This window comes from Enemella evansiae, assembly GCF_002250705.1.
Classification (GTDB): domain Bacteria; phylum Actinomycetota; class Actinomycetes; order Propionibacteriales; family Propionibacteriaceae; genus Enemella; species Enemella evansiae.
Genome location: NZ_NMVP01000038.1, coordinates 57,032 through 114,537, shown reverse-complemented (window position 1 = coordinate 114,537; position 57,506 = coordinate 57,032). Strand labels below are relative to the sequence as shown.

General features: G+C 70.1%; 52 protein-coding genes and 1 tRNA gene (2 of these 53 running past the window's edge). 21 read left to right on the top strand and 32 right to left on the bottom strand.

What is annotated here, in order from left to right:
- Positions 1-597, top strand: the 3' end of a protein-coding gene (locus tag BI335_RS20595; protein ID WP_094406084.1) for an ATP-dependent DNA ligase. Its footprint begins 939 nt before the window's first position; the window shows 597 of its 1,536 coding nt (coding positions 940-1,536); its start codon lies off the left edge, out of view; the stop codon is at positions 595-597.
- A gap of 177 nt (positions 598-774) precedes the next feature.
- Positions 775-847 (top strand) — tRNA-Arg (locus BI335_RS20590).
- A 384-nt stretch (positions 848-1,231) separates the two neighbouring features.
- Here BI335_RS20590 and trxA read toward each other — a convergent pair.
- From trxA to pdxH, 6 genes are all read right to left on the bottom strand, one after another.
- The gene (gene trxA, locus BI335_RS20585) at positions 1,232-1,573 is read right to left on the bottom strand and encodes a thioredoxin (protein WP_094355646.1); all 342 of its coding nucleotides are present in this window, start codon (positions 1,571-1,573) and stop codon (positions 1,232-1,234) included.
- Positions 1,574-1,654: 81 nt separating this feature from the next.
- Positions 1,655-2,692 carry a hypothetical protein gene (locus BI335_RS20580; RefSeq protein ID WP_229118005.1) on the bottom strand — a complete coding sequence of 346 codons (1,038 nt, stop codon included), beginning with the start codon at positions 2,690-2,692 and terminating at the stop codon, positions 1,655-1,657.
- On the bottom strand, positions 2,685-3,383 hold the full coding sequence (locus tag BI335_RS20575; protein ID WP_094355648.1) for a metal-dependent transcriptional regulator: 699 nt from the start codon (positions 3,381-3,383) through the stop codon (positions 2,685-2,687). Before BI335_RS20575 ends, BI335_RS20580 begins: the two co-directional genes overlap by 8 nt.
- A gap of 119 nt (positions 3,384-3,502) precedes the next feature.
- Complete coding sequence (locus tag BI335_RS20570; protein WP_094433391.1) at positions 3,503-4,594, bottom strand: N-acetylglucosamine-6-phosphate deacetylase; 1,092 nt, start codon at positions 4,592-4,594, stop codon at positions 3,503-3,505.
- 43 nt (positions 4,595-4,637) lie between these two features.
- Positions 4,638-5,531: an SIS domain-containing protein gene (locus BI335_RS20565; protein WP_094433304.1), complete on the bottom strand. Its 894-nt coding sequence runs from the start codon at positions 5,529-5,531 to the stop codon at positions 4,638-4,640.
- Positions 5,532-5,586: 55 nt separating this feature from the next.
- A complete protein-coding gene (gene pdxH, locus BI335_RS20560) occupies positions 5,587-6,261 on the bottom strand; it encodes a pyridoxamine 5'-phosphate oxidase (RefSeq protein ID WP_094433302.1) in 675 nt (224 codons plus the stop codon).
- A 36-nt stretch (positions 6,262-6,297) separates the two neighbouring features.
- Between pdxH and serC the strand changes: the two genes are divergently transcribed.
- Genes serC through BI335_RS20545 form a run of 3 tightly spaced genes read left to right on the top strand, consistent with a single transcriptional unit; the run spans position 6,298 to position 9,131 of the window.
- Positions 6,298-7,413, top strand: coding sequence for a phosphoserine transaminase (gene serC / locus BI335_RS20555; protein WP_094433300.1), 1,116 nt, complete (start codon positions 6,298-6,300; stop codon positions 7,411-7,413).
- 48 nt (positions 7,414-7,461) lie between these two features.
- Positions 7,462-8,145 (top strand): PIG-L deacetylase family protein, encoded by a 684-nt coding sequence (locus tag BI335_RS20550; RefSeq protein WP_094433298.1) that lies wholly within the window; start codon positions 7,462-7,464, stop codon positions 8,143-8,145.
- Positions 8,146-8,183: 38 nt separating this feature from the next.
- Positions 8,184-9,131: a Dyp-type peroxidase gene (locus BI335_RS20545; protein WP_094433296.1), complete on the top strand. Its 948-nt coding sequence runs from the start codon at positions 8,184-8,186 to the stop codon at positions 9,129-9,131.
- Positions 9,132-9,175: 44 nt separating this feature from the next.
- Here the strand turns inward: BI335_RS20545 and BI335_RS20540 are convergent, their stop codons facing one another.
- Positions 9,176-10,447, bottom strand: a complete 1,272-nt coding sequence (locus BI335_RS20540) for a hypothetical protein (protein WP_094433294.1) — start codon at positions 10,445-10,447, stop codon at positions 9,176-9,178.
- A 296-nt stretch (positions 10,448-10,743) separates the two neighbouring features.
- Here BI335_RS20540 and BI335_RS20535 point away from each other — a divergent pair, with 296 nt between their 5' ends.
- Entirely contained in the window at positions 10,744-11,208 is a 465-nt protein-coding gene (locus BI335_RS20535) for a hypothetical protein (protein ID WP_094406088.1), read from the top strand.
- A 99-nt stretch (positions 11,209-11,307) separates the two neighbouring features.
- On the opposite strand, the gene BI335_RS20530 is transcribed toward BI335_RS20535, so the two are convergent.
- The 7 genes from BI335_RS20530 to BI335_RS20500 form a co-directional block, all read right to left on the bottom strand.
- Entirely contained in the window at positions 11,308-14,730 is a 3,423-nt protein-coding gene (locus tag BI335_RS20530; protein ID WP_094406089.1) for a pyruvate carboxylase, read from the bottom strand.
- 59 nt (positions 14,731-14,789) lie between these two features.
- The gene (locus BI335_RS20525) at positions 14,790-15,986 is read right to left on the bottom strand and encodes a Fic family protein (protein ID WP_094427667.1); all 1,197 of its coding nucleotides are present in this window, start codon (positions 15,984-15,986) and stop codon (positions 14,790-14,792) included.
- Between the two features lie 135 nt (positions 15,987-16,121).
- Entirely contained in the window at positions 16,122-16,628 is a 507-nt protein-coding gene (locus tag BI335_RS20520; protein WP_094433292.1) for a DoxX family protein, read from the bottom strand.
- A gap of 1 nt (position 16,629) precedes the next feature.
- On the bottom strand, positions 16,630-18,408 hold the full coding sequence (locus BI335_RS20515; protein WP_094433290.1) for an FAD-dependent monooxygenase: 1,779 nt from the start codon (positions 18,406-18,408) through the stop codon (positions 16,630-16,632).
- 26 nt (positions 18,409-18,434) lie between these two features.
- Complete coding sequence (locus tag BI335_RS20510; RefSeq protein ID WP_166646908.1) at positions 18,435-19,160, bottom strand: SDR family NAD(P)-dependent oxidoreductase; 726 nt, start codon at positions 19,158-19,160, stop codon at positions 18,435-18,437.
- Between the two features lie 162 nt (positions 19,161-19,322).
- Positions 19,323-19,937: a TM2 domain-containing protein gene (locus BI335_RS22235; protein WP_208109406.1), complete on the bottom strand. Its 615-nt coding sequence runs from the start codon at positions 19,935-19,937 to the stop codon at positions 19,323-19,325.
- Positions 19,938-20,049: 112 nt separating this feature from the next.
- Positions 20,050-21,480, bottom strand: a complete 1,431-nt coding sequence (locus tag BI335_RS20500) for an aminotransferase-like domain-containing protein (RefSeq protein ID WP_133626639.1) — start codon at positions 21,478-21,480, stop codon at positions 20,050-20,052.
- A gap of 61 nt (positions 21,481-21,541) precedes the next feature.
- Here BI335_RS20500 and yczE point away from each other — a divergent pair, with 61 nt between their 5' ends.
- The 3 genes from yczE to BI335_RS20485 all read left to right on the top strand — a co-directional run bounded on the left by yczE (position 21,542) and on the right by BI335_RS20485 (position 24,864).
- A complete protein-coding gene (yczE, locus tag BI335_RS20495) occupies positions 21,542-22,192 on the top strand; it encodes a membrane protein YczE (RefSeq protein WP_166646907.1) in 651 nt (216 codons plus the stop codon).
- Positions 22,193-22,282: 90 nt separating this feature from the next.
- Positions 22,283-23,641 carry an MFS transporter gene (locus BI335_RS20490; RefSeq protein WP_094403553.1) on the top strand — a complete coding sequence of 453 codons (1,359 nt, stop codon included), beginning with the start codon at positions 22,283-22,285 and terminating at the stop codon, positions 23,639-23,641.
- 35 nt (positions 23,642-23,676) lie between these two features.
- On the top strand, positions 23,677-24,864 hold the full coding sequence (locus BI335_RS20485; protein ID WP_172421993.1) for an ROK family transcriptional regulator: 1,188 nt from the start codon (positions 23,677-23,679) through the stop codon (positions 24,862-24,864).
- A gap of 266 nt (positions 24,865-25,130) precedes the next feature.
- Here the strand turns inward: BI335_RS20485 and BI335_RS20480 are convergent, their stop codons facing one another.
- Both BI335_RS20480 and BI335_RS20475 read right to left on the bottom strand, forming a co-directional pair.
- The gene (locus BI335_RS20480) at positions 25,131-26,618 is read right to left on the bottom strand and encodes an arylsulfatase (protein WP_094433284.1); all 1,488 of its coding nucleotides are present in this window, start codon (positions 26,616-26,618) and stop codon (positions 25,131-25,133) included.
- Positions 26,619-26,665: 47 nt separating this feature from the next.
- Complete coding sequence (locus BI335_RS20475) at positions 26,666-28,165, bottom strand: NCS2 family permease (RefSeq protein ID WP_094433282.1); 1,500 nt, start codon at positions 28,163-28,165, stop codon at positions 26,666-26,668.
- 83 nt (positions 28,166-28,248) lie between these two features.
- Between BI335_RS20475 and BI335_RS20470 the strand changes: the two genes are divergently transcribed.
- Complete coding sequence (locus tag BI335_RS20470; protein ID WP_094433280.1) at positions 28,249-29,106, top strand: LGFP repeat-containing protein; 858 nt, start codon at positions 28,249-28,251, stop codon at positions 29,104-29,106.
- A 123-nt stretch (positions 29,107-29,229) separates the two neighbouring features.
- Here the strand turns inward: BI335_RS20470 and BI335_RS20465 are convergent, their stop codons facing one another.
- The 3 genes from BI335_RS20465 to BI335_RS20455 form a co-directional block, all read right to left on the bottom strand.
- On the bottom strand, positions 29,230-30,027 hold the full coding sequence (locus BI335_RS20465) for a DUF3027 domain-containing protein (RefSeq protein ID WP_229118008.1): 798 nt from the start codon (positions 30,025-30,027) through the stop codon (positions 29,230-29,232).
- Between the two features lie 25 nt (positions 30,028-30,052).
- The gene (locus tag BI335_RS20460; protein WP_094355668.1) at positions 30,053-30,436 is read right to left on the bottom strand and encodes a cold-shock protein; all 384 of its coding nucleotides are present in this window, start codon (positions 30,434-30,436) and stop codon (positions 30,053-30,055) included.
- Between the two features lie 79 nt (positions 30,437-30,515).
- Complete coding sequence (locus BI335_RS20455; RefSeq protein WP_094355669.1) at positions 30,516-31,397, bottom strand: LysR substrate-binding domain-containing protein; 882 nt, start codon at positions 31,395-31,397, stop codon at positions 30,516-30,518.
- Between the two features lie 156 nt (positions 31,398-31,553).
- Here BI335_RS20455 and BI335_RS20450 point away from each other — a divergent pair, with 156 nt between their 5' ends.
- The gene (locus BI335_RS20450) at positions 31,554-33,005 is read left to right on the top strand and encodes an MFS transporter (protein ID WP_094355670.1); all 1,452 of its coding nucleotides are present in this window, start codon (positions 31,554-31,556) and stop codon (positions 33,003-33,005) included.
- A 21-nt stretch (positions 33,006-33,026) separates the two neighbouring features.
- On the opposite strand, the gene BI335_RS20445 is transcribed toward BI335_RS20450, so the two are convergent.
- Complete coding sequence (locus BI335_RS20445) at positions 33,027-33,896, bottom strand: serine protein kinase RIO (protein ID WP_094403548.1); 870 nt, start codon at positions 33,894-33,896, stop codon at positions 33,027-33,029.
- A 199-nt stretch (positions 33,897-34,095) separates the two neighbouring features.
- On the opposite strand from BI335_RS20445, the gene BI335_RS20440 reads away from it, so the two are divergent.
- From BI335_RS20440 to BI335_RS20415, 6 genes are all read left to right on the top strand, one after another.
- A complete protein-coding gene (locus BI335_RS20440; RefSeq protein WP_094433278.1) occupies positions 34,096-35,091 on the top strand; it encodes a hypothetical protein in 996 nt (331 codons plus the stop codon).
- On the top strand, positions 35,091-37,271 hold the full coding sequence (locus BI335_RS20435; RefSeq protein WP_094433276.1) for a helicase-associated domain-containing protein: 2,181 nt from the start codon (positions 35,091-35,093) through the stop codon (positions 37,269-37,271). Before BI335_RS20440 ends, BI335_RS20435 begins: the two co-directional genes overlap by 1 nt.
- A gap of 42 nt (positions 37,272-37,313) precedes the next feature.
- A complete protein-coding gene (locus BI335_RS20430; protein ID WP_133626638.1) occupies positions 37,314-38,099 on the top strand; it encodes a hypothetical protein in 786 nt (261 codons plus the stop codon).
- Positions 38,099-39,769 carry a DNA repair helicase XPB gene (locus BI335_RS20425; protein ID WP_172421991.1) on the top strand — a complete coding sequence of 557 codons (1,671 nt, stop codon included), beginning with the start codon at positions 38,099-38,101 and terminating at the stop codon, positions 39,767-39,769. The genes BI335_RS20430 and BI335_RS20425 overlap by 1 nt, the downstream gene beginning before the upstream one ends.
- A 41-nt stretch (positions 39,770-39,810) precedes the next feature.
- Positions 39,811-40,491, top strand: coding sequence for a hypothetical protein (locus BI335_RS20420; RefSeq protein ID WP_141212404.1), 681 nt, complete (start codon positions 39,811-39,813; stop codon positions 40,489-40,491).
- A 68-nt stretch (positions 40,492-40,559) separates the two neighbouring features.
- Positions 40,560-41,462, top strand: a complete 903-nt coding sequence (locus BI335_RS20415) for a WcbI family polysaccharide biosynthesis putative acetyltransferase (RefSeq protein WP_144009155.1) — start codon at positions 40,560-40,562, stop codon at positions 41,460-41,462.
- A 1-nt stretch (position 41,463) separates the two neighbouring features.
- On the opposite strand, the gene BI335_RS20410 is transcribed toward BI335_RS20415, so the two are convergent.
- The 4 genes from BI335_RS20410 to BI335_RS20395 form a co-directional block, all read right to left on the bottom strand.
- Positions 41,464-42,282 carry a sigma-70 family RNA polymerase sigma factor gene (locus BI335_RS20410; protein ID WP_094433270.1) on the bottom strand — a complete coding sequence of 273 codons (819 nt, stop codon included), beginning with the start codon at positions 42,280-42,282 and terminating at the stop codon, positions 41,464-41,466.
- Positions 42,279-42,731: a carboxymuconolactone decarboxylase family protein gene (locus tag BI335_RS20405; protein WP_094433268.1), complete on the bottom strand. Its 453-nt coding sequence runs from the start codon at positions 42,729-42,731 to the stop codon at positions 42,279-42,281. The genes BI335_RS20410 and BI335_RS20405 overlap by 4 nt, the downstream gene beginning before the upstream one ends.
- Before the next feature lie 73 nt (positions 42,732-42,804).
- Positions 42,805-43,224 carry a CBS domain-containing protein gene (locus BI335_RS20400; protein WP_094433266.1) on the bottom strand — a complete coding sequence of 140 codons (420 nt, stop codon included), beginning with the start codon at positions 43,222-43,224 and terminating at the stop codon, positions 42,805-42,807.
- Positions 43,225-43,296: 72 nt separating this feature from the next.
- On the bottom strand, positions 43,297-43,860 hold the full coding sequence (locus BI335_RS20395) for an NUDIX hydrolase (RefSeq protein WP_229119711.1): 564 nt from the start codon (positions 43,858-43,860) through the stop codon (positions 43,297-43,299).
- Positions 43,861-44,007: 147 nt separating this feature from the next.
- Here BI335_RS20395 and BI335_RS20390 point away from each other — a divergent pair, with 147 nt between their 5' ends.
- Positions 44,008-46,086 (top strand): HelD family protein, encoded by a 2,079-nt coding sequence (locus BI335_RS20390; RefSeq protein WP_094433264.1) that lies wholly within the window; start codon positions 44,008-44,010, stop codon positions 46,084-46,086.
- Here the strand turns inward: BI335_RS20390 and BI335_RS20385 are convergent.
- The 4 genes from BI335_RS20385 to BI335_RS20370 form a co-directional block, all read right to left on the bottom strand.
- Positions 46,058-47,512 carry an aldehyde dehydrogenase family protein gene (locus tag BI335_RS20385; protein ID WP_094433262.1) on the bottom strand — a complete coding sequence of 485 codons (1,455 nt, stop codon included), beginning with the start codon at positions 47,510-47,512 and terminating at the stop codon, positions 46,058-46,060. The two genes, BI335_RS20390 and BI335_RS20385, sit on opposite strands and share 29 nt — an antisense overlap.
- A gap of 20 nt (positions 47,513-47,532) precedes the next feature.
- Entirely contained in the window at positions 47,533-48,387 is an 855-nt protein-coding gene (locus BI335_RS20380) for a DUF559 domain-containing protein (protein ID WP_172421989.1), read from the bottom strand.
- 165 nt (positions 48,388-48,552) lie between these two features.
- A complete protein-coding gene (locus BI335_RS20375; protein ID WP_094433258.1) occupies positions 48,553-49,938 on the bottom strand; it encodes an amidase in 1,386 nt (461 codons plus the stop codon).
- Positions 49,931-50,641 carry a copper homeostasis protein CutC gene (locus BI335_RS20370; RefSeq protein ID WP_094433256.1) on the bottom strand — a complete coding sequence of 237 codons (711 nt, stop codon included), beginning with the start codon at positions 50,639-50,641 and terminating at the stop codon, positions 49,931-49,933. The genes BI335_RS20375 and BI335_RS20370 overlap by 8 nt, the downstream gene beginning before the upstream one ends.
- 91 nt (positions 50,642-50,732) lie before the next feature.
- On the opposite strand from BI335_RS20370, the gene BI335_RS20365 reads away from it, so the two are divergent.
- The 3 genes from BI335_RS20365 (at position 50,733) to BI335_RS20355 (ending at position 53,109) form a co-directional block, all read left to right on the top strand.
- A complete protein-coding gene (locus BI335_RS20365) occupies positions 50,733-51,644 on the top strand; it encodes a hypothetical protein (protein WP_094433253.1) in 912 nt (303 codons plus the stop codon).
- A 92-nt stretch (positions 51,645-51,736) separates the two neighbouring features.
- Complete coding sequence (locus BI335_RS20360) at positions 51,737-52,570, top strand: hypothetical protein (RefSeq protein WP_094433250.1); 834 nt, start codon at positions 51,737-51,739, stop codon at positions 52,568-52,570.
- Between the two features lie 59 nt (positions 52,571-52,629).
- Positions 52,630-53,109 (top strand): DUF2975 domain-containing protein, encoded by a 480-nt coding sequence (locus BI335_RS20355; protein WP_094433248.1) that lies wholly within the window; start codon positions 52,630-52,632, stop codon positions 53,107-53,109.
- A 165-nt stretch (positions 53,110-53,274) separates the two neighbouring features.
- Here BI335_RS20355 and BI335_RS20350 read toward each other — a convergent pair whose 3' ends face one another.
- The 4 genes from BI335_RS20350 to BI335_RS20335 all read right to left on the bottom strand — a co-directional run.
- Complete coding sequence (locus tag BI335_RS20350) at positions 53,275-54,285, bottom strand: dipeptidase (protein WP_094433246.1); 1,011 nt, start codon at positions 54,283-54,285, stop codon at positions 53,275-53,277.
- A gap of 16 nt (positions 54,286-54,301) precedes the next feature.
- On the bottom strand, positions 54,302-55,261 hold the full coding sequence (locus BI335_RS20345; protein ID WP_094433244.1) for a DUF389 domain-containing protein: 960 nt from the start codon (positions 55,259-55,261) through the stop codon (positions 54,302-54,304).
- 103 nt (positions 55,262-55,364) lie between these two features.
- Positions 55,365-56,987, bottom strand: a complete 1,623-nt coding sequence (groL, locus tag BI335_RS20340) for a chaperonin GroEL (RefSeq protein ID WP_094433242.1) — start codon at positions 56,985-56,987, stop codon at positions 55,365-55,367.
- Positions 56,988-57,231: 244 nt separating this feature from the next.
- Positions 57,232-57,506: the 3' portion of a hypothetical protein gene (locus BI335_RS20335; RefSeq protein ID WP_133626632.1), read on the bottom strand. Its footprint extends 505 nt past the window's final position; the window shows 275 of its 780 coding nt (coding positions 506-780); its start codon lies off the right edge, out of view; its stop codon occupies positions 57,232-57,234.

Here is a 57,506-nt window from a genome sequence, read left to right as displayed (position 1 = left end):
GTGGACCGGTTGGCGGTGCTGGACCGACTGGTGCCGCGGGAGTACCGGATCCGGCGCGCCGACACCACCGACCCACAGGAGGCGGCCCGGTTCTTCGAGCAGGTGGTCGCCGACGGCCATGAGGGGGTGGTGCTCAAGGATCTGGACGCGCCCTATGCCGCGGGTCGCCGGGGCGCGGCCTGGATCAAGGTGAAGCCGCGGCACACCCTCGACCTGGTGGTGCTCGCGGTCGAGCGCGGCAGTGGCCGGCGGCGCGGCTGGCTGTCGAACATCCATCTCGGCGCGCGCGATCCCGAGGGCCGCTTCGGCCCGCCGGGTGGGTTCGTGATGGTCGGCAAGACCTTCAAGGGGATGACCGATGAGATGCTGCGCTGGCAGACCGAACGGTTCACCGACCTGGCGGTCGACGAGGGTGACTGGATGGTGACGGTGCGGCCCGAGCAGGTCGTCGAGATCGCCCTGGACGGGGTGCAGCGATCGCGTCGTTATCCGGGCGGGGTGGCGCTGCGGTTCGCCCGGGTGGTGCGTTATCGCGACGACAAGCCGGCCGGTGAGGCCGACACGATCTCCGACGTCCGCGCTCTCGGCGAGGGCTGACCGGGCTCGCGCGCCGTCCGCAAAGAATGATCATGGAATATTCGTACTTGCATACGTATGTTTGCGGCTGAAGGGCCGGATATTCCATGATCGTTTCTGGATGGACAGCTGCCGAGGAGCTCGATTGGGGTGGGGCTGTGCGGGAGCGCTAGGCTGAGACGGCCGCGCGAGCGGCGAGGCCCCATAGCTCAGGGGATAGAGCACCGCTCTCCTAAAGCGGGTGTCGTTGGTTCGAATCCAACTGGGGCCGCCCGACGTTCACCCGTTGTTTGATGAGATTCCGCTCAGTCCGAGTTGCTTTTGGGCCGATTTTGGGATGTGCCCTTGGTTGGGACCCCGTGGGTGGGTATCTTTTTTATTGAGAGCGCCGATGGATGTCTCCTGGGGGTGGGTAGACAAGGTGCGTGAGCCCGTTCGTCGGCGCTCTCCTCAATCATGACGAAGGGCCCGGAACCAGATCGGTTCCGGGCCCTTCGCTCTGCGTCGGCTCGCGCGCGGCGCCATGACCCCGCTCTTCGGCCCAGTCGTCGAAATCCTCGCGGCCTTTCCGCGCCGGTCACCTCAGTGACGCGGGATTTCTCCTTGGTGGGCCTGCATCGCGGGGACGCGCCGCCAGACGCTCGCCTCCTGGAGGTCAGCTGGCGGGGGTCTCCTCCGGGAGGCCCTTGAGCTGCTCGATCAGGTTCTCCAGCTGGGAGGCGTTCAGCAGGCCGGCCTGGTTGAAGACCATGTTGCCCTTGTGGAACGCCATCACCGTGGGGATGCTCATGATGCCCAGCGAACCGGACAGCTCCTGGTTGGCCTCGGTGTCGACCTTGCCGAAGACGACATCGTCGTGGGACTCCGACACCTTCGAGTAGATCGGCGAGAAGCGCTTGCACGGGCCACACCAGTCGGCCCAGAAGTCGACCAGGACCAGGTCGTTCTCCTTGATCGTGGACACGAAGTCCTCGGAGTTCAGGTCAACGGTTGCCATATCGGGCGTACCTCTCTCTAGTTCGGTCGTGCCCATTCGCACAGGGCCACGCTCACCTGCACAACACCGGTGCCGGGAACGCTATTCCCCCTCAAGGGTAAGCATGATGTCGTCACCGATGGAACGGATCACCCGGCCGGCGCCGATGGTCCGCCCAGCCACGGTGGACACCAGCGCCGACATCCCGGGCAGCGCCTCATCCGGCGTACCGGCCCCCGGCACCGTCCGCAGCAGCAGCGGATTGCTGCCGTCGGGCCACGGCTGGCTGAGCCGCTCCCAGGTCCGCAGCCAGGCCTCGGAGATCTCCTGCACCGACGGTACGCCGAAGAAGTGCCCGACCGGTGCGTGGTGCCGCAGCGCCACGATCGGCGAATCCACGTAGAGCAGCGCCAACCGGACCCGGGCATCCAGATCGCGGCGTTGCTCCAGCGACCCCTGGACCGCCCAGGAGCACGGGTTCGGACAGGTCTCGCCGACATCGGGCCGCTCCCCCGCGCCGATGGTCTCGTGGTTCATCGCGCAGACCGCGAGTGCATCCCCGAGCCGGGAGTGGAACTTGTCCAGATAGGCGGTGTAGCCGATCACGTCACCGTTGCAGGCGTTCAGCGACCGCTTGGCGGTGGCCCGCAGCGCCGAGTTATGCGGGCAGCTGCGGTCGTCGGTGCCCCAGCGCTCCCCCACACTGTCGCGCATCCGCAGCGGATCCCCGCCGTGCCCCAGGGTCGATTCCCAGGCGAGCTGGCAGAGGTATTCCCCGATCAGGTGCGCGGTCACCACCACCTGCAGCGGTTCGTGGCGCAGCGCGCGCAGCTGCATCACCTCGAGCATCAACTCGTACAGCGGTACCAGCGAGGCCAGCGCCCCGCGCTGCGGATCGCGCGGCAGCAGCGGGAAGGAGGACTCCGCCAGCCGCAGGGCCCACGGCCGGTCGAAACCCTCGGCGATGGTGCCGAAGTCCTCGGCGTCCAGGTCCAGCACCCGTTTCGCCGCGGTCGCCAGGTCGCGGACCTTCGCCAGCCGCTGCGGCGACCCGGTCTGCGGCAGCTTGTCCTGGGCCAGGGCCGCCACCGCGTCGTACCAGTGTCCCTCCAGCAGTGCGCGGACCGGCCCGTCAGGCACGGACGACCACCACGGCGAACAGCTGCTCGGCCGCGTCGGCGTCCACCTCGTAGCTCTCCCCCGAATCGGTCGTCAGGCGTACGCCCCCGGCACCCGGTTCGGCGTCCACCTCCACGCCCGGCACGATCCCGGCACGGAACAAGGCCGCCATCGTCTCGTGCCCGGTCTGCAGGTTCTCCCCGATCCGGCGCAGCTGCACCCGCGTGGACCCGCCGCCGGAGACCAGTCGCGCCAGCGCCTGGCTCGACTCGCCGGCATCGGCGGCCGCGGTGGACCCGAGATCGGCCAGCCCCGGGATCGGGTTCCCGTAGGGCGAGGTGATCGGGTCACCGAGGATGGAGACCAGCCGCCGCTCCACATCATCGGAGATGACGTGCTCCCACCGGCAGGCCTCGTCGTGCACGTTCTCCCACTCCAGGCCGATCACATCGACCAGCAGCCGCTCGGCGAGCCGGTGCTTGCGCATCACCCGGATGGCACGATCGCGGCCCACCTCGCTGAGCTCCAGATGCCGGTCGCCCTGCACCGAGAGCAACCCGTCGCGTTCCATCCGGGCCACGGTCTGGGACACCGTCGGGCCGCTCTGGTGCAGCCGCTCGGCGATCCGGGCACGCAGCGGAACCACACCCTCTTCCTCGAGCTCGTAGATGGTGCGCAGATACATCTCGGTGGTGTCGATCAGGTCGCTCACGCGGCTGCTCCTGTCCTGCCTGTCTGCGGGTGGCCTAACCCCAGCAGGTCGAGCCGGCGGGGTCACCCCAGCTTACTGGGCGGTCGTACGCCCGGGAACTGTTCGACCGGCCTGCTCGTTCAGTCGACCCAGCGACCGCCGCGCAGCACCCGGCGTACCCCGCCGCCGGGGTCGGTGAGCACCAGATCCGCCCGGTACCCCGGCGCCAGTGCACCGACCTCGGTCAGCCCGTGCCAACGGGCCGGATTGCCGGCCGCGGCGGCGGCCACCGCCGTCAGATCGGCACCCAGCCCGAGCACATACCGCACCGCGGCCGCCATGGTCAGCGTGGAGCCGGCGATGCTGCCCAGGGTCGGCGCCCCGGACCCGTCGGCGACCAGCAACCGGGCCACCCCGCCGCTGACCCGGGCCTGCACCGCACCGAGCGCGTAATCACCGTCGCCGAGCCCGGCGGCGGCCATCGCGTCGGTGACCAGCAACACCCGGTCCCAACCGGCCGCGTCGGCGGACATCCGGATCACCTCGGGTGAGAGATGGATGCCGTCGCAGATCAGCTCGACCCCGACCCGCGGATCGTCCAAGAGCACCGGGACCGGGCCCGGGTCGCGGTGATGGATCGGCTGCATCGCGTTGAACAGATGGGTCGCCACCCGCGCACCGGCATCGATGGTCCGCCGGGTCAGCTCGGCCCCGGTATCGGAATGCCCGAACGCGACACACACCCCGGCGGCCCGGAACCGCTCGATCGCCTCGACCGCGCCATCGAGCTCGGGGGCCAGGGTGACCATCGCCAGCTGCCCGTCGGCGGCGGTGAGCAGGGCATCCACCAGCTCGGGAGTGGGATCGCGGAGCAGCAGCGGATCGTGCGCGCCGCGGCGGGCCTCGGCCAGGAAGGGCCCCTCCAGGTGCAACCCGGCCAGCTCACCGGCGGCGGCGAGACCGGACAGCATCTCCAGCTGGCGGCACAGGTTGTCCACGGTGTCGGTGGCCAGGCTGGCGAACTGGGTGGTGGTGCCGCGGGAACGGGCGAAGTCGAGCACCCGGCGTACCCCGGCGGCATCGGTGGAGCCGAAGTCCACCCCGACGCCACCATGGGTGTGGGTGTCGATGTAACCGGGCAGGGCCCAGGTGTCGTCGGTGGCGGCACCCGGTGCGGGTTCGACGGCGGCGATCCGGTCGTCGGCGATCTCGATCCGGGCGGGGGCGACCATGCCCGACGGGGTGACGGCCCCCGCGACCAGCAGCGGTTCCACCTCAGTCCGCCAGCACCACCGCGCGGGTCAGATTGCGCGGTGCGTCGGGATTCAGACCGAGCTTCATCGCCCGGGCCACGGCGAGCCGCTGGGCGATGATCAGATCGGCCATCGGGTCGATGTCGTGGTCGACGAAGGTGGCGCCGGTGTCGCGGACCTGGGCGGCCAGACCATAGGGCGGGCGGCCGAAGCTCCACACCACCCGGCCGGGTTCGGCGACCGCGATCGGGCCGTGCCGATATTCCATCGCCGGGTACGCCTCGGCCCAGCTCTGCGTGCACTGGCGGAACTTCAGCGCCGCCTCCTGGGCCAGCCCGATCGTCCAGCCATGACCCAGATAGGTGATCTGCTCGACATCGGCCATCTCCTCGGTGAGCCGGTACTGCAGCGCCTCGGTGGCCTGGCGGACCATCTCGGCGAGCGGGTCGCCGACCCAGGCCCGGACCAGGGCGAGCGCGGTGGTGGCGAAGCGGGTCTGCACCACCGAGGCCTCGTCGGCGAAGGACAGGTCGATGCTGGCCTCGGCCAACCGGGCGGTCGGTGAGGTCTCGGGGACCACGTCGCCGACGACGGCCAGGGTCGGGATCCGGCCGCCGACATCGCTGAGCAGGCGGTTGATGTCGGTGGTTCGCCCGGAGCGGCTCAGCACCACCAGCCGCTGGTAGCCGCGGTCCCGCGGGCACTCCGAGGCGGTGAAGGCGTCCGACTGCCCCATCCCGGCGGCCTCCCGGAGGGCGGCCATCGACTGCGCGATGTACCAGGCCGTGCCGGTCCCGACGAAGGCGACCCGCTCACCGTCGGCGGGCAGCAGGTGCGCCACCTCCGGCAGCAGTTCCCCGGCCCGCTGCCAGCACTCCGGCTGGGAGCCGATCTCGTCATCGGTCAGGAAGGGCATCTACGCTCCTCGGCTCGGCTGCGGTGGACCATCGGCTCCAACCTAGCGTGCGGCCTCAGGGCTGCAGTCGGGTACGCCGCCAGCGGTAGTCGTAGCGGTCGAACAGCAACCGATCGTGCAACCGGCTCGGCCGGCCCTGCCAGAACTCGATCCGGTCCGGCACGATCCGGAAGCCACCCCAGTGCTGCGGCCGGGGCACCTCGCCCTCGGCGTACTCGGTCTCCGCTCCGGCGTACGCCTCGGCGAGTGCGGCCGCGTCGGCGATCGGGTGGGACTGCCGCGACATCGCGGCGGCGATCTGGGAGCCGCGCGGTCGGACCGCGAAGTAGGCGTCCGACTCGGCCGCGCCGACCCGCTCGACGATGCCCTCGATGCGGACCGAGCGATAGAGCGCCGGCCACCAGAAGGTGGCCGCCACCCCCGGGTTCTCGGCGAGCTGGTTGCCCTTGTTCGAGTCGTAGTTGGTGTAGAAGGTGAACGACCCCTCGCCGAAATCCTTGAGCAGCACCACCCGCGCGCTGGGTCGCGGCCGGCCGTCGGTCATCCGCACGGTGGCCACCGTCATCGCCGTCGGTTCCTTCACCTCGCCGCGCTCGGCCGCGGCGAGCGCGTCGCCCAGCCAGCGTTCGAACAACCGGGTCGGGTCCATCCCCGCCTCGTCCTCCAGCAGGCGTACCGAGTCGTAGTCGGTGCGCAGTCCCTTCAGGTCGGCAGGCTCGTCTCGGCTCATGGCCCCCCACTGTGCCGCGCGTGAAAGGATTGCGCCATGCCGATCGAGATCCCCCCGTTGCTGCTGCCCCGCGACGGACGGTTCGGGTGTGGTCCGGCGAAGGTCCGCCCGGCCGCCGTGGAAGCCCTGGTCGATTCCGCCGCGACCCTGCTCGGCACCTCCCATCGGCAGGAACCGGTGCGGGAACTGGTGCATCGGGTACGCGCCGGGCTGGGCACCCTCTACGGGTTGCCGGACGGTTACCAGGTCGTGCTCGGCAACGGTGGCGCCAGCACCTTCTGGGATCTCGCGGTCTGTTCGCTGATCGAGCAGCGGTCGGCGCACGGTGTCTTCGGCGAGTTCTCGTCCAAGTTCGCCAAGGCGGCCGCGGCCGCACCGCATCTTGCGGACCCGTCGGTCTTCGAATCCCCCGCCGGCACGGTCCGGTTGCCGGAGCCGACCGAGGGTGTCGACGTCTATGCCTGGGCGCACAACGAGACCTCCACCGGTGCGCTCGCCCCGGTCCACCGGATCGGTGGCGAGGAGGCGCTGGTGCTGATCGACGGCACCTCGGCCGCCGGTGGTGTCGGGGTCGATCTCACCGCAGTCGATGTCTACTATTTCGCACCACAGAAGGGATTTGCCTCCGACGGTGGACTGTGGCTGGCGTTCCTGTCGCCGCGCGCGATCGAGCGGATGGAGCGGATCGCGGCCAGTGATCGGTGGATCCCGGAGATGTTGTCGCTGAAGGCGGCGTACGACAATTCGCTGAAGGACCAGACGCTGAACACCCCGGCGATCGCGACCCTCTTCCTGATGGCCGAGCAGCTCAGCTGGTTGCTGGAGAACGGCGGGATGGCGTACGCCGAGCAGCGCACCCGGGCGTCGTCGATGCGGCTCTATCGCTGGGCGCTGGAGAATCCGCTGACCACCCCGTTCGTCGCCGAACCGGAGCACCGCTCCCCGGTCGTCGGCACCATCGACTTCGACGAGTCGGTCGATGCCGCCGAACTGGCGACGGTGCTGCGTGCCAACGGTGTGGTGGACACCGAGCCCTATCGCAAGCTGGGCCGCAACCAGCTGCGGATCGGGCTGTTCCCGGCGATCGACCCGGAGGATGTCACCGCGCTCACCCATTGCATCGACTGGGTGCTGCCGCGGGTACGCCGCTGACCCCCACGAACCGCTGCGGATCTGCCGCCGGTCGGCCATGATGGGCGCATGGACAGCAGGTTGCCGGAGTTCCCCGCCGATTGGCAGCGGGCGTTGGTGCTGGTCGCCCACCCCGATGATCCCGAATACGGCATGGCCACCGCGATCTCGCGGTGGACGCGGGAGGGCAAGCGCGTGGACTACGTGCTGGCCACCAGTGGCGAGGCCGGTATCGACGGCATGGAACCGGCCGTCTGCGGCCCGCTGCGGGAGGAGGAGCAGCGCCGCGCGGGCGCGGTCGTCGGGGTCACCGACATCACCTTCCTCGGCTTCCCCGACAGCGAGCTGCGCAACGACGAATCGCTGCGATCCGCACTGGGCAAGGAGATCCGGGACCGCCGCCCGGACGTGGTGCTCTCCCTCTACCGCGGGCCGGCCTGGGGTCCGGAGGCACCCAACCAGCGTGACCACATCGAGTTCGGCAATGCGGCGGTGGCCGCGACCGCCGACCTGCCCGCCGAGGAGCGGCCGCGCTGGCTGTTCGAGAACGGGCCCGGGTCGACGCACCGGGTGGCCGTCACCGAGGAGGACGTGCAGCGGGCGATCGGGTCGCTGGCCGAGCACGATGTCTATCTGCAGGTGCTCGACCCGGACACCCCGGTGGCGGAGCAGGCCCGCAAGCAGGTGGAGATGACCTGCCAGCGCGATGAGGACGGCGGGATCTGGGTCGGTTTCACCCGGGTCGACCTGTAGCCCTGTCGATCTGGGCCGGGTCTGGTTAGGGTGGGTCAATGACGGACCCCACCCAGCCGGAACCCCAGGCCATCGACGCCCCCATGACCACGGCGGCCGCCTTCCTGGTGCTGACCGTCGGCGACGGTGACGACGCCACGACCACCGCACGCGGGGTCGTGGCCGGCATCGACGACCTGATCAAGGACGTCCGGATCCGCGCCAACGGCCGGCCCTTCACCTGCAACGTCGGGATCTCCGACCACGTCTGGGACCGGCTCACCGGCAACCGGCCGAAGCCGAAGGAGCTCAAGCCGTTCACCGAGATCAAGGGGGCGAAACACACCGCGGTCGCCACCCCGGGTGACCTGCTGTTCCACATCCGCGCCGACTCGACCGATCTGGTCATCGAGTTCGAGAAGCTGCTGCTGGAGGCGCTCGGCGATTCGGTCAGCACCGTCGACGATGTCGCCGGTTTCCGCTACTTCGACGGCCGCGACCTGCTCGAGTTCATCGACGGCACCGCGAACCCCGACGGCCTCGCGCTGCCGGCCGCGACCCTGGTCGGCGAGGAGGACGAGCAGTACGCCGGCGGCAGCTATGTCGTCATCCAGAAGTACCTGCACGACCTGGGCGCCTGGCGCAAGCAGTCGACCGAGACCCAGGAGCAGATCATCGGGCGTACCAAACCCGACAACGTCGAACTGCCCGATGCCGGCGCCGATCAGCAGAAGTCGCACAAGACGCTGTGCACGATCACCGACGAGCAGGGCGAGCACGACATCCTGCGCGACAACATGCCGTTCGCGACCCCCGGTGAGGGCGTCTACGGCACCTTCTTCATCGGCTACTCCCGCCACCTGTGGGTCACCGAGAAGATGCTGGAGCGGATGTTCGTCGGCGATCCGCCGCCGCTGTACGACAAGATCCTCGATTTCTCGAAGGCGGTCACCGGGGTGACCCTGTTCGTCCCGCCGCGCGGGTTCCTGAAGTCCCTCTCCGACTGACCAGTACGCCGACCGGCCGGTGACTCGACCGGTACGCCGCCGGTTCAGCGACGAGGCCAGTCGTCCCCGAGCCGGGGCCGGATCACGGTCGGGTCGTCGTCATCGAGCGGCCGGCCGAGATCCGGTGCGTCCCAGGCCCGCCGGGCACTGCTGTCCGCACCCCGATCAGCCGACGGCTCGGCCCGGTCGGGCTGCTCGGCCCGCTCGGCGTCCGGTTCGGCCTCTTCGGCAGACCGCTGCGGGGTGCTCTGGCCGACCGAGGCGCCGCCGCGCCGCGGCGGCATCGGTCCGGCGGCCCGACCGGGCCGGTTGCGGCCCAGCAGCAGCACCACCGCCGCGCCACCGAGGGAGACCAGCAGGGCCAGCAGCAGCGCGACCAGGGTGCCCGTCCGGCTGGCGCGGGCGCTGGGCGGTTCGAGCGGGGCCTCATCGACCGGTGCCTCGCTCGGCGGCGGTGACGGCGGCGGGGTCGCTCCGGGGGTGGGCGCGACCTCCAACTGCTTGGGGATCGGCACCGACATGACCACCGAGTTCTCGCCCTCGGAGCCGACCAGCAGCGACTTGCCGTCCAGGCTCACCGCGACCGATTCGCCCTGCGGCTGGAACGGCAGCGGCGCGCGGGTCACGGTGCTGTAGATCTCGGGGCTGAGCACCTCGACCGCGACGTAGCTGCGCAGCACCAGCCGACCGTCGGGCAGAACCGCACCGTCGGTGACGAAGGACGGGCCCTGGGCGACCCGGGTCAGGGTGTTCGGGGCGTCGGTACGCAGCTGCCGCGGGGCGGCGTACACATCACCCTCGGCCTCCTTGGTGACGAACAGCAACCGGCCCTGCTTGTCGACCAGCATCGCCTCCGCGTCGTGCGGCCCATCGGGATAGACGAAGTCGTAGGCACGGTAGCTGCCGGAGCGATTGTCGTTGGGCGCGGGGCTGTCGAAGTAGTAGACGGTGATCTTGTCGCGCTTGCGCTGGTTGTCACCGATGTCGCCGACATAGAGCCGGTTGCCGACCATCAGCACCGCTTCCACATCGACCGGTTTGGCGGCGTACTCCAGGGTGCCCCTGGTCTTCCCGTCCGGGCCGATCGCATAGATGACCCCGGTGTCACCGGAGTCGTTGACCGTCCAGTAGAGGTTGTTGCCGACATCGCGGGTCAGCCCGGAGGACTCCTTGATCCGCGGGTCGGTGATGGTGAACGCGGGCTTCGGGGTGGGCGCGGGGGCCGCCGGCTCGGGTGAGGGATCGGCGTACGCCGCGGGTGCCAGGGAGAGGGAAAGGCTCGCCACCGAAGCGGCGATGGCGGTACACCACCGCATCCGTGTGCTCGTCATCTCCCGCTCTCTCTCGGCGACACCAACAGCGAAGACTACGCGACCCGGGCCATCGGCTGGCGAATCGTCGCACGCATGAGGGGCGGCAATACTATGAGCCGCGTCACAATCCCCGGGCCCCGGTCCGCGGTCAGCGCTGCCACCACTGCAGCACCGCGCCGACCACGACCAGCAGCACCAGCACGACCAGCACACCGGTCACGATGAGCCTTCGGACACGCGGATTCACCCCGACAGCGTAGTGGCCGCCGTCGAGGTGCCGGGTCCACTACCCTGTCCGGGTGACCCCTGCCGAGCCGATCCCGGAGCCCGCCGGCGGTGCCCCGGTGCCCGCGACGGGCCTGCCCGGTACGCCGGAGACGATCCAGGTCGGCGGTTTCTCGCGGCTGCGCTATCTGCTCGTGCTGCTGGCGGCCGCGTCGCTCGCGGCGCTGTGGGTGCTGCTCACCCAGGGCAAGTGGAACGGGGTCGGCGCCTTCATCGTGCTGCCGCTGTTCGCGCTCGCGGTCTGGTGGCTCGCCGGGCCGCCGCATCGGCTGCGTCAGGTGATGCTGGGCCCCGACGGCATCGAGCTGACCCGGCACACCCGGGTACGCACCCGGATCGCCGCCGACGAGCTGGCCGGGATCCGCCGCGAGGCCGATGCGCTGATCCTCACCCCGGCCGACCCGGCCGCCTTCCTCACCCGGCATCGGGAGTTGCGTCCGCTGCGCGCCGGCGACCAGGTACGCCTCCCGCTCAGCTAGGACGCACGGTCCTCGAGTAGCGAGCCATGCGCAGCGGAGCGGAGCGATGGATCGCGTGCCGAGAGGACCCGACCGCTTCATCTCGACAAGCGGCCAGCGTCACTCGGGTTTGACGACCACGACCAGGTCACCGCCCTCGACCTGGTGTACGCCGGAGAGGGCGACCCGCTCGACGACGCCGGCCACCGGGGTGGTGATGCTGGCCTCCATCTTCATCGCCTCGATGGTGGCCACCGTCTCACCGGCGGCGACCTGCTGGCCCTCCTCGACGACCGCGTGCACGGTCCCGGCGAAGGGGGCCGCGACCTGGCCCGGTTTGTTCGGGTCGGCCCGCTCGGTCTGCACCGCATCGACGCTGATCGAACGGTCGCGTACCCGGACCGGGCGGAGCTGGCCGTTCAGCGTGGTCATCACCGTGCGGATGCCCTTGCTGTCGGCCTCGCCGATCGACTGCAGCGAGACGATCAGGGTGACACCCTTGTCCAGCCGGACGTGGTGCTCGGTGTCCGGGGTGAGGCCGTAGAGGAACTCCAGCGTCGGCATCGCGGACAGGTCGCCGTAGGTCTCCCGGTTCGCGGTGAAGTCCTTGGTGGGCGCGGGGAACAGCAACCGGTTCAGGGTTTCCTGCCGGATCCGGCCGGGGTTCTCCAGCTTCGGCAGGTCGTCGGCCGGCACGACCTCCTCGCGGGTCGGCACCTTGCGACCACCGAGCGCCTTGCTGCGGAAGGGCTCCGGCCAGCCGCCCTCGGGCGTACCCAGCTCGCCACCCAGGAAGCCGATCACCGAGTCCGGGATGTCGTACTTGTCGGGGTTCTGCTCGAAATCGGCCGGGTCGGCGTCCACCGCGACCAGATGCAGTGCCAGGTCGCCGACCACCTTCGAGGACGGGGTGACCTTGGTCGGCCGGCCGAGGATCTTGTCCGCGGCGGCGTACATCTGCTCGATCTGCTCGAACTTCTCCCCCAGCCCGAGCGCGATCGCCTGCTGGCGCAGGTTGGACAGCTGACCACCGGGGATCTCGGTGTCGTAGACCCGGCCGGTCGGGCTCGGCAACCCGGATTCGAAGGGGGCGTACGCCTTGCGCACGGCCTCGAAGTAGGGCTCCAGATCCATCACCGCGCGCAGATCGTCCTGACCCGTCGCGGTCAGCCGGGTGGCCCGCTCGGTGTGCTCGAGGGCCGCGACCAGCGCGGAGGCGGGCACCTGGGAGGTGGTACCGCCCATCGAGGCGGAGGCCACGTCGACCGCATCCACCCCGGCGTCGATGGCCGCCATCAGGGTGGCCAGCTGACCACCGGCGGTGTCGTGGGTGTGCAGGTGCACCGGCAGGTCGAAACGCTCGCGCAGCGCGGTGACCAGCGTCCGCGCGGCCGGCGGGCGGAGCAGGCCGGCCATGTCCTTGATCGCGAAGACGTGCGCGCCGGCCTCGGCGATCTGCTCGGCGAGCCGCAGGTAGTAGTCGAGGGTGTAGATCGTCTCGCCCGGGTTGGTCAGGTCGGAGGTGTAGCAGAGCGCCACCTCGGCCACCGACCGGTTGGTCTCGCGGACCGCCTCGATCGCCGGGCGCATCTGCTCGACATCGTTGAGGGCGTCGAAGATCCGGAAGATGTCGATGCCGACCCCGTCGGCCTCGGCGACGAAGGCCTGGGTGACCTTGGTCGGATAGGGCGTGTAACCGACGGTGTTGCGGCCGCGGAGCAGCATCTGCAGACACTGACCGGGCATCGCCTCGCGCAGCTTCGCCAACCGCTCCCACGGGTCCTCGCCGAGGAAGCGCAGCGCGACATCGTAGGTGGCACCGCCCCAGCACTCCATCGAGAAGGTGCCGGGCAGCATCCGGGCCAGCACCGGCGCGGCCTCGAGGAGGTCCTTGGTGCGCATCCGGGTGGCCAGCAGCGACTGGTGGGCGTCGCGGAAGGTGGTGTCGGTGACCTCGGTGTGGGTGGCCCCGCGCAGGTCGGCGGCGAAGCCCTCGGGGCCGAGCCGATCGAGCCGCTGCCGCGATCCCTCGGGGGCCGGCTGGTCGAGCTCGACCGCCGGCAGTTTGCTGGCCGGGTCGATCTCGATCGGCCGGGCGCCGTTGGGCTGGTTGACGGTGACGTCGGCGAGCCAGTTCAGCACCCGGGTGCCGCGGTCGGCGGGGGTACGCATGGTGAGCAGTTGGGGTCGTTCGTCGATGAAGCCGGTGGACAGGTTGCCGGCGACGAAATCCGGGTCGGCGAGCACGGCCTGCAGGAACGGCACATTGGTGGTCACCCCGCGTACCCGGAACTCGGCCAGGGCGCGGCGGGCCCGGGCGGTCGCCAGCTCGAAGGTGCGGCCGCGGGCGGTCAGCTTCACCAGCAGCGAGTCGAAATAGGGGCTGATCTCCACCCCGGTACCGACCGTGCCGCCGTCGAGGCGGATGCCGGCGCCGGAGGCGGAGCGGTAGGTGGTGATCATGCCGACATCGGGACGGAAGCCGTTGGTCGGGTCCTCGGTGGTGATCCGGCACTGCAGCGCGGCGCCGCGGATCTTCAGGTCGGCCTGGTCGAGGCCGAGGTCGGCGAGCGATTCACCGGCGGCGATCCGCATCTGGGACTGCACCAGGTCGACGTCGGTGATCTCCTCGGTGACGGTGTGCTCGACCTGGATCCGCGGGTTCATCTCGATGAAGACGTGCTCCCCGGCCCGCTCCCCCTCGGTCTCCAGCAGGAACTCGACGGTGCCGGCGCAGGAGTAGTCGATCGACTCGGCGAACTTGACCGCGTCGCTGCACAGCTTCTCCCGCAGTTCGTCGGAGATGTGCGGGGCGGGTGCGATCTCGACCACCTTCTGGTGCCGGCGCTGGATCGAACAGTCCCGCTCGAACAGGTGCATCACGTGGCCCTGGGTGTCGGCCAGGATCTGCACCTCGATGTGGCGGGGGCGCTGCACGGCCTGCTCGATGAACACCGTCGGGTCGCCGAAGGCACCCTCGGCCTCCCGCATCGCCGCACCGAGCGCCTCGCGGAGCTCCTCGGGGCGGTCCACCCGGCGCATCCCGCGGCCGCCGCCACCGGCGACGGCCTTCACGAAGACCGGGAAGCCGATCTCCTCGGCCCCGGCGACGAGCTCGTCGAGATCCTTGCCGGGCGGGGTCGACTTCAGGGTCGGTACGCCGGCGGCGCGGGCCGCGGCGACCGCGGACACCTTGTTGCCGGCCATCCGGAGCACCTCGGCGGGCGGGCCGATGAAGGTCAACCCGTTGCGGGCGCAGGCGTCGGCGAGCTCCGGGTTCTCCGACAGGAAGCCGTAGCCGGGGTAGACCGCGTCCGCGCCGGATTCCTTGGCGGCCCGGATGATCTCGTCGATGTCCAGGTAGGCGCGGACCGGGTGCCCCTCCTCCCCGATCTGGTACGCCTCATCGGCCTTGATCCGATGCTCGGCGTTGCGGTCCTCATAGGGAAAGACCGCAACGGTCCGGGCACCGAGCTCGACGGCGGCGCGGAAGGCACGGACGGCGATCTCGCCGCGGTTGGCGACCAGTACTTTGGCGAACATGGGTCAGAGGTTATCGATCCGCAGTGATCCACGTCGCACGTCTCGCGGCGGCAGTGGCATCAGGAGGTCAGCACCTCCAGGACGCGCGGGGCATAGAAGCGGCGACCGGACCCGCGTGCCGGCAACTCGCGCAGCAACCCCAGACCGACCAGTTGGTCCACCAGCCCGTTCGCGCGCCCGTAAGACAATCCGAGGTTGCGCTGGACCTGCCGCACAGTGAACGAAGGATGGGCCACCGCATACTCGACGAGTTCGAATGCGGTACCGGCCCGGAGCTTCGAATCCCGGACCGCATCAGTCATCTCTGCGCGCACCTCGAGCAGGGCGAGCATCTGCGTTCTTGTCGCTTCCGCCGAGGCGGCCAACCCTTCGGCGTAGAACGCCAACCAGCCATCCCAGTCCGAGTCCGTACTGACCGCGAGCAGGCGATCGTAATACTCGGTCCTTCTCGCTTCGAACCAGGGTGAGACCGTCAAGGTCGGTTCGCTCAGGACACCTGTCGTCAGCAGATCGACCGTCATCAGAAATCGGCCCAGGCGACCATTCCCGTCGTGGAACGGGTGCAGGGTCTCGAACTGGTAGTGGGCCATCCCCGACTTCGCAACCGGGTCGATATGGCGCGAGTGATCTGCCGCCTTCCACTCCATCAAGGAAGCGAGCTGGAACCGGAGATCGTTCCCGGGCGGGGGTGGCACGAAACGTGAGCGAAAGATCGGGGCCAGATCACGGTCGACGTCCTGGCGTTGCCCCACCACCACCTGCACCGACCTGATCTGCCCGCTCTGGGAGTCCTCGTGCCTGGTGCCTCCGACGAGCACTTTCTGCAGTTCACACAACCGGGTGACCGACAGCGGCCGTTCCTCGGAGAGCCCCGCGTACGCGGCATCCGCCATTCGCACGTAGTTCAGGACCTCACGCAGATTCAGATCCTGCACATCGTGTTCGTCTGCGGTGAGCACGTCTCCCAGAGGCGCATAGGTGCCCTCCAGAGCCGAGGTGCTCTGCGCCTCGCGTCGCAGGGTCGGCTGCCGAAGCAGTTGCGGGTTGTCCAGCTGGCGAGCCGTGCTGTCCAGGGCCGCCAGGGCCGCGCGCGCGTCGGCGATTCGCATGAACGCCGCCACCCCGAGGTTCGGCGTGGTGTCGGGCAGCGGGTCAGGAACGAATGCCCGATGTGTCCATTCGCCATAGGACTGATCCGTGCCGCTGATGGGCACCAGCACACCACTCGTTCGCGGCCCGAACCGCTGGAGTTCCACGATGTCAGCTTAGGGGAACTTGTCTGACATCGGGTACTTCCATGACATCGGTCCGCCGGAGATTTCACTAAACTGCAATGCCACCCGCAGCCATGTCACACAACAGCGGGTTGTGTGACATGCACCGCGATCCGGTCACGCTGCGGCGGTGGTGGCGCGGCGGCTGCGGGCGTACGCCATCAGCGCGATCGCCGGTACCAGGCCGAGCAGCAGCGCCACGATGCTGTTGCCGGCCGGGCCGAGATAGGCCCAGCCGAGTGCCGCGTCGGCGGACCAGGCCCCCGGTCCGGTGAAGGCCAGCACCACGCCGAGCACTCCGTAGGCGATCGCCAGTTCAGCGCCGCCGGTGACCGCCCAGAATCCCTTGGCGCTGGTGACGAAGGCCGCCACCGCCATCGTGCCGATCGCCATCGCTGCGGCCAGCGGGCTGAACAGTCCGAGGATCAGCAGGACCCCGCCGACCAGTTCGCTGACCGCGGCCAGCCGAACCATCAGCGGACCGGGCTTGAGGCCCCAGGCCTCGAAGATCGGCGCGGTCCCGGCGACCCCGTGGCCGGAGAGCACGCCGAAGAGTTTCTGGCTGCCATGGCCGATCAGCAGGAGGCCCAGGAAGCAACGCAGCAGCAACAGTCCGATCTCCATCTCAGACCCCTTCCAGTGCCTGGTCGCGATCACTCACGCCGAGGACCGCCGTGAGTGCGGTGCGCAGCTCACGCACCGGATCCTGGGGCCGGGTGGCCGCCCGCCAGGCGATGTGCCGGTCCGGGCGGACCAGCAGGGCACCGGAGTCGTCGATCTCGCGGATCCGCTGCCAATCACCGAGCACGTCCTGGTATTCCTGCCCGATCCCGATCCGGCGTACCCGCAACGGAATCCCCACCTCGGCGGCGACCGCTTCGGCCGCGGCGACCCATTCGTCGGCGTCGATGCCGGCGACCAGGGTGAACTCGCCGCGCCCGACCAGGTCGAGCGTGGAGACCTGCTCGCCGTCGTGGTCCAGCCAGGCGTGCGGCAGCACCGCCCCGGGCAGGGTGGTCGGCTGGTAGTGCATCTCCGCGTCCCGGGTGAAGCCCTGCCGGGCCCCGTCGGGGATCACCGCGCTGGAGGTGTAGCGCTGGTTCATCTCCACCCCGTGGGCGTTGAACTGGATGTCGGCCTCGTCGAGGACCTCGTTGACCAGCCGCCGCTTCTCCGCACCTGTCGGGGTGGGGGCGAAATAGTCATCCAGGGCGGCCTGGCCGGTGGCATCGTCCTGGCCGGCCACGATGCCGAAGGCACTGGGCAGCTGACCGAGCTGGCCGACGCTGTCCATGGCCCGGTCGATGACCTGCCGTCCGACCGGTCGGCGTTCGTCGGCATAGCTGTCCAGCAAGGAATCCCCGGCCTTGTCCTGCAGCACCAGCGCGAGTTTCCAGACCAGGTTGAACGGGTCCTGGACCGAGGTGTTCGAGCCGAGCCCGTTGGCCGGTGGGTGCCGGTGCGCGGCGTCGCCGACCAGGAACACCCGACCGGCCCGGTACTTGGATGCGAGCACGTGGTTGATCTGCCACTGGCTGATGTCCTTGATCCGCACGTCGATCTGGTCGTCGCCGATCGCCGCGTGCACCCGGGTCAGCATCGCCTCGGGGCTGAGGTCGATCTGCTCGGTCTTCGGGTCGTACATCACGATCAGCACCCACTCGTTCCACGGCGCGACGGTGATGAAGGTGCCGGAGCCGAGCCAGAAGTCGCGGCCCGGCTGCAGGGTGAAGAACAAGGTGCCCGGCCGGTGCGCGCGGTATTTCTCGAGGTCGGCCTCGAACCAGACGTTCACCGCGTGCCCGAGCCCGGTCTCCCCCTCCATCTCGATCCCGGCCTCGCTGGCGACCAGGCTGCGCCCGCCGTCGGCGCCGATCACGTACTTCGCCCGGATCGTGCTGATGGTGTCGGTGGCGACCTCACGGACCTGGGCGGTCACGCCCTGCTCGTCCTGGTCGAGGGAGACCAGCTCGGTCCCGAAACGCAGGTTGGCACCGTAGCGTTCGGCGCCGGCGCGCAGGATCGGTTCGAGCTTGTGCTGGCCGATGTTGCACATCGGGGTGGGGCTGGCCGCCTGGTACTCGGTGCGCTGGGCGGCCCCGGTCCCCCAGGCCTTGCGGCGGGCCAGTTCCTTGCCGGCGAAGGAGGTGGCCCAGACGTTGTCACCCATCAGCTCGTTGGCGTACCCGCCGGCGAGCACGTCGGCCTCGATGCCCAGGTCCCGGAAGACCTCCATCGCGCGCTGGTTGGTGATGTGTGCCCGCGGGGTGTGCGCGGTCGAGGGGTACTTGGTGATCGCCAGGTGGTCCACACCCGCCCGGGCGAGCAGTGCGGCCGCGGTCAGGCCGGCCGGGCCGGCTCCGACGACCAGCACATCGGTTTCGGTGTAGTCGTTCTCGCTCATCTCGCTTTTCCTTTCCGAGCTGGGTTTCAGGCCAGTCGCATGGCGGAGTCGACAACGAGGTTCGCGGCGTTGATGCCGCGGTTGTCGGTGAGGGCGAAGGTCGCCTGGACGATGTCCTCGGGGGTCGGCAGTCGTTTCCCGGGGGTACGCTGCCGCAGCGCCTCGTAGCGGTCGCTGCGGTCATCGGCGGCGTTGTCGACCGCGTCGGTGCCGACGACGACCCCGGGGGTGATCGCGTTCACCCGCACCGGGGCGATCTGGGTGGCCAGGGTGTTCATCAACCCGATCACCCCCGCGTTCGCCATCGAGATGGTCGTCGAGCCGGGCATCGGCACCCACATCGACAGGCCGGAGAAGAGCACCACCGAGGCGTCGTCGGTGAACTTCGGCTGGGCGGCCTCGACCGCGACGGCGTAACCGAGGTTCTTCATCATCAGGGTGCGGGCCGCATCCTGGCGGCGGAAGTCGGACAACTTGTTGTGGTCGCGGTCCAGGGCGGCCAGGATCAGGTGATCCACCCGGTCGATCTGGGCGAAGAGCCGGTCGAGGCTGCCGAAGTCGTTGAGGTCGCAGTGCAGACCCGAGGCACCCTCCCCCAGCCGCTCGGCGGCGGCCGCGTTCCGTTCCTCATTGCGGCCGGAGACGGTGACCGTGGCGCCGCGCCGGGTGGCCGCCTCGGCGATGGCCAGGCCCAACCCCTGTGTTCCGCCGATCACCACGAAATGCTTGCCCTGATAGGGATTGTCGGCCATCGGAATAGCTCCTTTGCTGATCCTCGCACCGGCCGGAACGGCCCGGTGGGTCAGCGGCACTCCGGTCGCCGACAAGACCATCGTGCGCCCAGATATTTGAAATGTCAACGGATATTCGAATATTTCACTGACGGCGGACAGCGGAGCCGTCGGTCCGGCCGGTCAGCGCAGGTTCGTGGTGGCGACCACGGTGCTCGAGCGGTTGTGCTGCTGTGCAGCGACGGCCGCCCAGACGACACCCGCGGGAATGGAGAGGAACAGCCCGAGCCCGGCGGTCAGGAAGAGCAGGATCAGGTTGATCACGAACATCACGACCGCCCCGAGCACCGTCGGATAGAGCATCCCGATCGGCCCGAAGAAGAACGCCAGCAGGATCGCCACCCCGACCGACTTCGGCGGGGCGCCGTTGTTCTGCACCACCACGGTCGAGGCCATCATCTGCTGGGGCGGTTGCTGGTAGTAGGGCGGCGGTTGCTGCTGGGTGTATCCGGGGTAGGGCTGACCCTGCTGTCCCGGACGACCCTGCGGCTGGCCGGGTCGGCCCTGACCCGGATAGGACTGCCCGCCGGGATAGGACTGCTGGCCCGGATAGGGCTGCTGGCCCGGATATCCCTGCTGGTACGGGCCACCGACGGCGGGCTGGTTTCCCTGTGTGGGAAAGGAATCCGGGACGGCGGGGAGATTGCCACCCGCACCCCGTCCCGAGTCCTGTCGACCGGGGCCCTGCCCGGAGTCGTACGGATTCCACTGCTGCTGTGGCTGCCACTGATCTGACATTGCTTCCCCCAAGAACCGCTCCCGCGGGGTGCCGGAGCGGCTGGTTTCAGCCTAGATCTCCGTGCGGGTCGGCGACAGGCCCCGGAGCCGGAGGCGGCGACTTCCGCCGGGTTCACCAGGAGAGCGGTTCGGCAGCCGCGGCCGGGGTGCCGGGGGTATCGGCGACCTCGGACCAGGCCCGGGCCAGCCGCTCGATCGCGGTGTCCAGGACGTGCGGCTCCGCGGTCCACGGCACCCGCAGCCAGCGCTCCCCCGCTCCGGTGGCATGGAACTGCGGACCGGCCGCCAGCAGCACCCCCTGCCGGCGGGCCGCCGCGACGAGCGCGGTGGATCGTGGCGCCGGCAGTTCCAGCCACAGCGTGTGACCGCCCTCGGGGGCCACCCAGTGCCATTCGGGCAACCGGGCGGCGAGCAGGCCCATCAGGTGCTCGGCTCGGGCCAGATTGCGCGGCCGGTGCTCCGCTGTCACCTCGTCCTCGACGGCGAGCAGTTCCAGCAGGATCAGTTGTTCCAGCGCGGCCGCACCGTGATCGTCGAGGGTCCGCACCCGCAGCAGCGGGTCGATCAGATCGTCGGGGCTGCGGATCCAACCGAGCCGCAGCCCGCCCCAGAAGGACTTGGAGGCGGAACCGACCAGCACCGCGTCCGGGGCGTACGCCGCCAGCGGTCGCTCCGCCTGCCCGGTGAAGCCGAGGTCGACCAGGGTCTCGTCGGCGATCAGGCGTACGCCCGCCTCCGCGGCGACCCGGGCGATCGCCACCCGCGTCTGCTCCGGCATCAGCCGGCCGGTGGGGTTGTGGAACTCCGGTACCAGCGAGATCGCCACCGGGCGCCGGCGGCCCAGCACCTGACGCAGCGATTCGACACCCCACCCCTCGGGGGCCATGTCGAACGGGGCCAGGGAGGCGAGCTGGTCCAGCATCCGCAGGCTCGCGGAGTGGCTGATCGCCTCGACCGCGAACGGCCGGCGGCCCCGGCGCAGCGTGCGGGCGACCACGTGCAGCCCGGCCAGGCTGCCGGGGGTGATCAGGATCTGCTCGGGCCGGGTCGCGAGCCCGCGGGTGGCGTACCGGTCCGCGATCGCCGCCCGCAGTTCCGGCAGCCCGTCGGGGAAGTAGCCGATCCCGGCGGCCAACCGGGGCAGTCGCTCGGCGGCCCGCTGCACCGCCGGACCGAGGGCGGCGGGTGCGGGATTGGCGGCGACCGTGAGCCCGATCCGGCCCTGCTCATCGGGTCCGGCGACCGGCAGCAGGTCGCTGGTGGCCGGCCGCGGGCGCCCGCGCACCCAGTGGCCCGACCCGCGCCGCGGGCGCACCACCCCGGTGCCGACCAGCTTGCGGTAGGCCTCGGTGACGGTGGTCCGGCTGACGCCGAGCTCGCCCGCCAGTTCGCGTTCGCTGGTCAGCCGCGCGCCCGCCGGTACCCGGCCATCGATGATCAACCGGGTGATCCGATCGGCCAGATCGGCGTACCGCGGCGGGCGCAGCGGGGCCTCGCCGAGCAGGGCCGCCAGCTCGGGCCCCGGGAGCCATCGTTCGTCCACCCGTCCACCGTTCCAGAATTGGACCTGTTCGACCAGTCCAATGCCGGAGTAGTTTGCTCTGGTGACCAAGCCCAGCCTGCTGCTGCCCCTGAATCCCGTCGAGCAATTGCGCGCCGGGCGGATGGGCCGCCGGTTGCCGCAGCTGATCGGTGGACTGCTGCTCTATGGCTTCTCGATGGCGATGCAGGTCCGCGGCGCGCTCGGGCTGGCACCGTGGGACGTGCTCACCCAGGGCATCAGCCGGCACCTGCCGCTCAGTTTCGGCATGATCACGATCGCGATCTCCTTCGTGGTGCTGCTGCTGTGGATCCCGTTGCGCCAGGCGCCCGGCCTCGGCACGGTGCTGAACGCGCTGATCGTCGGGGTCGCTGCCGATCTGGGGCTGTGGCTGCTGCCCCAGCCGGACGGGCTGGCCCCCCGGGCCGGCCTGCTGGTCGCCGGGGTGGTGCTGAACGGGTTGGCCGGGGCGATCTACGTCGGCGCCCAGCTCGGCCCCGGGCCGCGCGACGGCCTGATGACCGGACTGCATCGGGTGACCGGCCGCAGCCTGCGCCTGGTGCGCACCGGGATCGAGGTCGTGGTGCTCGCCCTCGGCTGGCTCCTCGGTGGCCAGGTCGGCATCGGGACGGTGCTGTACGCCCTGGCGATCGGCCCGCTGATCCAGCTCTTCCTGCCGCTGACGGTCGTCCGGCTGCGCGACCCGCGTTCCTGAAAACCCATCGGGCCTCTTGCGCTCCCCTCCTCGAGGTATTTAAATGAAGCTCTCAAGTATTTGAGCGGAACTTCATCGGAAGGGACCCTGATGTCCTTGTTGCGCGCTCCCGACTACGACTCCTACACCCCGCAGCGGGTCCGGATGGTCAAGAAGTGGACGCCGCGGCTCGTCGCCTTCGGCGAGCTGATCGACGGCTACGACCTCTTGGTGATGGGGGCGGCGATCCTCTTCCTGCAGAGCTATTTCCAACTCGACAACGCCCACAAGGGCGCGCTGACCGCGATCGCCTTCGTGGGCACCGCGGTCGGGTTGCTGATCTTCGGCAAGGTCACCGACAGGTTCGGGCGACGGCCGGTCTTCATGATCAACCTGGTCTTCTTCGTGGTCGCCTCGATCGCCTCGGCCTTCGTCACCGAGGTCTGGCAGCTCTATCTGGCCCGCTTCGTGCTCGGTGTCGCCGTCGGCATGGACATCCCGGTGTCCCAGGCCTTCCTCGCCGAGATCTCCCCCGACGCCCGCCGCGGCCGGACGGCCGGGTCGCTGCCCAACATCATGTGGCTCTCGGGTGCGATCATCTCGGTGATCCTGGCCATCGCGATCGCCCCGCTGGCCGGGGATTCCACCTGGCGGTGGTTGTTCGGCGTCGCGGCGATCCCCGCATTCGGTGTCCTGCTGGCCCGTCGCTATCTGCCGGAATCGCCACGCTGGTTGATGGAGCACGGCCGCGAGGCCGAGGCCGAGAAGGTCTTCGCGATGCTGGAACTGGATCCCGAACCGGCCCGCCGTGCGGTGCAGCGTGAACGTGAGCAGCGCCGGGAGCCGGTGAAGCTGCGCGGACCGGTGCTGCGCCGGCTGATCGCGGTCACCGCATTCTTCGCCCTGCAGGCATTCGCGGGCGCCATCGCGACGGTGTCCGGCCCGATGGTGCTGCAGGCCACCGGTTTCCCGAAGGAATGGGCACTGCAGTGGTCGCTGATCGGTTTCGTGCTCGGGCTGGTCGCGGTGCTCATCGGTGCGCAGCTGATCGACAAGGTCGACCGGCGCCGGTTGGGCATCATCACCACCGGCACCCTTTTCCTGCTGGGGCTGCTGATCGGCGCCTTCGGCGGCACCTCGGCGGCGATCCTGGTGATCTGCTACGTGCTCTTCTCCTTCACCACCTGGTTCGGCCCCGGGGTGCTCTCCTGGGTCTGGTCCTCCGAGGCGATGCCGACCCAGCTGCGTGGTTTCGGCAGCGGCATCGCGCAGAGTGTCACCCGATTGATGATCGCCCTGAACGTCTTCCTGGTGCCGATGCTGCTCACCGGGATCGGCTTCTGGACCGTCGCCCTCTACTCGGTGGCGTACCTGATCTGCATGGTCATCTGCATCGCCAATCCCTGGTTGTCGACCACTGGCAAGTCCTTGGAAGAGGCGACCGACGAAGAGACCGCCATCACCCGGTGAATCCGTACACTGATTCATCCCCCCAGATGAGGAGGATGATGACCGCGGTTCGGCATCGTCACGGCGTACGCCCCGGTCAGGCCCGGGAGACGAACGTCGAGTCGGTGCTGCGTCGGCTGATCGCCCATGGTCCGATGTCGCGGCGGGATCTGGCGCGGGCCCTGGGGCTCTCCCAGTCCGGGATGACGCGAGTCGTCGCCCCGCTGACCGAGGCCGGACTGCTCACCGAGACCGAGGCGGTGGTCACCGACGGCCGACGCGGTCGGCGGCAGGTGCCGATCACCATCGATCCCGAGCAGGGTTGCGTCGCCGGAGTGCACCTCGGCGCCGAACACGTCTCGGTCGCGCTGTGCACCCTCGGCGGGGACACGCTGACCACCGGCCGGGTGGGTTTCGACGGTACGCCGCGGCGTGCCGTCGAGGCGGGGGTCGGTGAGGTCGGCCGGTTGGCGACCGGGCTGGCCCCGCTGCGCGGGGTCGGGGTGATCACCGGTGGCTGGGTGGATTCGCGCAGTGGCGTGGTACGCGAGCACCGGTTGCTGGACTGGCACGATGTGCCGTTGCGCGCCGAGTTCCAGGAACTGCTTGTGCCGCAGGGCATCCCGGTGGTCGTCGAGGCCGCCAGCCAGGCGCACGCCCTGGCGGATCTGATGTTCGGGCTGACCGGCAGCGTGGACAGTTTCCTGCACGTCTTCGTCGGCAACATCGTCGAGGCGTCGGTGGTCGCCCACGGCGCCATCCTGGCCCGCCCCGACGGTTTCGGCTCCGACCTGTGGGACTGGCCGGTGCCCGACCGGCCCGGCGCGACGGCCGGCAGCACGCTCACCGATGGGTGCGTGGTCGCGAGCGCCCAGGACCGCGGAATCCTGGCCAGCACAGGAACTTTCGATGATCTGGTGCAGCTCGCCCGCGCCGAGGAGGCGGACGGCGAGGCGCGTGGCCTGCTGGCCGACCGCGCCCGCCGGGTCGGTGAGCTGGTCGCCCCGCTCGCGGCGGTGACCGGTTCCCCGATGGTCGTCGCCTCCTCCGGTGTGGTGGCCATCGAGGATCAGCTGGCCGATGTCGCCGCCGGGCTCGCCGGCGGGTTCGGCGATCCGGACACGCTGCCCACGGTCATCTCCGGCGCCTTCGGTCCCGCCTCGGTCGGCCGGGCCGCCGCCGCCTGCGTCATCGACGACCTGCTCGCCGACCCGCTGGGCAACCTGGCCCGGGTACGCAGCTGACGGACCGCCCACGTTCATCGAGCAGCACCGCCGGCACAGCGCAACCTGTTTCAGGGACGTTCATCGAGTAGCACCGCCGGCGCAGCGGAGCGGAGCCGTCGGTGCGTGTCGAGATGAACCCCACCCCCCGAACGCATCCGCAACAATGGCCGGTGCTGGGCGCCCGGACCGGCCACTCGGCCCCAAGAGATCACCGGGCGCTTGGGTCTGGAGCCGATTCCTCTCGACACGGTCGCTGCGCGACCTACTCGAGGAACGGGAGCCGGTCAGGGGGCGGGGATGCCGGACTGCGGGGTCGGGTGCTCGACCCGGACCGGTTGCTGACCGGCGTACGGACGGGCGGTCGGGGCCTCGACACCGGCGACCAGCCGGCCGTCGCGGACGAAACCCTCCTCCCGGCCAGCGAGGCGGCGTACCAGGATCTCCCGCAGCGCGGCGAGCCGGTCGGCGTACGCCTCCTCTCCCGACAGGTCGTGCACCTCGTCGGGATCCTCAGCCAGATTGAAAAGTTGCTCGTCACCGGTCATCGAGATCCAGATGTATTTCCAGTCACCACTGCGGATCCACTGGAAGCTGCCACCCATCATCGCGTGCTCACCGTGCAGGTGGTCCCGCCAGTCCGCGTCGGTCGCCGCGGCGATCAGCGGCAGCACCGAGGCACCGTCCAATCCCTCGGGGATCTCGACCTCGGCGCAGTCCAGCAGCGTCGGCATCACATCGCGCAGCTCGATCACCTCGCGGATCACGCTCTGCTCGGGAATGCCGGGACCGCTGAGCAGGAAGGGAATCCGGGCCGACCCCTCATAGGGATAGCCCTTCCGCCACAGGTGGTGATCGCCCATCATCTCGCCGTGGTCGGAGGTGAAGGCGACGAACGAGTCCTGGGCCAGACCGAATTCTCCCAATACCTGCAGGAAACGCTCGATCTGGGCGTCGATGTGGGACATGTTGCCGTAGTAACCGGCCTGGGCGCGGTGCTGGTCCTCCATCGGATAGTCGGCCACGTGCGAGTCGGCCCGATGGTCGTTGCGCCAGGGTTCGAACACCTCCACCCAGTCCCCCACCGGCGGCTGGTGCGGGGGCCGGTTCAGGTACATGTCGAAGGCCCACTGCGGCGGGTCGTAGGGCGGGTGCGGGCGGTGGAAGGACAGATAGAGGAAGAACGGCACCGTGGGGTCGCGGCGATAGAGCCAGTCGATGGCGCTGCTGACGATCCAGTTGGTCGGATGCAGCCGCTCGGCCCGCTGCCAGGGCCGGGCCACCATCGAGTTGCAGTGCAGACCGTCGTCCAGGTAGTCGCTGACCGCATCCTCGCCGGCCTCGCGGCGCAGCCAGGTCAGATAGTCGTCATAGGTCCGCGGATCGCGCTCCCGGCGCCGCGAGTGGTGCAGATAACCGTCGTGCAGCAGCACGTCGTCGAAACCGGCCCGCACCCGTTCCGGCCACAGATGCATCTTGCCGATCGCCTGGGTGTGGTAGCCCGCCTGCGAGAACGCACCCGCCATCGTGGTCGCGATGTCGAAGGCGATGCCGTCCTGGTAACCGACCCGTCCGTGATTCTCGGCCGCCAACCCGGTGAGCAGGCTCATCCGGGCCGGGATGCAGGTGGGTGATGCCGAGTACGCCCGCTCGGCGCGCGCACCGCGGTCGGCGAGTTCGTCGAGATAGGGGGTCTTCACCCGCGGGTGCCCCTCGATCGACAGCGCATCACCGCGCCACTGGTCGGTGCAGATCAGGATCACGTTGCGGTGCATCGGCGCTCCCACGGGTTAACTTGACAGTCTCAACTAATAGTAGGGCCTCAGCCGACCAGTTTGCCGATCAGCCCCTGGGCGAAATAGATGACGAACAGGGCCGCGACCAGATACATCAGCGGGTGCACCTGGCGGGCCTTGCCGCGGGCCACCTTGAGCAGCACGAAGGTGATGAAGCCCGCACCGATGCCGATGCTGATCGAATAGGTGAACGGCATCAGCGCCAGGGTGAGGAAGGCCGGCAACCCTTGTTCGACGTCGTCCCACTCGACCCCGCCGACCTGGGCCATCATCAGGAAGCCGACGAACACCAGCACCGGCGTCGCCGCCTCGGAGGGCACCACATCGACGATCGGCGCCAGGAAAACCGAAGCCAGGAAGGCGATCCCGGTGACCACGGACGCGAGCCCGGTCCGCGAGCCCTCACCGACACCGGCGGCGGATTCGATGTAGGTGGTGTTCGAGGAGACCGAGCCCAGACCACCGGCGACCGCACCGAGCGAGTCGACCAGCAGGATCCCGGTGATGTGCGGCGGGTTGCCCTCGGCGTCCAGCAGGCCCCCCTCGGCACCAACCGCGACGACGGTGCCCATGGTGTCGAAGAAGTCGGCGAGCAGCAGCGAGAAGATGGTCAGCAGCACCAGCAGTACGCCGCCGAAACCGTTGGCCGCGGTGAACATCCCGAACAGGTCCACCCGACCCAGCAGCGACAGATCCGGCAGGGTGAACAGGTCGGTGATCGCGGGCACGTTGAGCATCCAACCGGTCGGATTCACCACCTTGCCCGAGGCATCGGTCATCGAGCCGATGCCGACGACCGCCTCCAGGATGATCGCCAGCACCGTGCTGACCAGGATCGAGATCAGCAGCGCACCGCGGACCTTCCTGGCATACAGCACCGCGACCAGTACCAGCCCGATCACGAAGACCAGCATCGGCCAGCCGAGCAGCGATCCATTGATGCCGAACTCGACCGGCGGCGTACCCTGCGGTTTGCGGACGATGCCGGCGTCGAACAACCCGACGAAGGCGATGAACAGGCCGAGCCCGACGGCGATGCCGATCCGCAACGGCCGCGGCACCGCGCGGAAGACCGCCTGCCGGAAACCGGTCAGCACCAGAATCGCGATGAGAATGCCCTCCCAGACGACCAGCCCCATCGCCTGCGGCCAGGTCATCGTCCGCACGATTCCGAACGCCAGCAGGGCATTCAGGCCGAGGCCGGTCGCCAGACCGAGCGGGAACCGGCCGACGACACCCATCGCGATCGTCATGATGCCGGCGATCAGCGCGGTCGCGGCGGCCACCGCGGCGATCGAACCGCCGATGTTCTCCGCGGTCTTCGGCAGACCGGTGATCAGATTGCCGTTGACATCGGCCGCGGTCCCGATGATCAGCGGATTGAGGGCGATGATGTACGCCATCGTGAAGAAGGTGACCAGCCCGCCGCGGACCTCGCGACCGATCGTGGAGCCACGGGCGGAGATCTCGAACCAGCGGTCGAGGCGGGAGGTGGGGATGGCCGATTGAGTCGCGCTGCTGGACATGGCGTCAGGCTATTGGAACTCTGCGGCGCCAACCGGACTCGTTCACCGCAGAAGCCAGAGATCTCTCTCATCGGAGGATTCCAATGTCACCCCATCGACTGGCAGCGGCGGTCATCGCCGCACTCACCATCCTGATCACCAGCCAGGCGCCGGCGCACGCCGCCCCGACGCCGACACCCAAGGGCGCGGCAACCGTTGCCCCCCGGACCGCGGAACCGCGGACCGATCCGCGCTACTACGACAAGGCACTCGCCCAGAACTACGCGGAAGCCCGGAACCGCAACCCGTGGCTGGGTGCATATCTGGAGGGCAAGCTCTATGAGGACCCGGGCGGTTGGGGCACCCTCTGCGGCTCCTACTGCTGGGGTCGGCACGAGAACGGCATCGTGGTCGTCAGCAGCAGTTCGGTGCCATCAGCGGATACGACCGGCTGGGGGCACGCGATCCGCTACCCGCTCGCCCAGCGCTATCTCGGCTGGTTCCAGAACAACACCATGCCGGTCGGCCACGCGGTCACCGACAGCTTCTGCGGTCTCGCCCAGGGCGGTTGCGGTGTGCACACCACCGGCGGCTCGGTCTACTGGTCGCCGAACACCGGCACCCACTGGGTCCGCGGCCGGATCAAGGACCGCTGGAATGCCACCGGTTGGGAGAACGGCCGACTCGGCTATCCCATCAGCGACGAGTTCTGCGGCCTGCGCGACGGCGGGTGCGGCACCCACTTCCAGAACGGCTCCATCTACTGGACCCCCGGCACCGATGCCTGGGATGTCGGCGGCCTGTTCTTCCAGGTGTGGCGGGACAGCGGCTGGGAGAACGGCTGGTTGCGCTACCCCACCGGCCCCGAGGTGCGCTCCGGTGATGTGGTCACCCAGCAGTTCCAGGGCGGCTGGCTGAGCTACAACTTCCGCACCGGCCAGTTGCAGCAGAACCGCCGCTGAGGCGTACGCCCGCAACGACCATCCATCGAATCCTCAGTGCATCCCGCTACCCCTGCAGGGACAGCGGGATGCACGCAAGATTCGATGGATCGCGATCGGGGCGAGTTCGCGAGCGCCCGGGGCTCAGTCGAAGAGCGAGTCGTCCAGGGAGATGGTGTCCCAGACCGGGTTGGGCAGTTCGCCCTCGCGCTCGGGAGCGACGACGTCGGAGTGCGCGCCGCAGCCGTGGTCGATGCTCACCACATGGGCGTCGGAAGGGGCGTACTGGTTCGCGCACACCCCGAACACGGTCCCCAGGCCGCCCTGCAGGCGGACGAAGTAGGCACAGCTGACGCAGCTGCCCGGCGCCTGCCGGGTCATCTCGTTGCGCGGCCCGCCGTCGCCGTCCAGCCAGCGCTCGGCGGCCTCCTCGCGACCGTACGCCGAGAGCACCCGTTCGCGTCCCAGGCCGAGCTCGGCCACCACGGCGCGCAGCTGGCTGGCCTCGGCCGGGTCGGTGTCGGCGGCCCGCTCGCCACCGGTGTAACCGGGCTCCAGGCGCGGGTCGTTGTCCGGGGTCGGCATCAGGATGCCGGGCCCCACATCGCCGTCGGAGATCCGATCGGCCCACGGCACCCAGGCCGGGGACAGCAGCGCGTCCGGACCGGGCAGCAGCACGACCTCGTCGACGGTCACCTTGCGGGCGCGGGACGCCCGGGCCACCGTGACCGCCCACTGCCAGCCCCGATAACCGGGATGGGTGCAGGCGAAGTAGTGGGTCGCCACCCGGTCGGCCTCGGCGCGTACCTCGGTGTGCTCACCGACGCTCATCACGACCGTGGTGGCCGCCTCGGCGGCCTCCCGGGCCAGGTCGACGGCATCGGCACAGGCCTGGTCAAGCTTGGGCGCCCGGCTGCGGGGCGGGATCTGGGTGCTGCTCATCTCGACCATTCTCGCGGCAGGGGGCTCACAGCTCCAACTCGTCCGCCACCGCGCGCAGCAGCGCCGCGGTCTTGGCGGCGTGCTTGGCGTCCGGATGCCGGCCGTGCCGGTATCCGGTGCCGATGCCGTCGAGCAGCTTGATCAGGTCCTCGGTGAGCAGCGCCATCTGCTCCGGCTTCTTGCGGCTCGCCCGGGACAGCGAGGTGGGGGCCTCGACCAGGGTGAGCGACAGCGCCTGCTCACCCTTGCGGCCCTCGACCACCCCGAACTCGACCTTCTGACCGGGCTTCAAGGTGGTCACCCCGGCCGGCAGGGCGTTGGAGCGCACGTAGACGTCACCCCCGCCATCCTTGGTCAGGAAGCCGAAACCCTTGTCGGCGTCGAAGAAGCGGACCTTGCCAGTCGGCACGAGAAACCTCACTAGATCGCATCGGGCATGCAGAGAACAGGACGAACCCCCGACAGCTGGGCCGAGGGCGTACCCAAGTCTATCGCTGGATCGCCGCCAGCGGCAGGTTCATTATCGAGTTGGTCAGCGCCTCGACCGGTTCCCGCGGGGAACGCGGATTGGCCTGCAGCGCCTGCTCCAGCATCGGCAGCTCGGGCAGCCCGAATCGGCCGCTGAGCACCCGCAGATCACCGGGCACCCGGGTGCGGGCCAGCATGCACAGCCCGAGCCCGGCCCGGACCGCGGCCATGATGCCGAGCACCTGCCGGGTGTTGCAGACGATCCGCCAGGGGATCTGGTGCGCGTTCAACGCGTCGATCCCGGCCTGCCGGGACCAGCTCGGCGCGTGATAGGTGACCAGCGGCACGGTCTCCCCCGGTTCCAGCACGGTGTTCGGCAGCCCCACCCAGACCATCTGGTCGCGGTGCACCATCCGCCCGGTGTCGGAGTCGGGGCGCTGGTTGATCAGGATCAGGTCCAGATGGTTGGAGTCGAGTCGGCGTTGCAGTACGCCGGACTGGGCGACGGTCAGCTCCAGCTGGATCCCGGGGTGGTGCTGGCGGAACTCGCGCAGGATCCGTGGCAGGTCCGAGAGCGCGAACTCATCGGCGGCGCCGAAGCGCAACCGGCCGCGCATCGCCGACCCGGAGAAGTAGCTGCTCGCCTGATCGTGGGCGGCCAGGATCTGCCGGGCGAAACCGCGCATCGCCTCACCGTTGTCGGTGAGCGCGACCGAGCGGGTGTCGCGGACCACCAGCTGCCGACCAGCGGCCTGCTCGAGGCGGCGTACCTGCTGGGAGACCGCAGGCTGGGAGATGCCGAGCTGCTCGGCCGCGCGGGTGAAGCTGCCGGTGTCGGCGACCGCCAGGAAGCCGCGCAGCAGTGCCGGATCGAAGTGGGTGGCGGGCGTGGTCTCGGGCACGGGTCGATCTCCCCCGTTCGGAGTCAGAAGCGTTGCTTATGGAATATATACGCTCCATTGTTTGGATCAATGACTGGGGCGGGCATAGTCTCGTACCCGGCAGCGCGGCCCGCCAACCCTTCAAACCCTCGACACCAGAAACGGTGATTGTTCGTCATGCCCGCAGAACCTGCAGCTCCCCCTGCAGTCCGTAGCACCAGCGCCAGCACAACCTCCCCGACCGGCACCTCCTCCGCCACCGCCGTCGCCCCCACGCCGGATCCCGAACCCGAGATAGCCGGCCGACCGGCACCCGAGTCCAGCACCGCCGCCGGACCCACCGCACCCGGGATCGCCGACCGGCTCCCGCAGGGCCTGGTCGCCCTCAACAACAGCCAGTTCCGCATCTATGTCGCCGCCTTCCTGATCGGCAGCCTCGGTATGTGGGTGCAGCGGATCGCCGTCGACTGGCTGGTCCTGCAACTCACCGGAAGCGTCTCGGCCGTCGGCCTGTCGGTGTCGCTCCAGTTCGCGCCGGTGCTGGTCCTCGGCCTCTTCGGCGGTGCCCTCGTCGACCGCTTCGACCCCCGCAGACTGCTGCTGCTCAGCCAGTCCATGGTGGCCGCGATGGCCGCCGTGCTCGCCGTCCTGGTGCTCACCGACCGAGCCACCGTCTGGGCCAGTTACGGCCTCTCCCTCGGCCTCGGCCTGGCCGCGGTCGTCGAACAGCCCGGCCGCCTGGAGCTGGTCAACCGGCTCGTCGGCCGGGACGGGCTGCGCAGCGCGCTCGGGCTGAACGCCACCGCCTTCCAGTCCGCCGGCATCGCCGGTCCGCTGATCGCCGGCGGGCTGATCCACGGGGTCGGCCTGGGCTGGTGCTTCGCGGTGAACGCGGTGACCTGCCTGATCGTGGTGACCAGCCTGCTGCTGATCCGCACGCCCGACCGGACCAGACCCCGCGGCGCCGACGGTGCCCGCCGGGGCCGGCTCTCCGACGGCATCCGGACGGTGCTGAAGACCCCCGAGATCGGTTGGACCATCGCCCTGGTCGGGCTGGTCGGGGTGTTCGGCGCCAGCATGCCGGTGCTGCTCAGCTCGATGGCCAGCCGGGCCTTCGATGCCGGCGTCTCCGGTTACGGCCTGTGCACCGGCATGGTCGCCATCGGTGCCGTGCTGGGCGCCCAGCTGGCCGCCCGCCGCCGCCGGATCCTGCGGCTGCGTGAGCTCACCGCACTGACCGCCGGGCTCGGTGGCCTGCTCGCCCTCTCCTCGGCCACCCCGAGCCTTGGCATCTTCGCGGTCACCCTGGTCGCGTTCGGCATCGTCCAGCTGCAGTTCCTGCAGTCGGCGAACGCCCTGGTCCAGCTGACCGCGCCGGAGTGGGTACGCGGCCGGGTGATCAGCGTCTACGTGCTGGTGCTGATCGGCGGCCAGGCCCTCGGCGGTCTGCTCTCCGGCGCCCTGGTCGACGCCTGGGGCCCGCGTGGTGCGCTGCTGCTGAACGGTTCGATGATCGTCCTGCTCGCCGCGGGTTTCGCGATCCGGATGGCCTATGAGGCGCACCTGACGCTTCGGGTCCGCCGGGCGCGGGTGCCCCGGGTCCAGATCGTCCCCGCGTCCCGCTGGTGACCGCCCGCCTGGTCGGTGTGCTCACAGCTCACCGAGCAGGCCGGCGAACAGGTCCTCGGCGGACACGGTGAGGCCGCGCCGGACGAACCAGTCGGCCACGTTGATGCAGTCGCGGTGCAGCAGATCGAAGCCGTTCGGATTGGCGATCAGGTCGACCAGCTGGGGCACGTCGATGAGCACCAACCGCGGCCGCTCACCGCGGGCGATGAGGATGTTGTAGGCCGACAGGTCGCCGTGCACCAGGCCCGCGCGGGTCATCATCCGCATGGCCTCGGTGAGCTGCTGCCAGAGACCGGCGAGCTCGTCGGCGGTTCCGCGGTAACCGGCCAGCCGATCGGCCGCCTCACCGTCGTCGTCACAGATGAACTCCATCACGATCTCCAGGCCGTCGATCTGCACCGGATAGGGCACCGGGACGCCCAGCTGCCACAGCCGTTTCAAGGCGTCCCATTCGGCGTACGCCCACTGGTGGGCGTCCACCTTCCTGCCGTACTCGCTGCGCCTGGCGAGCGCCCGGGCATCACGGCTGTTGCGACCGCGTCGGCCCTCGGTGTAGGCGCTGTTGCGATGGAAGAGTCGATGCTCGGATCCGCGGTAGCGCTTCGCGACCAGGATCACCGAGCGGTCTGCGGTCGGATCAGCGGTGGCGGTCGCGCGTTCGAAGACGAAGCAATCCGCCTCCTTGCCGCTCTTGAGGCCGCCGAGGTCGGTGTCGATCGCCTCGGTGGTGATCACCCAGTCCGGGCGCGGTTGCGGACCGTGATTCAGTGGCGGGGTCGTGGTCCAGCTCGACCACCGTTGACCAGCGGGCAGTTCGTCGCCGTGGTCGATGTAGTGGAAGGGCTGGTCAGCTTCGGACCGTGGACCGGTCCCGGGAAACGGTTCTGACATGCGGGGGCTCCTGGAGTCGGAGTTGAGGTCGGGCAGGCGTCAGCCGAATGACAGCCATCACTCCTCCTCCCCCGCTGCCGCGGGCAGGCCCACGACACGAATCTCGACGGTGCGGTCCGAGCCTGCTCCGCCCGGGTCCGACCCGCAACCGATTTTCCGGGCGCGGGTCCCGATCCGATCGCCGACTAGAATCACCGGTATGGCGACCTGGGAGGATGGACCGGAGTACGCGCCGCGCGAGCGCCCGGCCGGTTTTGCCGCACCCGAGGTCGCCGCACTGGACATCGCCCCGCCCCGGCAGGAGTTGTCGGCCGGGGCACCGGCGCAGCGGCCGGTCTTCGAGCAGCGGCACCAGGTCTCCCCGCTCACCGAGCACCGCCCCGAGGTCGGTCCGCAGCGCGATCCGCAGCAGGCCTTCGAGGTGACCTCGAGTGTGATGACCGATTCCAGCGCCTCGGCCTGGGGAGCGGCGCACAGCGGGTTCACCGGCTCCAGCCAGCCCGACCCCGGATGGGCCCCGCCGAGCGGCCCCCCGGCCGGTACGCCCGCCGGGGGGCACCCGCTGCCGGCCACGCCGAGCGTGGTACCCGGCGTACCCCACCCCGCCGACGTGGCGGGCCCACCGGTCCACGATCCGCACCAGGCGTTCCATCTCACCGGTGGCCAGCGCCAGGGCCTGGACTTCCCACCGCCCGAGGGTGCGCCGGCCGGTCAACCCGGCCCCGAACAGCTCAGCGACTATCCCGCACCGGGCAGCCCCCAGTGGTTCGGCCCCGGCCCACAACCGGCACCCCGGCAACAACGGGTGAGCGTGAGCGGCGTGCTGGAGGGGGTCACCTTCCCGACCGCGGTGGCGCTGCTGATCGGCGGGTTGTGCGTGCTGGTCGACCTGTTCGGCTGGCTCTCCCCGCTCGCCTTCCTGACCGCCTTCCTCACCTCGGGCCGGATCGGATACCGCCGCGCCTGGGTGCGCTATCTCTTCCTGGCCGGTACCGCGGCCCTGGTGGTCACACTGGTCGTCGGCGTGCTGTCCAGTCTGGACAATCTGCTGCTCGCCTATGACCTGCTCAGCCAGCTGAGCGCGATCGTCTGCTGGGCGGTGCTGATCGCGCTGATCGCCCTGGTCGCCAAGGCACAGTCCCGCGGCGAACAGCCCGAGCAGCCGGACCGCGACCCCGACCCCGGCTGGGGCTGATGCGCAGCTTCAGCGACGCCCTGCGCTCGTTGGACGCCGAGCAGCTGAGCGGTCTGCTCGCCGCCCGGGACGACCTGCGGCTGCCCCCGCCGGCCGACCTCACCGAACTGGTCGCCCGGGCGACCACGACCTCCTCGGTGCACCGGGCCCTGGACGGGTTGAACCGCTTCCAGCTGGACTGCTGCGAGGCCCTCGCCGCCCTGCCGGACCCGACCACCACCGCCGACCTCGCGGCCCTGCTGGGGTCGCCCGACGAACCGGTGGTCGCCGCACTGGACCGGCTGCGTGAGCTCGCGCTGGTCTGGGGTCAGGGCGCCGAACTGCACCTGGTGCGGGCCGCCCGGCAGGCGTTCGAACCCCACCCCGGCGGGCTCGCGGCACCCAGCCCGCGACCGCTGACGGAGGCGACGATCGCCGCCGCCACCGCCGATCTGCCACCGGGGGCGGCCGCCGTCCTGGACCGGCTCGCCTGGGGTCCACCGACCGGCGCGGTGCGCAACGCCGACCGCCCGATCACCCACCCCGCAACCCCGGTCGAGCACCTGCTGGCCCGCGGGCTGCTGCGCCCGGCCGGACCGGACACCGTGCTGCTGCCGCGCGAGGTGGCGCTGACCTGGCGGGGCGGATTCCAACGCACCCCCGGCCACACCGCACCGGATCCGCTGCCGGCGGGGACCCGGCCGGCGCGGGTGGTCGCGCACGCCGCCGTCGGCGCGGCCTACGAGTTCTGCCACGACGTGGAGGCGGTGGTGGACGCGGTGGAGCGCCGCTCCCCGGCGCTGCTGCGGGCCGGCGGGATCGGCGTCCGCGAGCTCACCCAGATCGCCCGCGAGCTCGGCCTCGACCCGGCCCGCGCCGGTTTCGCACTCGAGGTGGCGTACGCCGCCGACCTGATCTCCACCGCCCCACCCGCGGCCCGGGTGACCACCGAGTTCGATCGCTGGCTGACGCTGCCGGTCGCGGAGCGGGTCACCGTGCTGCTGCGCCGCTGGTTGCAGACCCCCCGCTGGTACGCGGCAGCCCGCGCCGAGGGCGGCCATGCGCTCGGCGAGGAGGCCGAGGCCCGCTGGGCGCCCGGTGCCCGCGCCGCGGTGCTGGCCCGGTTGCCGGTCGGCTGCGCCCCGGACCCGGTGGCGCTGGCCGGGTTGCTGGACTGGGACCGGCCGGGCCTGGCCCGGGTGATCGGCGCAGCGGAGCTGGCCGCCGCCGTGCTCACCGAGGCCGCCTGGCTCGGGTTGACCGCGCTGGATCAGGTCAGCGGCCTGCTGCCGGTCGCCGGCGGCGCCGACCTGCCGACCGAGCTGCTCACCCTGTTCCCCGAACCGGTCACCGAGCTGCTGCTGCAGGCCGATCTGACCGCCGTCGCACCCGGCCCGCTGGAGCACCAGGTGGCGGCCGAGCTGCGGCTGCTGGCCGAGCAGGAGTCCCGCGGTGGCGGCGGGGTCTACCGCTTCACCGCCGAGTCGTTGCGCCGCGCCTTCGACGCCGGGTGGGACAGCGAACAGGTGCTGGACTGGCTGGCCCGGCACGGCAGCACCGCGGTACCGCAACCGCTGGCGTACCTGGTCGGTGACGTCGCCCGTCGGCACGGCACGGTCCGGGTCGGCACCGCCCGGGCGTACGTCCGGATCGACGACCCGGTCCGGATCGGTGCGGTGCTGGCCCATCCGGAGGCCGCCGCCCTCGGCGTACGCCAGGTCGGACCGCAGACACTGGTCGCCGACGCCGATCCCGACGAGGTGGTGCAGCTGCTCCGCGCGGTCGGGATGGCACCGGCCGCGGAGGATGCCCAGGGCGCGGTGCTGACCTCGCCGCCCAGGGCCCGGGCCGCCGGCTCCCGCCGGCCCGCCCCACCCACCGGTGGTGATCCCCGCGCGCTCGCCGAGCACCTGCTCTCCGGTGCCGCCGCGGCCCGGGAGCGCGGGATGCGCACCGAGCAGACCCTCGAGGTGCTGCGGCACGCGCTGACCACCCGGACCCCGGTCGAGGTCGACTACGTGGCGGCCGACGGCACCCGGACCAGCCGTACCCTGCTGCCGCTGGACCTCGGTTCGGGGATGGTCCGGCTGGTCGGTCCCGGAGCCGATCGCGCCGGGACCGGGGTGAGCCTGCCGCTGGCCCGGGTGACCGCGGCCCGGGTGCCCGGTGACGGTGGGAATCGGGGCCCGGAAAACGGGTGAAATCCCCACGGGACGCCCACCCCCCTCGGGTAGGCTTGGCGCGTGCGTCCGGAAGTCGTCCGCCGGATCGTTGCCGGCTACGCCATTGCCCTCGGGGTGCTGGCGCTGATCCTGGTGCCCAGACACCAGGGACCGGAGGCGGTCAGCGGTGCGAGCCGCCCGGTGGAGACCCAGTCCCCGTCCCCGACGCCCAGCCCGACCGCCGCGGCGACACCGGCCCAGACCCCGGCACCGGACCCGGTCACCACGGCCCCCGCCCGCGAGGCCACCCCGGCGCCGAGCCGGACCCATCGGACCGACCGGACGCCGGCACCGGACCCGAACCGCACCGTCGCCGCGCCGCCCACCGCGGCCGCCTCCCCGGTGGCGGCCCCGCCCCGGGGTGGCGACGCCCCGCCGGCCCGGCCGCGACCGGGCACCCAGACCACCGCACCAGGACCCGACGGACCACCAGGAGATTTCGAGATCATCAGCAGCACCAGCCTTTCCGAGTGCAACGGCGGCAATCTGTTCACCGTCGCATGGAGCCGCTCCGAGGGCGCGACCCGCTACACCGTGTACGCCAGCAACCAGGGCTCGGTGATCGTCGGCGGCACCTCGACCACGCTGGCCTGCCCGACCCGGGCCGGTTCGTTCACGGTCACGGTGATCGCCTACAACGACCGGATGCAGGGCACCAACGCGCCGACCGTCACCTACCACGAGCCCGAGCCGCTGGATGACCCGACACCGTCCCCCGGTTGGTACGAGACGGCCCCGCCGACCAGCAGCCCCACCCGGGACCTGGTGAACCGGGCACCCGCACCGTCGGCGAGCCCGACCAACTGATGCCGGGCCCACTGGTCGTCCAGTCCGATCGGACCCTGCTGCTCGAGGTGGACCACCCCGACGCGGAGGCGTGCCGGATCGCGATCGCGCCCTTCGCCGAGTTGGAGCGCGCCCCCGAACACATCCACACCTACCGGCTCACCCCGCTCGGGCTGTGGAACGCGCGCGCGGCCGGCCATGACGCCGAGCAGGTCGTGGACACCCTGATCACCTGGTCGCGGTATCCGGTGCCGAGCTCGCTGCTGGTCGATGTCGCCGACACGATGGGCCGCTACGGCCGGTTGCGGATCGAGAAGCATCCGACCCACGGCCTGGTGCTGGTCACCACCGACCGCCCGGTGCTCACCGAGGTGCTGCGCTCGGCCAAGGTGAAGGGGCTGGTCGGCGCCCGCATCGACGAGGACACCGTGGTGGTGCACCCCTCCGAACGGGGCCATCTCAAGCAGGTGCTGCTCAAGTTGGGCTGGCCCGCGGAGGATCTCGCCGGTTACGTGGACGGCGAGCGGCACACCATCGAACTCTCCGCCGGTGAGGACGCCGACTGGGCGCTGCGGCCCTACCAGCAGCTCGCCGCGGAATCCTTCTGGCACGGTGGATCCGGGGTCGTGGTGCTGCCCTGCGGGGCCGGCAAGACGATCGTCGGTGCCGCCGCGATGGCGATGGCCGGCAGCACCACGCTGATCCTGGTCACCAACACCGTGTCCGCCCGGCAGTGGAAGGACGAGCTGCTGCGGCGTACCCATCTCACCGAGGACGAGATCGGCGAATATTCCGGTGCCCGCAAGGAGATCCGGCCGGTCACCATCGCGACCTACCAGGTGATCACCACCAAGCGCGGCGGCGTGCACCAGCACCTGGAGCTGTTCGATGCCCGCGACTGGGGGCTGGTGATCTATGACGAGGTGCACCTGCTGCCGGCGCCGGTCTTCCGGCGCACCGCCGATCTGCAGGCCCGCCGCCGGCTCGGGCTGACCGCGACGCTGGTCCGCGAGGACGGCCGGGAGGGCGATGTGTTCTCCCTGATCGGGCCGAAGCGGTTCGACGCCCCGTGGAAGGACATCGAGGCGCAGGGCTGGATCGCGCCCGCCGACTGCGTCGAGGTGCGGGTCACGCTGCCCGAGGCGGACCGGTTGGCGTACGCGATGGCCGATCCGGAGGCGCGCTATCGGCTGGCCGCGACCGCGGATGCGAAGACCGAGATCGTCGAGGAGCTGGTACGCCACCACCAGGGCGTCCCGCGGCTGGTGATCGGGCAGTACGTGGACCAGCTGGACGAGTTGGCCGAACGCCTGGGCGCCCCGCTGATCAAGGGTGAGACCACCACCCGGCAGCGCCAGCAGCTCTACGACCAGTTCCGCAGCGGCGAGATCGACCTGCTGGTGGTCTCCAAGGTCGCGAACTTCTCGGTCGACCTGCCCTCGGCACAGGTCGCGATCCAGGTCTCCGGTTCGTTCGGCTCCCGGCAGGAGGAGGCGCAGCGGCTCGGCCGGTTGCTGCGACCGAAGTCCGACGGGGTGACCGCCCGCTTCTATGCGGTGGTGGCCCGCGACACCGTGGACGCCGATTTCGCCCAGCACCGACAGCGTTTCCTGGCCGAGCAGGGGTACGCCTACCGGATCATCGACGCCGAGGAACTGGACACCGTCGATCAGGAACCGGGCTCGGACTGACCGGGAGGCACGCTGGCGCCGACCCACATATCCTTCTCCGAGTGAGCAGGCAGCAACCCGACCCCGAGTCCGAGCTCCCCGAACCGGGACACCGACCGATGCCCGGTGACGATGACTACGTCGCCGAGCCCGAGCACACCCCTGGTCCGCCGCCGGCCCCCGCCGGGCGGGGGAAGAAGTTCCCGACCCCGGTCCTGGTGCTCGGCGCGGGGGTGCTGCTCGCCGCGCTGGTGGTGCTGTTCTTCTTCATCCGGATGCAGGTGACCCAGCCGACGGGTGACGTGGATGCCTCCCCGACCCCGACGCTCACCCCGCGTACCGGGACGCCGGCACCGCTGCAGCACGGCTCGGTCGGGCAGCGGGTGACCGTCGAGGGGCTCTACGGCAAGGGCACGATCATGGTGGCCGCGGCCGAATGGTCCGACAAGGGCGACCTGCCCCCGGGTGAGGGCAAGCAGTATCTGAATCTGAAGCTGCGCTACGACTGCACCGAGGGCACGATGCTCACCTCGCCGAATTACTACGCGGTCTACGACACCAGCAAGAACGAGTATCTGCCGGGGATCGGTGCCGGCAAGGACCCGCTCGGTGACAACGAGTTGAAGGCCGGCCAGTCCAAGGAGGGCTGGGTCTCGGTGGAGATGCCGCCCGGTCCGGCGCTGCTGGTGATCAGCGATGAGGGCATCAACGGGCTGATCGTCACCGAGATCCCCAAGCCCTGAGGCGTACGCCATCCCGGGACCGCGCCAGGCCCCTATTCACGTCTTATGTCGACATATATATTTCCTTCATGACTGATATGCCGGACGGAGTCGATCCGCGGGAATGGCATTACGGAGAGTTCTACGGGCACCGGGAGACCTCGGGCCCCTGCCTGATGGTCTGGGGGAATTGCCAGGCCGAGGCCCTGCGCGTACTGCTGGATCCGCTCGTCGGGGATCAGTGGTCGACGGTACGGATCCCGGCGGTGCACGAGCTGACCGAGGACGACCTGCCGCATCTGGAGCGCACCCTGGCGAAGACCACCGCGCTGATCGCCCAGCCGGTCCGCGATGACTACCGCGACCTGCCGCTGGGCAGCGCGCAGGTGGCCGAACGCACCAACGATGCGCGGGTGGTCCGGATCCCGGCGCTGTTCTGGGCGCCGCTGCACCCGTTCCAGGTGCTGGTCCGCGGTGAGGCGGGTGACCCGCCCGGGGTGCCCTACCACGATCTGCGGGTGCTGACCGGGGTACCGCTGGATCACCGACCGCCGGCGGGCGCGGTGCGTACCATCGCCGACGAGTCGCGCGAGGAGCTGAAGCGCCGCCAGGACAAGGACGAGACCCTGCTGGCCGACGATCTGCTCACCGAGGCCGATACCGCGGCGACCAATGTGATCAACCATCCGGGCAATCCGGTGCTGATCGGACTCGCCGGCCGGATCGCCGAGGAGCTGGGACTGTCGGGCTCGGTCGCCGACCCCGGCCGGGAACTGCTGGGCGGCCTGCTGGCCCCGATCCCCGACTGGGTGGTCGACGAACTGTCGCTGAACGGCGAGGCGCGGACCGGGTGGACGATCGACGGCCGCCAGGTCAGCGAGGAGGAGCTCGCCGAGACCCAGCGGGCCTGGTACGCCGACCATCCGGAGATGATCGAGGCCGGGTTGAAGCGGCATGCGCAGACGCTGACCACGCTGGGACTGCCGAACTGACTCAGATCCGGGCCAGTTTCGCCGGGTTGGACATGATGCAGACGCGGGCGATCCGGTCGCCGCGCAGCACCAGCCAGCCGACCCGGCGTACCCCCTTGCTGTTCGCGGTCACACCCGGACGGCCGTTCACCGTCAGCGGTGCGACGATGCTGGCCAGCGACGTGCCGACCAGGAACCGGGCGCACTTCTCGGGGCCGAGGATCACGTTGCGGGCCGCCGACACCACGCCACCGCCGTCGGTCCACACCTGGGCGTCGTCGGTGAGCAGGGCGGCCACCTGTGCCACCTCACCGGATGCGAGCGCCTCGGCGAGCCGGGTTAGCGCCTCGGTCTCCGCAGCGACGCTCGATTCCAGGTCGGGCACCTGGAGCCGCCGCCGGGCGCGGCTGACGTGCTGGCGGGCGGTCGCCTCGGCGACACCGAGGACCAGCCCGATCTCGGCATAGGACATCGCGTACGCCTCGCGCAGCACGAAGGCCGCGCGCTCGGCGCCCTTCAGCTGTTCGCAGAGCGCCAGCAGCCCCAGCCGCAGGGTCTGCTGCTGTACAACGGATTCCTCGGGCAGCAGGGCGGTGTCGATCGGCTCGGGCAGCCATGGCCCGACATAGGCCTCGCGCTGCCGGGCCCGCAGCCGGTCGATGGCCAGCCGGGTTGTCACCGTGGTCAGCCAGGCTGCGGGTTCGCGCGGCGGATCGGCGGCCAGCAGGCGGGCGTACGCCTCGGCGACGGCTTCCTCGGCGTCGGCCCAGACGCCGGTGAGCCGGTAGGCCAGGCCGGTCAGCCGGCGGCGTTCGCCAAGGTGTTCAAGATCGTCGCTCACGGCTTGAGCGTCGCCGGGTCCATCCGGGTGCTGATCGCGAGCCGATTCCACACGTTGATGGTGGCGATCGTCAGCAGCAGGTGTCCAGTGCCGGCCTCACCGAAGGTCGCCTGCACCCGGTCGTAGAGCTCATCGGGCACCGATTCCTCACCGTGGATGCGGGTCACCGCGTCGGTGAACTCCAGCGCCAGCTGCTCGGCCGGGGTGAACAGCTCGCGGTGCTGCGGCCAGTCGGCGACCGCATCGAGGCGTTCGGCGGTCTCGCCGCGCTTCGTCGCGTCGCGGCGGTGCATCGCGATGCAGTAGCGGCAGTCGTTCAGCAGCGAGGCGCGCAGCACCACCAGCTCCTTGAGGCCGGCGTCCATGCCGCGGCGGTTGTATGCCTCCATGCCGAGCACGGCGGCGATGCCGAGCTTGTTGGTCTTGTGGATGTTGATCCGATTGGTCATGCCCCTGTGACGGAGCCGCCCCGATTTTCGTGACAGCGATCTCGTGAGGGGGCGGCTCCGTCAGGGGTTGAGGTCACTCCTTGCGGGAGATCTCCGCGACCACGTCACCGGTCTGGGAGTTGCTCAGCTCGCGGGCCAGATCGGCCTGGCTGATCACGCCGACCACCTTGTTGTTCTCCATCACCGGCAGGCGGCGGACCTGGTTCTGCGCGAGCGCGTTGATCACCGCGGCCTCGTCGTCGTCGGCCTCGACCACCACGACGGTCTCGGTGAGCACGTCGGCGACGGTGCCGCGCTCGGGGTCAACGCCCTCGGCGAGCCCGCGTACCACCAGATCGCGGTCGGTGAGGACACCGGCGAGGATGCCGTTGTCGTCCACCACCGGCATCGAGCCGACATCGTTCTTCGCCAGCGCCTGGGCGGCGGTCACCACCGAATCGGTCGGGGCGAGGGTCTGGGCGGGGCTGGTCATCAGTTCGCGTGCGGTGGACATCGTGTGGCTCACTTCCTGTCGCGTAACGGTTTGGCGGTAACGCTAGCGCCTCACCCGCGGTCTGTCTCCGGTTCACACCGCCAGCGTCGACTCGTCGGTCTCCCGGCCGAGTTCGTGCACCCAGCCCTCGGGTTCGTCGGCCCAGCCGATCAGCTCCAGCAGGTAGCGCGGCCAGATCCAGGCGGTGGTGGTACGCAGCTCGGCGAGCGGCCACCAGCGGTGCGACTGCAGGGTGATCTTCTCGTCCTCGGTGAAGCCGGCGGTGTCCACCACGAACCGCGGCACCCGGACCAGATAGAAGTCCTCGGTCTGCTCCAGCACCTGATCCGAATAGCCGTGCACCGCCAATCGGCGGCTGATCGGCCCGATCAGCTGGTGCTCGGTGATCTGCAACCCGGTCTCCTCGGCGACCTCGCGGACCGCGGCCCGGGCGGCGGTCTCACCGGGATCGATGCCGCCACCGGGCACCACCCACCAGGTGATGCCGGGATAACCCGGATCGGAGTCCTCGAAGAGCAGCACCTCGTCCCCGGCCTGCACCACCACCCGGACGGCGCTGCGTTGCTTGTGCGGGCGCTGTTCGGGCGGGAGTGGCTGATAGCGGGTGGCCTGCTCGGCGGGCTGCGGGTCGCTCACCCGCCTCAGACTACGACGGCGAAGGATTCGACACCGGCAGCCGGGCAGGTCTAGAGTGCTGCGTCTTCCCCGGATCCCGATCCCGCTCCCATCGCCCACCGCGATGTCGGCACGCTGCCACGTGCCGAACGGATGGAAGCAGCAGCGATGCCCGATCCCCACTCTCCCGACCCCGAGCTGACCGCCGAGCGGGACCACCTGGCGCACTCCCGGGCCACCCTGCACCGGATGCGGGAAGCCGCCGAATCCCTGCACAACAAGAGGATCCAGGGCGGCAATGAGGTGTCCAGCCAGATCCTTGCGGAGTCCCTGTGGCGTCGGATGCGGTCCCTGGAGGACGACCCGGAGGTGCCGCTGTTCTTCGGCCGGCTCGACTACGACCGGACGCTCGGCGCGGAGCTGGACGAGCGGCTCTACGTGGGCCGCCGGCATGTCGTCGGCGAGGCCGGTGGGGAGCCGTTGGTGATCGACTGGCGCGCGGTGATGGCCCTGCCCTTCTATCGGGCGCGGCCCGGTGAACCGATGGGGGTACGCCTGCGGCGCCGCTTCGGTTTCGACCACGGTGAGCTGACCGCACTCGAGGACGAGGAGCTGACGACACCGCACGGGGATGAGCACAGCGGGATCCTGGAGTCGGAGATCGAGCGGCCCCGTACCGGGCCGATGCGCGACATCGTCGCCACCATCCAACCGGAGCAGGATGTGCTGGTGCGGACCGAGCTCGGCCGCTCGTTGTGCATCCAGGGCGCCCCGGGGACCGGGAAGACTGCGGTCGGCCTGCACCGGGCGGCGTACCTGCTCTATTCGTTCCGCAACCAGCTGTCCCGCTCCGGGGTGCTGGTGGTCGGGCCGAACGACTCCTTCCTGGGTTACATCGGTGACGTGCTGCCCGCGCTCGGTGAGATCGATGCCCGCTCCGAAACCCTGGAATCGCTGCTGGAGAAGGAGACCGGGCATCCGGTGCGGGCCGAGGACCCGGCCGAGGTCGCGATCCTCAAGGGTGATCCGCGGCTGGCCGAGGTGCTGCACCGGGCGATCTGGGGCCAGCTCCGGGAGCCGACCAGCACCCTGGTGGTGCCGCGTGGGGCGCACCAGTGGCGGGTGCCGGCGTACCGGGCGGAGGAGGCCATGGCCGCACTGCGGGCCCGCGGGGTCCGGTACCAGGCGGGTCGGGAACTGCTGCCGATCCGGTTGGCGCATCAGGTGCTGCTGCGGATGGAGGCGGCCGGCGACTCCCCCGACGACCGGGTGCAGAACGCGGTGGCGAAGAGCCGGCCGGTGAAGGCGTACTGCGCGGAGATCTGGCCGGAGGTGAAGGCCGATCAGCTGGTGCTGCGGCTGCTCACCGATGCGGAGTTCCGGGCCGAGGCCTGCACCGGGATCCTCACCGAGGACGAGCAATCCCTGCTGCGGTTGGGGAAACCGGCCCGGACCCCGAAATCGGCGAAGTTCTCGCTGGCGGATCTGGTGCTCATCGACGAGGCCCGGGACCTGCTGGAGCGCACCGGCAGCCTCGGCCATGTGATCGTCGACGAGGCCCAGGACCTGTCGCCGATGCAGCTCCGCGCGGTCGGCCGACGGGTGAGCACCGGGTCGGTGACCGTGCTCGGTGACCTGGCCCAGGCGACCACGCCGTGGGCGAGCCGCTCCTGGCCGGAATCCCTGCGCCATCTGGGCAAGGCCGATGCCGAGCTGACCGAGCTGGTCGCCGGCTTCCGGGTGCCCGGTGCGGTGATCGACTATGCCGCGCGGTTGCTGCCGACGATCGCACCGGGGCTCACTCCCCCGCACTCGGTTCGCCGCGGCCGCGGCGAGCTGGAGCTGCGGGCAGTGGATCCGCTGGGCGGACTGCCGGGCGCGGTCGGCGAGCTGGACGAGCGCGAGGGCACGATCGGGGTGATCCTGCCCGATGTGCTGGTTCGGGATGCTCGTCGGGTGCTGGAGGACGCCGGCATCACCTACCAGCTGCTCGGCGCCGACGACGGCTTCGTCTCCCATGTGCAGCTTGCCCCGGCGAGCCTGGCGAAGGGTCTGGAGTTCGACCACGTGGTGCTGCTGGAGCCGGCCGGCATCGTCGCCGGGGAGGCCGATCGCCGCACCGGGTTGCGACGGCTCTACGTCTGCCTGACCCGCGCGGTCACCTCGCTGATCGTGCTGCACGCCGAGGATCTGCCCACCGAACTCGGCACGGCACCGGTCATGGCCGGATCATCGCCATCTTCGTGACGGTGAACTCCTCCATCGCCCAGCGCGGCCCCTCCCGGCCGATGCCGGAATCCTTGACCCCGCCGTAGGGCATCACGTCGGAGCGGAAGCCGGGGATCTCGTTGACCACCACCCCGCCGACCTGCAACCGGTCCAGCACGTCGAAGGCGGTCGCCAACGAGGCGGTGTAGACCGATCCCTGCAGGCCGTAGCGGGAGTCGTTGGCGATCTCGATGGCCTCGTCGATGTCGGCGACCTCGGTGACGCAGACCACCGGGCCGAACACCTCCTCCCGCCACAGGTCGGCATCGCGCGGTACGTCGGCGACCAGGGTGGGGCGGAAGGCACCGTCACCGGGCGTACCGTCCTCGCCGGCGAGCACCCGGGCACCCCGGTCGACCGCGTCGCGCAACCAGCCGGCGATCCGGTCCCGGCTGCGCTGATCGATCACCGGCGCGACCCGGGTGGCGGCGTCCCGGGGGTCGCCGACGACCACCTCGGGAAGCCGTTTCTGCAATCGGGACAGGAAATCCTCGGCCACCTCGCGGTGCACGAGCAGCCGCTGCACCGAGATGCAGGCCTGCCCATTGGCATAGAAGCCACCCCGGATCACCGCATCGACGGCGCGATCCAGGTCGGCATCGGCGGCCACGATCAGTGCGGTGTTCGAGCCCAGTTCGAGCAGCGCCTTGCGCGGGGCGGCGTTCCTGGCGATCAGGTGCCCGACGGCGGCGGAGCCGGTGAAGGAGACGACGGCGGCCCGGGGATCGGTGACCAGCGCGTCACCCACCTCGACGCCGCCGGTGACCAGCTGGCAGGCGGCCTCCGGCAATCCGTTGGCGGCCAGCTGTTCCCGGGTCTGCTGGACCAGCCAGAGGGTCGCCAGCGGGGTCTGCGGCGCCGGCTTGCAGATCACCGGGCAGCCGGCGCCGACCGCGGGCGCGACCTTGTGCGAGGCCAGCAGCAGCGGGTAGTTGAAGCCCGCGATCCCGACGACGACCCCGGCCGGTCTGCGTTGGAAGTAGCCGATCATCCCCGCACCGGCGGGTTGCAGATCCAGCGGCACGGTCTCGCCGACCAGATGGCCGACCTCCTCGGCGGCGGCCTCCCAGGTGGACAGGGTGCGAGCGACCTCGACCCTGCAGTCGATCAGCGGCTTGCCGGTCTCCAGCACCAGCAGGGATTCCAGCTCCTCGGCGTGCTCCCGGATCGCATTCGCGACGCCGAGCAGCACGGCGCGGCGCTGGCCGACGGTCGCCAACTCCATCGCCCGGCGTACGCCCTCGGCGGCGGCGAGTGCCTGCTCGGCCTGGGCCACCGCGCCCACCGGTGCCTCGGTCACGGTGCTGCCGTCGTAGGGGAAGACCACCGTCGCCGTCTCAGCGGTGGCGACCCACTCGTCACCGATCGGCAACCCCGCGGGCAGGGAGTCGAGGAGTTCGCTCATGCCGGGAGAGTAGACCCCGCTCACCCCTGCTGGCGACGGCTGCGCCAATAGTGGTCACCCCGGCGGATCGCGGCGAGGATGGCGGCCTCCGGCTCGTGCCAGCGGTGCAGCACCTGCTGGTAGCTGATCCGGATCACCAGATAGCCGAGCGCGATCAGCTGCTGGTCGCGTTCCCGGTCGCGCTCGTATCCGGCGCCCCGGGAGTGGTGCTCGTAGCTGTCCACCTCGATGATCAACCGCTCCCCGATCAGGAAGTCCACCCGGCCGATCAACCCGATCCGGACCTGGGGGCGCACCTCGATCCGTCGCGCGCGCAGGCGGAGCCGGACCATGGTCTCGGTGCCGGATTCGGCGGGGGCGAGCCGACTCAGGGCGCGGCGGACCCGCCGCGGTTCGTTGGCGAGCAGCTGCTCGAGCTCGGCCCGGGTGGCGCGCCGCAGGTTGAGCGCCGAGTCGAGCAGCACGATCAGCTCTTCCTCGCTCCGGCAGCGGGCGGCGCAGCGCAGGGCCATGCCCAGGTTGTCGACCGACCGCTGCACCAAGGGCCGCGGACCGGTCGGCCAGCAGTCGACGAGGCCCGTGGGCAGCGGCTCGGTGATCGCAGTCGTCCGGCGGCAGTGCACCTCGGCGGTCGGCGGGGTCCACAGGCCGTGCAGGTCGAGGGCGCTGACGCAGGTCAGGGCACCGCCGGCCGTGACCGCCCGGAGCATCCGTTGGTCCACCCAGTGGGGTGTGCGGTACCAGCCGCGGCGGACCGGGCTGAGCACGCCCCGGCGGACCAGGTCCTGGCTGTCGGGGAAGCCGATACCGAGCTGGCGGAGCTGGTGGACCGAGACGATGCCGTGGTTGGCGGCCAGCAGGCGATGGATGTCCATGCCGGCACCATGGGGCGGCTGGCCCGGAATCGTGCGCTCGCACCCGGCGACCTGTGGACAACCCGCCGTCGGTGCTGGGGCTGTGGACAGCGACCCGCAGGAATGATCATGGAATATTCGACCCCTCATCTGAAGTATCCGAATATAAGTGCGGATATTCCATGATCATTCCTGATCGGCGGTCCAGTCGGGCTGTGGCAGCCGCTCCTCCAGCCAGCGCAGCAGGCCGACGACCAGATCGTCGCGGGCGATCCCGGCGGCGACCTGGAGGCCGATCCACCGGCCGTCGTCGGCCCGGCCCGCGTTGATCGTGCCGGCGGGCTGGCCGGACATGTTGTAGGGAACGGTGAAGGAGACGTGCTGCATCGGCAGCTCGGGGTCGGCCTGCGGCATCGGCTGCTCGGCACCGAAGGCGAGCACCGGGGCGACCGGTGACAGCACCACGTCGTACGCCCCGGAGGTCGCGCGGGTGGCCCGGGCCAGGGCCGCGAACTGCTGATAGTTGCGCACCGTCACCGGTCCGTCGAAGCGATCCCCGCCGGCACACCAGGCCCGAATGTAGGGCAGCACCAGCTCCTGCTCGGCCTCGCTGCGGTCCCGCAGGTCGGCCAGCGAGCGGGCCCGCCAGAACCCGTCGATCCCCGCCACCATCTCCTCGGTGACGAACGGCTCCACCCGCTCCACCCTGGCTCCGGCCGCGCGCAACACATCCGCCGCATTCTCCACCGCAGCGGTGATCACGGGATCCACCGGCAGCCCGTAACCCGGATCGAGCTGCACCCCGACGCGCAGCCCGGCCGGATCCACGACGAGTCGCCAGTCCATCCCCGGATAGCCGCGGGTGCTGTAGTCACGGGCATCGGGCACGGCGAGCACCGACATCAGGGTCGCGATGTCATCGACCCGACGACCGAGCGGACCGGCGGCCCGCCCCAGATACGGCACGTCCAGCGGGATCAGGCCTTCGCTCGGTTTCAGCGAGGCGAGCCCGTGCCAGGTCGCGGGCAGGCGTACCGAACCTCCGATGTCGGTGCCGACGTGCCAGGGCCCGAACCCGGCCGCGGCCGCGGTGCCGGCCCCGGCACTGGAACCACCGGTGGTCAGCGCCGGATCCCAGGCATTGCGGGAAATCCCGTGCCGGCTGGAAACCCCGGAGCTGAGCATCCCCCAGTCCGGCATCACGGTGGCACCGAGGATGACACAGCCGGCCTCCTCGAGCCGGTCGGTGATCGGCGCGTTCGCGGCGGCGGTCGGCGGGTCGGGCAACGCGGTGCCCGAGGGGATCAGCCAACCGGCGCGGGCGATGTTCTCCTTGATCGTGACCGGTACCCCGTCCCAGCGGGACAGCGGCCGGCCCGCGCGGCGGCGTGCGGTGGCCGCGGCGGCCTCGGCGCGTACCCGGTCGGTGTCGTGGATCCAGAACGCGTTCAGCACCGGTTCGCGTTCGGCGATCCGGGCCAGCACGGCCTCGGCGACCTCGCTCGGGTCGGTCTCCCCCGCGCTGTACGCCCCAGCCAGGTCGGCCGCGCCGCGCTGCCACAGTTCAGGCACGGTGCTCCTGGCGGGTGATCACGGAGTCGATCAGGCTGCGCCAGCCGTGCACCAGGTCGGCGTCGACGTAGGCCTTGAGCGAGGACTGCGGGCGGACCGCGGTGTCGATGTGGAAGGCGCGTACGCCGGCGCGCGCCAGCCATGGCACGTGTTCGGGTTGCAGTCCGCCGCCGGCGAGGATCAGCCGGGCCACCTGCGGGTCGGCCCCGGCGCGGGTGATCACCTCGTCCAGGCCGTGCTCGATGTCGCGGGCGGAGCCGGCGGTGAGCACCTGGTCGAGCCGCGGCAGTCCGCGCAGTGCGCGCCAGGCGCGGTCGGTGTCCAGGGCCTGGTCGATGGCGCGGTCGAAGGTCCAGGGCCAGTCCCCCTCCTCGAGCAGCGCGCCGAGCACCTCGGTGTCCACTTCGCTGTGTCCGTTGAGAAATCCGAGTACCAGCCCGTCGGCACCGGCATCGACATAGGCGGCGGCCAGACCACGCAACCGGGTGAACTCCCCGCCGTCGGTGCCGAAGCCGGCGCGCAGCCGGAGCAGCACCCGCAGCTGGATGCTGGTGGCGTCGCGCACCTTCTCGATCAGCGCAGGCTCCGGGGCGTACCCGTCGTCGTCCAGCGACCCCACCACGACGACCCGGTCGGCCCCGCCCTCCTCCGCCCGTTGGGCGTCGGCCGGGTGCAGGGCGAGCACTTCGAGCAGCCCTCTCATGACCTCAGTGTGCCGCAGGCGCTGGACACATTCCGGCAACGACGGACGTGTCCCGGTGCAGTTTTCACCCGACCGGTCCTAGGTTGGGTTCATGGTGGGCAGGCGCACCGTATGCGCGATCGGATTGGGTGCCGGGCTGGCGGCCGCGGGCTGCACTCCGAAGGCACCGGCCGCCAGGGAGCAGCTCCGCGCCGCCGCCCCGACGCCCGCGCGGCGCACCTCGTCGGATCCCGACACCAATCGCATCCTGACCGAGATCGGCGGGACGATCGCCCAGCTCACCATCTATTCGGACCGGATCTATGTGACCACAGAGGATGGGCGTGAGCTGCTGAGCAGCGGTGGAGCCTTCGCCCCCGTCAAGGATCCGCAGATTCCGCCGCTGTCCCAGGATCCCCTCTCGGCCGATGCCTTCCTGGTCGCGGCCGTACGCCGGATCGTGGATGCCAACGGGGGCGATTTCGGTGCAGTCTTCCGCTCCGAGGACCAGGTGCTGCTGGAGGTGAAGCAGGGCATGTTTCCCATGGACGAGACCGTGCGTTGCGCACTCCCGCCGGACAAGGAGGTCCCCGCCTACGGCTACCAGGAGGAACAGGGGCTGACCGATGGGCTCGCCGAACTGCGTGCGGTGCAGCGCACGGAGACCTATGCGCTCGGCCTGCGCCACGACGCCAAGGAGGGCACGGCGGTCGTGCTGCACGGGCGATCCGAGCAACAGGATCAGGAGTGGTTGCGTGACCAGTTCCGCCCGTTGACCCGCGGGGAACTCTTCACCCCCCGCAGCACCGAGCCACTCGATCCGGCCATGGTGACGACCCAGAGCCTGATGCGCCTCGCCGGTTCCCTCGTCGATCGCAGCGGAACTGGCGAACTCAACGGGATGGAGCTGCTCGTGCTGTCCCGCAACGGGAAACCGAGGATCGAGTTCACCGCGACCGACGAGGACGGCCTCAGCCTGGTCGGCGATGCCGACCTCAGCGGGCGGATCACCAGGACGCAGTAGGTTCGGTCATGGTGGGGCGACGCGCGGTGTGCGGGATCGGGCTGGGGCTCGGTCTGGCGGCTGCGGGGTGTACGCCGACGAGTCGGCTCCGGGTGGATCCGGCCCCGGTCTCGGCCACCCCGCTGCAACGGCGTACCTCCGAGGACCCCGATACCAACCGCATCCTCACCGAGATCGGCAACGACGTCCTGCAGCTGACGGTCTATCCCGATCGGGTCTATGTGACCACCGTCGATCGTCGCAACCTGGTGAGCAGTGGTGGGCCGTTCGCGATCGCACCCGACGCGCCCGTTCCCGACATGTTTCGATCGATCCGAGCAGCGCCGTTTCCGGCGGACGCATTCCTCGTCGGTCGAGCGCGCGAGTTGTTGCAAAGCACCGGGGGCAGCCTGGGCACCATCGGCCAACCCTACGGTCAGCTCATCCTTGACATCATGCAGGGCGATTTTCCCAACCAGAGAAGGATTCGGTGCGCGGTCGCACCGGGGCGAGAGATACCCGCATACGACTTCTGGACCGAGCAGGGCGTCGCCGACGGACTCGCCGAACTATCGGCCTTGCGACCACAGGCCACCTATTCGATCGGGTTGTTTCGACTGTCCCGGCAAGAGGCATCGATGGGCCTGAGGGGCCGGATGGCCGACCAGGACCGGATCTGGGGCCGGGATCAGTATCGTCCGCTGGTGGGTTCACGTCTGGGCGGTGAACCCTTCCCCGAGAGTTTCGATCCAGCCGTGGTGAACAGCCGGGGCCTGCTCCGAGTCTCCGACGAACTTCTCCGCCGCAGCGGTCGAGAGGTTTCCACCAGTGTCGACGCCGTATCCCGCAACGGCACCCCGGTGCTGGAGATCTACGCCGGCAGCGACGACTGGCCACGCCTCACCGGTACCGCCGATCTCGACGGGCGGATCCTCGAACTGCGGTAGCCACGGTCAGAGACCAGCGGCCGATTGTCCCGGGCCGGCGGATGGTCGATAGTCGAGGCATGTTGTCGCCGAGGTATGCCATCGCCGCGCTCCGGGTGTGCCTGGTCGTGCTGTTCGCGATCCTGCTCGTCTTCCAGTTCTTCTCCCTGCCCGGCGGGATCGCATACCAGACCTCGCAGAACCCGAACGATGCGAAGCTGCGCTGGCCGCTGACCGCCATCGCGGTCTTCCTGGTGCTGTGCGCCCAGGTGGCACTGGTCGCGACCTGGCAACTGCTGGCGCTGATCAGCCGGGACCGGATCTTCACCCATTCCTCGGTGAAGTGGGTCGATGCGATCGTCGTTGCCATCGCCGCCGCCTGGTTGGTGGTGGTCGGCATGCTGGTCGTCGTCGGAGTGAACGCCGACGATCCCGGGATGCCGATGCTGCTGATCCTCATCACCGCCGTCATCACCGTGCTCTGGCTGCTGATGGTGGTCCTGCGGGGGCTGTTGCTGCAGGCCACCACCCTGCGATCGCAACTCGAGGCGGCCGGCTGACGGGTCAGGCCCGCCCCGAAACGCTTTCGGGGCTCACGCTCATCGAGTAGTCGGCCCTGCGCAGCGAAGCGGAGCAGGGCCGACGTGTCGAGATGAGTTCGGTACGGAACGGGTTCGTCTCGACACGGGCGCTGCGCGCCCTGCTCGACGAACGGAAGGGCGCGCTCAGCCTGCGGATTCCTCGACGGCACGGAAGACCCGGGCGATGTTCCCCGAACCGAGCGCGACCAGCTCGTCGCGGCTCCACCCGCGATCGGCGAGCGCGGCCATCAACTCCTGATAGTGCGAGACGTCGGGCAGTTCCGGCGGCAGCAGGGTCGTGCCGTCATAGTCACCACCGATGCCGACGTGTTCGATCCCGGCCACCTCACGGACGTGCTCGATGTGACGCACCACATCGGTAAGATGTGCCGGATTCCCTTCACCGGCAAGGAATTTGGTGACGAAGGTGACCATGCACACTCCCCCGCCGGCGGCCATCCGCTGCAGCACGTCGTCGGGTGCGTTGCGGGGATGGTCCTGCACGGCCCGGGCGCACGAGTGGCTGAAGATCACCGGCGCCGTCGACACGTCGAGGGCGTCGCGCATCGTGGTCGGCGCGGTGTGCGAGAGGTCGACCATCATGCCGAGCCGGTTCATCTCGGCGACCACCTCGCGGCCGAAGTCGGTCAGCCCGCCGTGCCGCGGCTCATCGGTGCCGGAGTCGGCCCATTCGTTGTTCTGGTTGTGGGTCAGAGTCAGATAGCGCACGCCGAGCCGGTGCAGGGTACGCAGGCAGCCCAGCGAGTTGTCGATGCTGTGCCCACCCTCGGCGCCCAGCAGGGACCCGATCGGTGCGTCCGGGCCGGCGGCCAGCACGGCGTCCAGTTCGTCGGCGGTGGTGACCAGCCGCAGATCGCCGGCATACCGCTCGACCATCTGGTGCACCGCGTCGATCTGCTCGCAGGTGTCGGCGAAGAAATCCCCTGTGCCAACGGGATCCTCGCCCTTCACCCCGGGCACGAAGACCGACCAGAACTGGGCGCGTACGCCACCGGTGCGCAGCCGCGGCAGGTCGGTCTGCAGCGCGGGTTGGTCGACGGCGATGTCGCAGGCGTCGAAGTCGTAACGACAGTGCTTGCGCATCGCCCAGGGCAGATCGTTGTGTCCGTCGACGATGGGGATCGGGGTGGTCATGCGCCCGACTCTACTGTCAGTGCAGGATTTCCGAGCCGACTTTCTCCACCGCCCGGCCGTGCCGGCGCAGGGTGACCTTCTGCACCATCATCGTGGCCACTCCGGCGATCAGCAGCCCGGCGACATTGATGCCGAGCTGGAGCAGCGATCCGGTGATCTCGCTGACCACCCCGAGCGCCAGGGCCACCGCCAGGTTGCCGGCGGCGGGCACCGTGGTCACCGAGATGAACACCCCGACCAGGGCATTGGATTTCGCCGAGGTCATCGCCAGCGCACCGGCGGTACCGGCCAGGATCGCGACCACGAAGGACCACCAGTCGGGGTGCCAGATGAACGCCGTCAGCGGCCGCGGTCGCAGCAGATCCGCCGGTGTGATCGCCCCGGTCAGCCGGGCGACCAGCGCGACCGCCACCACGAGCACGATGCTGAGCGCGAATCCGCGCAGCAGGGTGACCGTGGCGCGGCCCGCCAGCTTCGGCCGGCCGAGCGCGATCCCGGCGCAGATGGCGGCCACCACGCCGTAGTCGGGGCCGACGACCATCGCGCCGACCACGATGATCGGCGCGTCGGTGAGCACGGCCACCGCGGCCAATGCGGTGGCCAGCACCAGGAAGGCGTAGAAGGACCAACTGGCTCGCGAGGAGCTCTCCGCCTGCTGCAGCACGACATCCCAGATGACCCCGTCGTCGGGCTCGCCATGGGCGTTGTGCTCCAGTTGGATCGCGGCCGCGAACGGCGTGGCGCTCGGTTCGCTGACGCAGATCCCGCCGACCTGGTCGAGGCCGAGGTCGTCCAGGCTGGCCAAGATGTCATCGGCGGCCTCGCGCGCCACATCGGCCTCGATCAGGTCGCCCGGCGGATCGACCGAGGCACCCGGTTGCACGGTGACATTGGTGGTGCGGCGGTCATCCACCAGGAGGTCGCGCACATCGGTGCTCAACTCGGCGGGCACCACGAGCCGCAGATGAACCAGCATGGGTCCATCGTGCCCGAAACGCGGCGGAGGCGGCCCCCGTTCGGGGACCGCCTCCGCGGTGTCGCTCGGCGGCGCGCCATCGGCGCGCCTCAGGCGTACGGACTCAGAAGCCCATGCCGCCCATCTCGTCGCCACCGGCCGGCATGGCCGGAGCCTTCTCCGGCTTGTCGGCGATGACGGCCTCGGTGGTGAGGAACAGGGCCGCGATCGAGGCCGCGTTCTGCAGCGCCGACCGGGTCACCTTGGCCGGGTCGATGATCCCGGCCTTCATCATGTCGACGTATTCGCCGGTGGCCGCGTTGAGGCCCTCGCCGGCGGGCAGCGAGCCCACCTTCTCGGCCACCACGCCGCCCTCGAGGCCGGCGTTCGCAGCGATCTGGCGCAGCGGAGCGGAGCAGGCCTCGATGACGATCTTGGCGCCGATCAGCTCGTCACCGTTCAGCTGGGCCAGGTCGAACTTCTTGGTCGCCTGCAGCAGGGCCACGCCACCGCCGGGCACGATGCCCTCCTCGACGGCCGCCTTGGCGTTGCGCACGGCGTCCTCGATGCGGTGCTTGCGCTCCTTGAGCTCCACCTCGGTGGCCGCACCGACCTTGATCACCGCAACGCCGCCGGCCAGCTTGGCCAGCCGCTCCTGCAGCTTCTCGCGGTCGTAGTCGGAGTCGCTGTTCTCGATCTCGTTGCGGATCTGCTTGACCCGCCCCTGGATCTCGTCGGCCTCGCCACCGCCGTCGACGATGGTGGTCTCGTCCTTGGTCACGCGGACCTGGCGGGCGGTGCCCAGCAGCTCCAGGGTGACGGCGTCGAGCTTCAGGCCCACGTCCTCGGAGATGACCTGGCCACCGGTGAGGATGGCGATGTCACCGAGCATGGCCTTGCGGCGGTCGCCGAAGCCCGGGGCCTTCACGGCGACGGACTTGAAGGTGCCGCGGATCTTGTTGACGATCAGGCCGGCCAGGGCCTCACCGTCGACGTCCTCGGCGATCACGACGAGCGGCTTGCCCGACTGCATGACCTTCTCCAGCACCGGCAGGAGATCCTTGAGGCTGGAGATCTTGGAGTTGGCGATCAGGATGTAGGGATCGTCGAGCACGGTCTCCATGCGCTCGGTGTCGGTCACGAAGTAGCCCGAGATGTAGCCCTTGTCGAAGCGCATGCCCTCGGTCAGCTCGAGGTCCAGCCCGAAGGTGTTGGACTCCTCGACGGTGATCACACCCTCCTTGCCGACCTTCTCCATCGCCTCGGCGATGATCTTGCCGACGGTCTCGTCAGCGGCGGAGATCGACGCGGTGGCAGCGATCTGCTGCTCGGTCTCGATGTCGGTGGCCATCCCCAGCAGCTCCTCGCTGATGGCGGCGGTGGCCTTCTCGATGCCCTTCTTCAGGCCCATCGGGTTGGCGCCGGCGGTGACGTTGCGCAGACCCTCGCGCACCATCGCCTGGGCCAGCACGGTCGCGGTGGTGGTGCCGTCGCCCGCGACGTCGTCGGTCTTCTTGGCGACTTCCTTGACCAGCTCGGCGCCGATCTTCTCGTACGGCTCCTCGAGCTCGATCTCCTTGGCGATCGACACGCCGTCGTTGGTGATCGTGGGGGCGCCCCACTTCTTCTCCAGCACGACGTTGCGGCCCTTGGGGCCGAGGGTCACCTTCACCGCGTCGGCGAGGACGTTCATGCCCCGCTCGAGACCGCGGCGAGCCTCGATGTTGAACTCAATCAGTTTTGCCATGTGTTCCGGGAGTCCTCCCGCATCGGGGGCGTACGCCCCATGGTTGTCTGTGATGCGCCAAGACGATGCCCGCGACGGACGACACCCGTGGGTGCCTCACCGGACTTGACGGTGGCACTCGGGCGTACCGAGTGCTAAGTCATGTTTAGCACTCTCACCGGTGGAGTGCAAACAATCCGGGCAGACGAAACCGGGCGATCCCGACGTCGGGTTCGTCGGGACCGCCCGGTGGGGTACGCCTGATTCAGACCGTGGCGGCCGGCCAGGTGCCCTGCATCGGGACGGTGGCGACCGCCGAGGTGAACTCGCGGGCCTGGCTGGCCAAGGAGTTCACCAGGTCGACGAAGACCTTGATGGTGGCGACGATCGCTGCGATCAGGCCGATGATCTCGGCCGCCCCGATCGCGGTACCGGCGGGCACCGCGGCCATCTTCCCGATGGCCAGCCCGAGGCCGACCGCGGCGAAGCTCATCGCCACCAGGAAGGTATAGGTGGCGGTGATGCCGGAGTCGCCCAGCT

Coding starts and splice junctions, on each gene's coding strand:
- trxA (WP_094355646.1), bottom strand. CDS start 1,573: ATGGCAACCGTTGACCTGAACTCCGAGGACTTCGTGTCCACGATCAAG.
- BI335_RS20570 (WP_094433391.1), bottom strand. CDS start 4,594: ATGGTCGCCCCCGCCCGGATCGAGATCGCCGACGACCGGATCGCCGCC.
- BI335_RS20565 (WP_094433304.1), bottom strand. CDS start 5,531: ATGCCCTTCCTGACCGATGACGAGATCGGCTCCCAGCCGGAGTGCTGG.
- pdxH (WP_094433302.1), bottom strand. CDS start 6,261: ATGAGCCGAGACGAGCCTGCCGACCTGAAGGGACTGCGCACCGACTAC.
- serC (WP_094433300.1), top strand. CDS start 6,298: ATGCCGATCGAGATCCCCCCGTTGCTGCTGCCCCGCGACGGACGGTTC.
- BI335_RS20550 (WP_094433298.1), top strand. CDS start 7,462: ATGGACAGCAGGTTGCCGGAGTTCCCCGCCGATTGGCAGCGGGCGTTG.
- BI335_RS20545 (WP_094433296.1), top strand. CDS start 8,184: ATGACGGACCCCACCCAGCCGGAACCCCAGGCCATCGACGCCCCCATG.
- BI335_RS20540 (WP_094433294.1), bottom strand. CDS start 10,447: ATGCGGTGGTGTACCGCCATCGCCGCTTCGGTGGCGAGCCTTTCCCTC.
- BI335_RS20530 (WP_094406089.1), bottom strand. CDS start 14,730: ATGTTCGCCAAAGTACTGGTCGCCAACCGCGGCGAGATCGCCGTCCGT.
- BI335_RS20520 (WP_094433292.1), bottom strand. CDS start 16,628: ATGGAGATCGGACTGTTGCTGCTGCGTTGCTTCCTGGGCCTCCTGCTG.
- BI335_RS20515 (WP_094433290.1), bottom strand. CDS start 18,408: ATGAGCGAGAACGACTACACCGAAACCGATGTGCTGGTCGTCGGAGCC.
- BI335_RS20510 (WP_166646908.1), bottom strand. CDS start 19,160: ATGGCCGACAATCCCTATCAGGGCAAGCATTTCGTGGTGATCGGCGGA.
- BI335_RS22235 (WP_208109406.1), bottom strand. CDS start 19,937: ATGTCAGATCAGTGGCAGCCACAGCAGCAGTGGAATCCGTACGACTCC.
- BI335_RS20490 (WP_094403553.1), top strand. CDS start 22,283: ATGTCCTTGTTGCGCGCTCCCGACTACGACTCCTACACCCCGCAGCGG.
- BI335_RS20485 (WP_172421993.1), top strand. CDS start 23,677: ATGATGACCGCGGTTCGGCATCGTCACGGCGTACGCCCCGGTCAGGCC.
- BI335_RS20480 (WP_094433284.1), bottom strand. CDS start 26,618: ATGCACCGCAACGTGATCCTGATCTGCACCGACCAGTGGCGCGGTGAT.
- BI335_RS20475 (WP_094433282.1), bottom strand. CDS start 28,165: ATGTCCAGCAGCGCGACTCAATCGGCCATCCCCACCTCCCGCCTCGAC.
- BI335_RS20470 (WP_094433280.1), top strand. CDS start 28,249: ATGTCACCCCATCGACTGGCAGCGGCGGTCATCGCCGCACTCACCATC.
- BI335_RS20465 (WP_229118008.1), bottom strand. CDS start 30,027: ATGAGCAGCACCCAGATCCCGCCCCGCAGCCGGGCGCCCAAGCTTGAC.
- BI335_RS20450 (WP_094355670.1), top strand. CDS start 31,554: ATGCCCGCAGAACCTGCAGCTCCCCCTGCAGTCCGTAGCACCAGCGCC.
- BI335_RS20445 (WP_094403548.1), bottom strand. CDS start 33,896: ATGTCAGAACCGTTTCCCGGGACCGGTCCACGGTCCGAAGCTGACCAG.
- BI335_RS20440 (WP_094433278.1), top strand. CDS start 34,096: ATGGCGACCTGGGAGGATGGACCGGAGTACGCGCCGCGCGAGCGCCCG.
- BI335_RS20435 (WP_094433276.1), top strand. CDS start 35,091: ATGCGCAGCTTCAGCGACGCCCTGCGCTCGTTGGACGCCGAGCAGCTG.
- BI335_RS20425 (WP_172421991.1), top strand. CDS start 38,099: ATGCCGGGCCCACTGGTCGTCCAGTCCGATCGGACCCTGCTGCTCGAG.
- BI335_RS20415 (WP_144009155.1), top strand. CDS start 40,560: ATGACTGATATGCCGGACGGAGTCGATCCGCGGGAATGGCATTACGGA.
- BI335_RS20405 (WP_094433268.1), bottom strand. CDS start 42,731: ATGACCAATCGGATCAACATCCACAAGACCAACAAGCTCGGCATCGCC.
- BI335_RS20400 (WP_094433266.1), bottom strand. CDS start 43,224: ATGTCCACCGCACGCGAACTGATGACCAGCCCCGCCCAGACCCTCGCC.
- BI335_RS20390 (WP_094433264.1), top strand. CDS start 44,008: ATGCCCGATCCCCACTCTCCCGACCCCGAGCTGACCGCCGAGCGGGAC.
- BI335_RS20385 (WP_094433262.1), bottom strand. CDS start 47,512: ATGAGCGAACTCCTCGACTCCCTGCCCGCGGGGTTGCCGATCGGTGAC.
- BI335_RS20380 (WP_172421989.1), bottom strand. CDS start 48,387: ATGGACATCCATCGCCTGCTGGCCGCCAACCACGGCATCGTCTCGGTC.
- BI335_RS20370 (WP_094433256.1), bottom strand. CDS start 50,641: ATGAGAGGGCTGCTCGAAGTGCTCGCCCTGCACCCGGCCGACGCCCAA.
- BI335_RS20365 (WP_094433253.1), top strand. CDS start 50,733: ATGGTGGGCAGGCGCACCGTATGCGCGATCGGATTGGGTGCCGGGCTG.
- BI335_RS20355 (WP_094433248.1), top strand. CDS start 52,630: ATGTTGTCGCCGAGGTATGCCATCGCCGCGCTCCGGGTGTGCCTGGTC.
- BI335_RS20350 (WP_094433246.1), bottom strand. CDS start 54,285: ATGACCACCCCGATCCCCATCGTCGACGGACACAACGATCTGCCCTGG.
- BI335_RS20345 (WP_094433244.1), bottom strand. CDS start 55,261: ATGCTGGTTCATCTGCGGCTCGTGGTGCCCGCCGAGTTGAGCACCGAT.
- groL (WP_094433242.1), bottom strand. CDS start 56,987: ATGGCAAAACTGATTGAGTTCAACATCGAGGCTCGCCGCGGTCTCGAG.